Origin of the sequence: Kribbella sp. NBC_00889 (assembly GCF_045207705.1) — a bacterium.
Lineage (GTDB): Bacteria > Actinomycetota > Actinomycetes > Propionibacteriales > Kribbellaceae > Kribbella.
Genome location: NZ_CP108783.1, coordinates 3,014,070 through 3,071,740, shown reverse-complemented (window position 1 = coordinate 3,071,740; position 57,671 = coordinate 3,014,070). Strand labels below are relative to the sequence as shown.

Genomic DNA, 57,671 nt, shown 5'->3' with positions numbered 1-57,671 from the left:
GTCGCGCCCTTGTTGACGAGCCGGTCCACCGCAACCTTGTCGTTCCAGTCGTCGGTCGCCTCCACGCGGATCCGCTTGGCCACCGGCCCCCAGTCCGGCTGGACGGACGCCGTACCGGCCATGCCGTCGACCCGTCGGGTCTCGGCGATCAGGTTCGCGGCCCGGATCATCATCTTGCTCGGGATGCAGCCGTAGTACGGGCACTCGCCACCGACCAGCCGGGACTCGATCCCGACCACGCGCAGCCCTGCCTGTGCCAATCGCCCGGCGGTCTCCTCGCCGCCCACACCCAGTCCGACAACGACCACGTCCACCTGTTCAGCCATGCGGACAATCTCGCAGAAGGGGCCGGAACCGGCCAAGCTCTGAGCCTGCGTGTCATCGCGCGGTAAGCAATCGTTCACCGCGGGCCACTACGCTGCGGAACTCGTAGAAGTGGGGATACGTTGTTCGATTTCTCTGGTTTCGGCAGCATCAACATCGAGACCGTCATTGCCGCCGTCACGCTGTTCGGCACCTCGATCGTCTGGCTGCTCGACCGCTATCTGTTGCGCCGCAAACGGCTCGTCTACCGGGTCCAGGTGGATGCGCAGATCGGGGTGCATCCGAAGCAGAACCGCGCCAGGGAAATGGTCGACGTCGAGGTGGTCCACCAAGGGACGGTGGTCCAGGATCCCAGCATCGTGCTGCTGCGGCTGGACAACGCCGGCGGGACCGACATCGACGCGCGCGACATGCAGGACAAGGTCTCGTTCGTGTTCCCGGACCGCAAGATCGTCCGGATGAAGGTGGTCGAGTCGCAGCCGGACTCGCTGGGCAAGATGCTGGAGAGCCGGATGAACCCGGCCGACTACGTCGACACCGAGAAGCTCGTGGTGCCCCGGATCGCGATCAACCGCGGCGACCACTTCAAGTTCCTGCTGGTGCTGTCCGGGAAGGGCCGCGACGTCGCCCACTCCGGCTATCTGGCCGGTGGGTCGACCGGCGGCGGGGTCTACCACGAACCACGGCCGCGCGGGCTGGGCCGCCGTACGTTGATGTTCGGCGCGACCACGCTGGTGCTGGTCGGCGCGCTGGTCGCGTTCTTCCTGGTCGACGTACTGCAGCCGCCGGACAACTGCGAGTCGGGGCAGCTCCGGGTGATCGGGTCGACCGCTGTGGAACCGACCATGACCGAGCTGCGCAGTGCGTACGTGACCGACTGCACGCAGGCCGACATCACGATCGCGGCGAACGGCAGCCGCAACGGTGTGCGCAGCCTCAGCGACCTGGGGGCGCAGGACGGGACCGCGGCGAGCAAGGTGATCGCCATGTCGGACGGACCGGCCGAGGACGCGCCCACGCTGCGCGGGGAACCGATGGCGGTGGTGGTGTTCGCCGTGGTGATCAACCGGTCGGCCGCGGTGACGTCGCTGACCACCGCGCAACTGCGGGCGATCTACAACGGCCAGATCACCAACTGGAAGGACGTCGGCGGCAAGGATCTGCCGATCCGGATGGTCAGCCGGGTCGGCCCGGACTCGGGGTCGCGACGGGTGTTCCGGGAGAAGGTGCTCGGCGGCGACCAGGAGCTCGGGATCACGTCCGACGACTGCCGCACGGACGACGACGCCGCGGCGGCGAAGTACCACCGCTGCGAGGTCGGTACGACGGAAGAGCTGCTGACCCGGGTCAACGAGATCGGCGGCGCGATGGGCTACGCCGAGCTCGGCGGCGCCCGGAAGCTCCCCGACGTCACGATCGCGACCGTCGACGACGTCGTACCGGACTCCTCGAAGGTCGCGGCCGGGGCGTACAAGTTCTGGGAGGTCGAGCACGCCTACACCTACAAGGTGCCGGAGACCGCGTCGCTGACCTCGACCTTCCTGGAGTACGTACGCTCGCCGCAGGCACGCCCGATCCTCGAACGCAGCGGTCTCGTCCCGTGCAGTGATCTCCCGACGGGGTTCTGTGGTTAGTCTGCGGGGATGATCGTCATCGCACACCTCAGCGACCCGCATCTCGACGGTTCGGACGGGCCACGATCCAGGCTCCGCCGGATCACGTCGTACCTGAAGGCCTTCGCCCGGCCGGTCGACGTCATCCTCGTCACCGGTGATCTGGCCGACCACGGCCTGGAGTCCGAGTACGCCGAAGTCGCGGCCGAGCTGTCGACGGACATCCCGGTGCTGATGCTCCCGGGCAACCACGACGTGAGCGCGCCGCTCCGCGCCGGACTGGCGTCGTACGTCGACTCACCCGGCGACGGGCATCCGGTGCATCAGGTCCGGGAGGTGGCCGGCGCGCGGTTCGTCCTCGTCGACAGCACGGTGCCCGGTGAAGACCACGGGCTGCTGTCCAACGACTCGCTCTCCTGGCTGGACGGCGTACTGCGGGAGTCCTTCGACGGACCGGTGTTCGTGGCGATGCATCACCCCCCGCTCGAGCTGCATCATCCGGTCATGGACCAGTGGATGCTCCACGACCGCGAGGGCCTCGAGACGGTCCTGACCGGCAAGACCATCACCGCGCTCCTCACCGGCCACGTGCACAACCCGATCGTCACGACGTTCGCCGGCCACCCCGTCCTCGGAGCTCCTGGCATTCGCTCTACCGTTCCGCTCCCGTTCGAACCCCCGACCTCGGGCAGCGGTGTCGTCGACCCCACCGCCTACCCAGGTCTCGCCCTCCATGTCCTCACGCCGGGCGAACCGCTGCAGACCGTCTACAGGTTTCCGCTGTGACCGGCGACCTCGTCCTCCGGCCCATCGGACGGGTCGAGTCGTCACTCGCAACCCGCGCGGAGGCTCCACGTCAGGGCGACGAAGGCGCACCGGACGCGTGGGTCGTGTTCGACGAGTCTGTCCGCGCCGCTCTTCAGGACCTCGCTCCGGGCGACGAGGTGATCCTGATCAGCTGGTTCGATCGCTCCGAACGCGACGTTCTCACCGTTCATCCACGCGGTGACCTGTCCCGTCCGGCGACCGGCGTCTTCAGCACCCGCTCCCCCGACCGCCCGAACCCGCTCGGCCTGCACCGCGTGACGATCCTGGCGACCGACGGCCTGCGCCTGCACGTCGATCACCTCGAAGCCATCGACGGCACCCCCATCGTCGACGTCAAACCCGTACTCGGCGACATCACCGACCGCTGAGATGCCTCAGCCAGGGACGCGCTGCCCGGTCGGTGCGCGGCTCGGGTACGGGCCGGTGAGGTAGGTGTTGATCTCGGCGACGGTGCCGTCGGAGTCACGGATGACATGGCGGAGGCCGTTCCAGCGGGCGACCTCGACGCCGATCGCGATCAGCCGCAGCCGGCTCGCCCCGGAGGCGAACGGCTCGGGGCTGTCACACCGCCGGGTGTACCACGTGCCGCCCTGGTGGTAGGTCTCCACATCCGCGTGCAGCTCGTTGGTGCTGTCTGGCTCGTTGAGGTCAAACGATGTCATCCGGCCTGCCTTCAGCTAGGAATCCCGGCACTGAAGTCCATCACCTGGCACCGCTGCGGCACTGCGGCCGAAAGTCCTCGATCCTCAGGACTTCGGTCCCGAACGACGAAGCCCCCCGGACCGCCTGGTCCGGAGGGCTCGCCTGCAAGCCGGGATCAGAAGTTGATCATGTGGCCTTCGAGGCCGTGGAACACTTCCTGCAGGGCCTCGCTCAGGGTCGGGTGAGCGTGCACGTTGCGGGCCAGCTCCTTGGAGGTCAAGTCCCACTTCTGCGCCAGGGTCAGCTCGGGCAGCAGCTCGGTGACCTCCGGGCCGATCAGGTGGCCGCCGAGGAGCTCGCCGTACTTGGCGTCGCTGATCACCTTGACGAAACCGGTCGGGTCGCCGAGGCCGTGGGCCTTGCCGTTCGCGGTGAACGGGAACTTCGCGACCTTGATGTCGTGGCCCAGCTTGCGGGCCTCCTCCTCGGTGTAACCGAAGCTCGCGATCTGGGGCTGGCAGAACGTCGCCCGCGGGATCATCGCGTAGTCGAGCTCCATCGTCTCGTGCCCGGCGATGGTCTCGGCCGCGACCACGCCCATCGCCTCGGCCGCGTGCGCGAGCATCAGCTTCGCGGTCACGTCGCCGATGGCGAAGATGTTCGGCACGTTGGTCCGGCAGAAGCCGTCGATGTTGATCGCGCCGCGCTCGGTCAGCGCGACACCGATCTTGTCCAGGCCGTAGCCGTCGACGCGCGGCTGGAAGCCGATCGCCTGCAGCACCTTGTCGGCCTCCAGCGTCTGCTGGTTGCCGTCCTTGCCGGTGACGGTGATCTTGACCTTCTCGCCGGACTCGTCGATCGAGTCGACCCGGGTCGAGGTAAGTACGTCGACGCCGAGCTTCTTGTACGCCCGCGCCAGCTCCTTGGACACGTCGGGGTCCTCGAGCGGCACCATCCGGTCCAGGAACTCGACGATCGTCACCTTCACGCCGTAGTTCGCCAGCACGTAGGCGAATTCGACACCGATCGCGCCCGCGCCGGCGATGACGATCGAGCCCGGCAGCTCCTCGGTGAGGATCTGCTCCTCGTAGGTCACCACGCGCTCGCTCAACTGCGTGCCCGGCAGCAGCTTGGTGGTCGCACCGGTGGCGAGGATGCAGTTGTCGAAGGTGACCGTCTCCGACGAGCCGTCGTTCAGCGTCACGTCGAGGGTGTTGGCGTCGGTGAACGAGCCCCAGCCGTCGAACTCGGTGATGTTGTTCTTCTTCATCAGGAAGTGGACGCCCTTGACCCGGCCGTCCGCCACCTTGCGGCTGCGCTGCACCGCGGTCGGGAAGTCGAAGCTCACCTCGCCACTGATGCCGAAGGTCTTCGCCTCCGCCCGGAAGATGTGCGCCAGCTCGGCGTTGCGCAGCAGCGCCTTGGACGGGATACAGCCCACGTTCAGGCAGACACCGCCCCAGTACTTCTTCTCGATGATGGCGGTTTTGAGCCCGAGCTGGGCGGCGCGGATCGCCGCGACATACCCACCCGGACCTGCGCCGAGGACAACAACGTCAAAGTGCGAGGCCATGAAGTGAACTTTAATCGGTCACTCCAATCGATCCGACACCACCTACGGGCTCTGTGGCACGCCTCATGGTCACGTTCTGTAGACCAGGGTTTCGCCACGAGCGTTTGCCGCCTACGCTGGCCTGGCGCGGGGGCCCGTCTCCCTCCGCGCGCGTGAGGCGAGACGAATAGGGGGCCTGATGGTTGTGGGGAACCGTCGGGGGCTGCGATTGGCAGCACTCGGCACGCTGCTGGCAGTGGTCGCACTGCCGGCGTACGCCGATGACCCCACCCCACCACCACCCGCGTCGGTGACGGACGTCAACCGGACCCTGGAGGAGCTCCAGGCCGAGGCCGCCGCCGTCCAGGCCGACTTCGCCAAGGCGACGATCGCCTACACCAACGCTCTCAAAGCAGCACAGACCGCTGAGGCCGCCGCCAAGAAGGCCGAGACCAGCGCGGCCGCGTCGAAGGGCAGGGCCGACGAGCAGCGCCACCGGCTCGGCCTGCTGACCGCGCAGGCCTACCAGCTCGGCATCCCGACCGTGATGGGTGCGGAGTCGATGATCTGGTCGCTCGCGCCGGTCGCGGAGAACCTGCAGGAGATCGCCGACCGCCAGACCGCGATCACCCAGCTCGGCAGTACCCAGGTCGCGCAGTACAAGGCCGCGACGGCCGCCGAGTCCGAGGCCGGCCGGACCCGGTCCGAAGCCGCCGGCAAGCGAGCCGCCGCGAACGAGGCGGCTGCCAAGGCCAAGGAGCTCAGTCAGCAGGTCCAGCAGAAGGCCGCGTTCGCCGCAACGGCGATGGAAGGCCAGGCCGCCGACCTCGACGGTGCGTCCGAGCTCTCCAGGCAGCTGCAGCTCGCCCGCAACCAGCAGGCCCTCGCGCGCTGGAAGACGTACCTGACCGAGCTCACCACCGCCAAGGTCAAGCCACCGGCGGCCGCCGTACTCAAGAACCCTGCCAAGCTCCCCGCCGGCCTGAAGCCGCTGACCGCGGCCGGTGCGCCCGTGCCCGGAGCGGCGTCGACCGTCACCGGCGGACGGACGATCCGGGTGTTGCCGGCCGAGACGATCCGCGCGGTCAACCAGGCCTTCAGCCTGCTCGGCAAGCCGTACGGCGTCGGCGCGACCGGCCCGGCCAAGTACGGCTGCCTCGGCGCGGCCCGGGTCGCGTGGCAGCCCTACACAACGCTCCCCAACCTGGTCGGCAAGGTCTACCCGAACTACCAGGCGGTGCCCAAGACCCAGGTCCAGCCCGGCGATCTGCTCGTGATGGGCAGCAAGTCGCTCGGCCTCGTCCACATCGGCGTCGCCCTCGACAACGGCGAGATGATCGCCGCCGACGAAGCCAAGGGCTCGGTCGCCGTCACCACCGTCCCGGACAACCTGTACTCCGCGCTCCGCCCGACCCTGGGCAAGCCCGCCAAGCCGCAGGTCGCCCCGACCCCGACGTCCGCCTCGTACGCTTTCCGTTGCGGCAACACCGCGACGTCGTACGACATCGGCACCGGCGCCTGGACCTGGCCGCTCGCGGACGGCACCTATGAGATCGGTACACCGTTCGGCCAGGCCGGCTCGATGTGGGAGACCGGCATCCACACCGGCCAGGATTTCCCGGCCGCCGTCGGTACGCCGGTCCGTGCGGCGACGTCCGGTGTCGTCCGGGTCGAGCACCCGGCCTGGGCCGGCAACCTGGTCCGGATCGACCACGGCAATGGCCTCGAGACCCTCTATGCGCACCTGAGCGCGATCAACGTCCCCGACGGGACGCAGGTCAAGGCCGGACAGCGGATCGGCGCGGTCGGCACCGAAGGCAACTCCACCGGACCGCACCTGCACTTCGAGGTCCGGCTCGGCGGCGACCCGGTCAACCCGATGCCGTTCCTGGCCACCGGGTCGGCGAGCGTCGGGTGGGGTGGCTTCAGCAACGGCATGATCCCGTCCAGCAAGCTGTGCGGCCTCGGCTCCGGCCACAAGCTCCGCTGCGACGCGGCAGCGGCGTACGCGCAACTTGCCGCCGCCTACCGCGCCCAGTTCGGCAGGACGCTGTGCATCACCGACTCGTACCGCTCCTACACGTCCCAGGTCGACCTGTACTCCCGCAAGCCGTCGCTGGCCGCCCTCCCCGGTACGTCGAACCACGGCTGGGGCGTCGCGGTCGACCTGTGCGGCGGCATCGACCGGTTCGGCACGAAGCAGTACCAGTGGATGAAGAACCACGCTGCGACGTACGGCTGGGTGCACCCGTCCTGGGCCGAGCAGGGCGGCTCCCGCGAGGAACCCTGGCACTGGGAATTCGGCAAACCGGCCAGTGCGTGACCAGGCTTGAGCTTGGCGAACACGTACGCTGGGCGTGTGGCCGAGCAGAAGACTCCCGACCGCACTGATCACAACATCACGCTGGACGCTGACGACGACCGGTGGGAGTGGCGGCGGCGCATCCGGGCGAACCCGACGAAGCATCTCGTCTACCGGATCGGCGTGGGCGTGCTCGGTGGGTTGCTGCTCATTGCCGCGCCGCTGACCGGGTGGTTGCCGGGACCGGGCGGGATCCCCTTGTTCATCGCGGGTCTCGCCGTACTCTCGAGCGAGTTCGAGTGGGCCCAGCGCCTGCTCTACAAGGTCAAGGACTGGGTCAAGGCGCTCACCGCCTGGACCGGCAAGCAGCCTGCCTGGCTGAAGACGCTCGGCACCGTCGCGCTGTTCATCTGCGTGCTGATCGCGATCTGGCTCTACCTGGCCGTGCTCGGCGTGCCTGGCTGGTTCCCCGACTCCTGGGAGAGGTTGCTGGCGAGGCTCCCGCTGCTCCCCTGATCGAGCATCGGGTAGGCCGGCAGTTCGATCAGGTTGCTGAACTTCTGGGCCATCCTGAGCATCTGGTTCATGAAGAACTTCGTATTCAGGATCCGGTTCCGTGCGGTGATCCCGAACTGCGTCGCCGGGGCAAGGAACTGACCGGTCCGGCTGCCGTCCTGCGTGGTCTGCACCGCCTTGCGCAGTCGCGCTTCGTAGCGCGAGAACGCCGCCCGGTAATCGCCGCGGGACTCCGCCAACTCCCCCGCCAGCACATACGCGCCGATCACCGCCGTACTCGTGCCCAACGCACCGAACGTCGCCCCGTACCCGGCGTCGCCGAGCAGCACCACCCGGCCGGTGGACCAGCGGTCCACCTGCACCCGGCTGATCGAGTCGAAGTACAACTCGGTTGCCGCGGGCAACGCGTCCAGGAGCCACGGCACGTGCCAGCCGACGTCCTCGAAGTGCTCGCGGACGATGGCCTTCTGCTCGTCCGGATTGCGCCGGTCGTAGCTGAGCCGCGGTGACTTGAAGACGAACAGCGTCTGCGCCAGCGCCGGGTCACGCCGGTCCGCACCGACGCTCGCCAGCTTCCCGGGCACGTTGTACTGCAGCGCGTCACCGCTGATCCCGACCGTGTTCGGCGCTTCCCACCCGGCAACGTAGTAGCCGAGATGCCGCTCGGTCACCTGCTCCGGCGCGAACGCGAGCCGCCGTACGACCGAGTGCATGCCGTCCGCCCCGATGACCAGGTCGTACGTCTCCTCCAACCCACTCTCGAACCGCACATCGACCCCGCCCGAATGCTCGCGCAGGCTCACGATCGAGTCACCGAACCGGTACGACGCCTGCCCGCGGCTGTGCTCGTAGAACACTCGGGACAGGTCGGCTCGCAGCACCTCGAGCTCGCCGCCGGCGAACTCCTCCGGCATCCGCATCAACTGCCGGCCGTCCTCGTCGACGAACCGCATCGCGGTGCCGCCGGTCTGCAGCTCCCGCAGGTCTGGCAGCACGCCCATCTTCTCGAGGACGACCTTGTTCACCTCGCCGCGGAAGTCGACGGCGTACCCGCCCTGCCGCAGCGCCGGCGCGACCTCGACCACCGTCACAGCGTGACCGAACCGGCCCAACCAGAGCGCCACCGACGGGCCCGCAACGCTCGCACCCGACACCAGAATCTTCATCTGTCTACCTCCATCATCGTTAACTGTGTCTGTCGGACACAATAAAGTGTATGGTAGACACAGTTCAAGTGATCTGGGAAGGACGGCGATGACGGAACTCCTCTGGGGGCGGCAGCAGCCGCCGAGCCGCGGGCCGAAACCGGCGATGACACTGACCGGCATCGCGGAGGCGGCGATCCGGATCGCGGACACCGAGGGCCTCGACGCGGTCTCGATGCAGCGCGTGGCCGACGATCTGCCGGTCACCAAGATGGCGCTCTACCGCTACGTGCCCGGCAAGAGCGAGCTGGTCGCGGTGATGAGCGACCTGGCCATCGGCGAGCCGCCGGAACATCCTGGGCTGTCCTGGCGCGAGGCGTTGCACGCGTGGGCGATGGACCTGTTCGAGGGCTTCAACCGCCACCCGTGGCTACTGCTGTCCACCGTCGGACGCCGCCCCGTCGGGCCGAACGAGGCCGCCTGGCTCGATCGAGGTGTGCAGGCCCTGACCGACTCCGGCCTGAACGGCACCGAGCAACTCGACTCGATCCTGGTCCTGTCCGGCCACGTCCGCACGATCGCGCTGCAGACTGCCACCATGCCCGGCGGCCGGCAAGGTCTCACCGAGGAGGCCTTCACCGCTTCCTTCGCCGGGATCCTCGCCGCCGAGGCGGACCGGTTCCCGAGCCTCGCTGCCGCTCTACGGACCCCGAGCGGTCAGGAGAACCAGGGACTCGCGTTCGGCCTCGACCGCATCCTCGACGGCCTCGAACTCCTGATCAGGGCAAGGAATGCGTGAGCTTCGGCGAATTGAAACGTTGCCGATACGTGCTTGCACTGAGGCCGTAGTGGGACTTGAAACGCCGGGCGAAGTAGTTCTGGTCCGGCCACCCGACGGCCTCCCCGATCCGGGCGATCGGCAGGTCCGTGTGCAGCAACTGAACGGCGGCCAGCTCGACCCGATGCCGGGACAGGTACGCCATTGGCGGCATCCCGGTCGCCGACTTGAACAATCGCACCAGATACCCGGGCGCGAGGTGCAACTCCTGCGCCAGATCGGTCAGCGTCCACGGCCGCGCCGGGTCCGCCTCCATCATCCGCATCGCGGCCAGTACGGCGGGATGCGTCTGGCGACCGAGTTCGTCGCGTTCGCCGACGGTCCGCGCGACACAACTCAGGTACAACGACAGCCACCCGATCAGATCACCGCGATGCCGGCGCATCGACTGGTTGCGTAGCTGCCGCAGGCCGTCCAGGTGACCGAGCGCCTCGGTGAGGGTCTCGTCGTCGAGGTGCGTGCTCAGCACTCCACGCCGCTGGGCAGAGAAAGGTCCAGTCCACAACAGATAACCCAGCAAGGGGTCCTCGCGCGTCCAGGCCAGTTCGCGCTGGACCAGATCGGCCGAGAAGCAGCAGTTGTAGACCTCGAGCGAACGGCATTGCTCGTACTCGTGCCACACGCCCGGTCGCAGCACCACCACGTCGCCGACGCGCAGGTCCTGACGCCCGGCCTGGCTGTGGTGGACCCCTTCACCGCCCGTCACCAACGCGAGCTCGAAGAAGCTGTGCGTGTGCAGTGGATGGCAGTCCTCGTGCACATGCGGACCCGCGTGCACGATCGTCCCTTCGACGAAGTGCAGCAGTGTCCCTTTGGTCCTCACTGGCTCGTCGGCCATGCCTCACGATACGGGCCAAGGTGCATTTTGTGCTAGCGCGAGTGCACTCCGGGCTAGCCCCTGGCGGCGATCGGTCGCAGGATCGGGGGACAGGCGAAACCTCTCCGCCATCAATCCGTAACGCATCGAGTCCTTTCGTCACAGCACCCAATGAATCGTTTCACTCGCCGGTTGGAGTCTTATGTCGAACCTCGCCGCACCCGCCTTCCTCCGCTTCGAACACCGCACCGACGCCGGACCCGTGGTGGGCATCGGTACCGCGACCCCACGGCTGTCGTGGCAGATCCCCACCGCGGACGCCGCGTACGCGCAGACGGCGTACGAGGTCGAGATCACCACCGGCTCGGCGCAGGTCTACACGGTCCAGTCCCCCGACCAGGTCCTTGTCCCCTGGCCCGGTGACCCACTCGCGTCGCGGCAGTCGGCGCAGGTCCGGGTGCGAGTGCGTGGGAACGACGAGTGGAGTGACTGGAGTGACGCCGCGACAGTCGAGGCCGGTCTGCTCACATCGGCCGACTGGAGTGCACGCTTCGTCAGCCCGCGAGGCAACAGCTACGGCTCCCCCGCTCCCCTGCTGAGCGGCGTCGCCGAACTGCCCGACGGCATCGTCAAGGCTCGCCTCTACGCCACCGCCCAGGGCATCTACCTGCCGGAGCTCAACGGCCAACGTGTCGGCGACGAGGAGCTGGCCCCGGGCTGGACGGCGTACCAGCAGCGGCTCCGCTACCAGACGTACGACGTGACCAGTCTGGTGCGGTCCGGCGAGAACCGGCTCGAGTTCCTGGTCGGCAACGGCTGGTACCGCGGCCGGCTCGGCTTCCACGGCAAGAACTCCTTGTACGGCGACCGTCTCGCCGTACTCGCCCAGCTCGAGATCACGACCGAGGACGGACAGGTTCACACCTTCGGCAGCGACGACACCTGGACCGCACGCGAGAGCGCCGTCGTCGCCGACGACCTGTACGACGGCCAGCGCACGGACCTCCGCCGGACACCGGGCAACGCCACCGCGGTCGACGTACTCGACGCCGACCTCAACCTCCTGGTCGCACCCGACGGCCCGCCGGTCCGCATCACCGAGATCGTGCCCGCAGTCGAGATCACGAGCTCGCCGACGGGCAAGACGCTGGTCGACTTCGGCCAGAACGTCGTCGGCCGGATCCGCCTGAAGGTCCGCGGCGGCGCGGCCGGCGACGAGATCGTCCTGCGCCACGCCGAGGTGCTCGAGAACGGCGAGCTCGGCGTACGCCCACTGCGGACCGCCAAGGCCACCGACTCCTACGTCCTGGCCGGGCCTGACGAGGTCACGCTCGACTCGCCGCTGACCTTCCACGGCTTCCGGTACGCCGAGGTGACCGGCGTCAGCGAACTGCGGCTCGACGACCTCGAAGCAGTCGTCGTGGGATCGGACCTGCGCCGCACCGGCTGGTTCGACTCGTCGCACGACCTGCTCAACCGCTTCCACGAGAACGTCGTCTGGGGAATGCGGGGCAACTTCGTCGACGTACCGACCGACTGCCCGCAGCGCGACGAGCGGCTCGGCTGGACCGGCGACATCCAGGTCTTCTCGCCCACCGCGAGCTTCCTGTTCGACACCGCCGGCTTCCTCACCAACTGGCTGGCCGACCTGGCCGCCGAGCAGCAGAAGGACGGCTCGGTGCCGTTCGTGATCCCGGACGTGCTCAAGCACAACGGTCCGGCCACGGCCGCATGGGGTGACGCGGCAACGATCGTGCCGTGGGTGATCTACGAGCGCACCGGCGACGCGGGTCTGCTCGCCCGCCAGTTGCCGAGCATGCGTGCCTGGGTCGACAAGATGGCCAACCTGGCCGGCAGCGACCTGCTCTGGTCCGGCGGGTTCCAGTTCGGCGACTGGCTCGACCCGACCGCGCCGCCGGACAACCCGTTCCGGGCGAAGGCCGACCCCGACGTCATCGCGACCGCACACCTGGCCCGCTCGGCGGAGGTTGTTGCCAAGGCCGCGGAGGTCGTCGGGGACCCGGAGCTGGCCGGCGAGTACGCCGATCTGGCCGCGCGGGTCCGGCAGTCGTTCGCAGCGGAGTACGCCACCGACGGCGGTCGCGTGCTGAGTGACGCGGCAACGACGTACGCGCTCGCCCTGCAGTGGGCGCTGCTGCCCACCGACGCACAGCGTCAACGTGCCGGCGAACGTCTCGCCGACCTCGTCCGGACGTCGGGCTTCCGGATCAGCACCGGATTCGTCGGTACGCCGCTGATGGCCGATGCACTGGCCGATTCCGGACATCCTGACCTCGCGTACCGCCTCCTGCTACAGACAGGCTGCCCCTCTTGGCTGTACGCAGTGACGATGGGAGCCACGACGGTCTGGGAACGCTGGGACAGCATGTTGCCCGACGGCAGGATCAACCCCGGCCAGATGACGTCGTTCAACCACTACGCCCTCGGTGCGGTGGCCGACTGGATGCACCGGCGGGTCGCAGGTCTTGCCCCGGGTGATCCGGGGTACCGGACGATCGTGGTACGCCCGCTGTTCTCCTCGCATCTCACGAGCGTCTCCGCCAAGCACCTCACCCCGTACGGCGAGGCGGCGGTCTCGTGGACGCGCGCCGACGGCCGGATCACGCTGACGGTGACCGTCCCGGTCGGCGCCCGCGCGCAGGTCGCCGTACCCGGTGCGGACGAGCAGGTCGAGGTCGGCCACGGGACGCACGAATGGACCGGTGACGACACGTACGCCGCGACCCCGGCACTGCCCGCGGACGCGAGCATCCGGCAACTGATGGACCACGAGCCGAGCTGGGACGAGATCTCCGCGGCGGCCCAGGAGACCGAGATCGTCGCCGACGACGCCGACCTGGCCGGCCGGCTGGAGCGGTACCTCGACCAGCCCGCCGCCCAGTTGGTCGAAGCGATCAGCCCCCGCGGCTTCTCCCCCAGCGCCGAAGCTCTTCAGGCCCGGCTCGAAGCCCTTCTCGACAACAACTGACCCACAACCTGGACGACTCCGCCCCGCTGCAGATGCCCTGATGAAACATCCCTTGGAGGTCATGATGACGTTCCGCCCAGGCACGAGAGGACTGGCCGTCATGGCGGCCTGCTCGCTCGCACTGACCGCGTGCAGCGCGGGCAGTCTCGGTTCCAGTGACGACGCCGGTGGTGGTGCTTCGGTCGAGATCACATACCTGACCACCAACCAGGATCAGGACGTGAAGGAAGCCGAGCAGCTCGCCAAGGACTTCCACGCGAAGAACCCGACCATCACCGTGAAGGTGGAGACCCGACCGGGTGGCACCGAAGGCGACAACATCATCAAGACCCGGCTGTCCACCGGTGACATGGTCGACATCTTCAACTACAACACCGGGTCGCTGTTCAACGCGATCGCACCGCAGAAGAACCTGCTGTCGGTCAACGACGAGCCGTGGGTCGCCGACCTGGACGAGAACTTCAAGAAGACCGTGACCGCCGACGGCCAGGTGTACGGGGCACCTGTCGGCGGGTTCCAGGGCGGTGCGGTCCTCTACAGCATCCCGGTCTACACCAAGCTCGGGCTGAAGATTCCGAAGACCTGGGCCGAGTTCATGGCCAACAACGCCAAGATCAAGGCCTCCGGTGGCGGAGTCGCGCCGGTGATCCAGACCTACGGCGAGACCTGGACCTCACAGCTGTTCGTGCTGGGCGACTTCCACAACGTGTCCTCGGCCGAGCCGGACTTCGCGGACAAGTACACGAAGAACCAGGCGAAGTACGCGACGTCGCCGGCCGCGCTGAAGGGATTCGAGCACACCGAGGCCGTCCACGACGCCGGGTACGAGAACAAGGACTTCGCCTCGGCCAAGCTCCCGGACGGTCTCAAGATGCTTGCCACCGGCAAGGGTGCGCACTACCCGATCCTGTCCGGTGTGGTCGCGAACATGGTCGCCACCTACCCCGACGCGGCCAAGACCGTCGGCCTGTTCGCGCTGCCTGGTGACGACGCGAGCAAGAACGGCCTGACCCTGTGGACACCGGGCGGTCTCTACATCCCGAAGACCACCGAGGGCGACAAGCTGGACGCGGCGAAGAAGTTCCAGGCGTTCGTCGCCAGCCCGGACGGCTGCGCGTCGCAGAACACCGCCGGCGCACCGACCGGCCCGTACGCGGTCAAGGGCTGCACGCTGGGAGACGACGTACCGCAGTCGATCAAGGACATGCAGCCGTACCTCGACAAGGAGGGTTCGTCGAGCCTGGCGCTGGAGTTCCTGTCGCCGGTGAAGGGCCCGTCGCTGGAGCAGATCACCGTCGAGGTGGGCTCCGGCATCCGGAAGGCGAAGGACGGCGCCGCCCGGTACGACGAGGACGTCAAGAAGCAGGCCCAGCAGCTCGGACTGGCTGGTTGGTGAAGGTCTGTGGCCATCACTTCGATTCGCCCGCGCTCGCGTAGCGACGCGACCCCGGCCGCTCCGGCGGCCGGGGGGAAGGTCTACAAGCCGTACTCGTTGTGGTTCTACCTGCCGACCGCGGTGATCTACACCGTCCTGTTTCTCGTTCCGACGTTCGCCTCGTTCTACTACAGCCTGACCCGGTGGAGCCTGTTCGAGTCCAAGTTCATCGGGCTGGAGAACTTCATCACGTTCTTCCAGGAGCCGGCCCTGGTCAAGGGCTTCACCAACACGTTGATCTACGCCGTAGTGACGTCGGGTTCGAAGGTCGTGCTCGGCCTGCTGCTCGCCGTCCTGCTGACCTCGCAGATCGTCGGCCGCGGGTACCTGCGCTCGGTCGTCTTCTTCCCGGTGCTGGTCAGTACGGTCGGCGTCGGCCTGCTCTTCCAGGTGCTGATGAACCCCGAGCGCGGCATCATCAACGGGGCCCTGGGCGTGCTCGGCATCCAGGGACCCGGGTGGCTGACCGACCCGAAGTGGGCGCTGATGTCGATCGCCGCTGTCGATGTGTGGAAGGGCGTCGGGCTGGCGACCCTGATCTACATCGCCGGGATCGTGTCGATCCCGCGGGAGTACATGGAGGCCGCCCGGGTGGACGGCGCCGGGTCGTGGGAGTCGTTCCGCCGGATCGTGCTGCCACTGTGCAAGCCGGCCACCGTCACCGTGATCATCCTGTCGCTGATCGGCGGCCTGCGGTCGTTCGAGCTGATCTGGGCGATGACGCGTGGTGGACCCGGATTCACCTCGGACGTGATCTCGTCGGTGATCTACAAGCAGTACCAGGCCGGGTTCTACGGTCTGTCCACGGCCGGCAACGTGATCCTGTTCCTGGTCGTCACCGCGATCATCCTGCCGCTGTCGTGGTTCCTGAACCGGAAGGAGGTGGACATGTGAGTACCGCCGAACTCGTCAACCACCGGCCGGGCCGCAGCTACCTGCTCAGCGCGGTCGCGATCGTGTCCTCGATCGTCGTCTTCATCATCCCGTTCGCGTTCATCGTGCTGACCGCGGTGAAGGACCGGCAGCAGTCCGCGGACCTGGACTTCGCCTGGCCGCACCAGTTCCACTTCGTGCAGAACTTCGTCGACGTGGTCAAGGCCCGTGACTACATGCTGGTGATCGCGTTCATCAACAGCACGATCCTGACCGTGGCCAGCGTCGCCGGGATGGTGGTGCTGGCGGCGATGGCCGGGTTCGTGCTGCAGCGCCGCAAGAGCAAGTGGAACGGCTTCATCAACTTCCTGGTGCTGTCCGGGCTGATCATCCCGCCGGCCGTCGTGCCGACGATCTGGGTGCTGCAGAAGATCGGGCTGTTCAAGACCATGCCAGGGTTGATCCTGATCGAGATCGCGTTCGGGTTGTCGTTCTGCATCCTGCTGTTCCGGGCGTTCGTCGCGACCATTCCCCGCGAGCTCGACGAGGCGGCGATCATCGATGGGGCCGGGCCGTTGCGGTTGTTCTTCGGGGTCATCTTCCCGCTGCTCAGATCCGTCATCATCACCGTCGTCGTGGTCCAGTCGGTCAACGTGTTCAACGACTTCGTGAACCCGCTGTACTTCCTGCCCGGCGACAAGAACGCGACCGTCCAGCTGACCCTCTACAACTTCTCCGGCCAGTTCAGCACCCAGTACAACCTGCTGTTCATGGACATCCTGCTCATCACGATCCCACCCCTGATCATGTTCCTCTTCTTCAACCGCCAAATCGTCGCCGGCCTGACCTCGGGCGCGGTCAAGGGCTGATCACTCCGGCTTGCGAACGATCACCGCCGCCTGCGGGTCCTTCTCGCCCGGGATCTGCGGTCGCGGCATCGTCACGACCTCGGCAAACCCGGCGTCGGCCAGCAGGGCGGACACATCGGCAGGATCGAACGTGTAGACCTCCAGATCGACGTCATGACCGTAGGCGTGGGAAAGGTGCCGGCTCCCACCGCCGACCTTGAAGCCATGGACCAGGTAGCCGCCCGGCCGCACCACCCGGAAGATCTCCGCGAACACGGCCGGGAGATCCTCGCGCGGCGTGTGGACCAGTGAGTACCACGCGAGAGCGCCGGCCAACTCGTCGTCCTTCAGGTCGAGGTCGAACAGGCTCCCGACCTCGAACCGCAGATCGGGATACTCCTGGCGGGCGACCTCGACCATCCCCGGCGACAGGTCGATGCCGAACACATCCAGTCCAAGCGAGGCGAGGTACGTCGTGATCCGCCCCGTGCCGCACCCGAGGTCGCCGACCGGCCCGTCCCCGACCAGCTCGGCGAACCGGTCCAGAGCGGGACGCTCGGACGGCTGCTCCAGCAGGATGTCCTTGAGGAGTCGGTGGTAGTCGGCGGCGACGGTGTTGTACGAAGTCTCGATCATGGTCCGCGACCCTAACCGCCGCCACCGACAGTCGGTCAGACGGCGGCGTAGTACGCCTCGACCGCCTCGTAGTCGACTGAGGTGTCCGGCATGATGCCGAGGGCCTCGTAGTGCTTGCGCCGGGCCCGCATGTCCGCAAGCAGGATCGCGCGGGCGTGGACCGCGACCTCGTCGGCGACCTCGGCCGGGACCACGATCACGCCGTCGTCGTCGTCGCAGCCGACCATGTCGCCGGGGCTCACCTGCGTGCCACCACAGGCGACGGTGGTCTGCGTCTCGACCACCTTGATCCGGCCGGGGATGATCGTGCGGCCCCGGGCCCGCGAACAGATCGGGGTGCGCTGGGCAACGATCTCCGCGGTGTCCCGGCAGTACCCGTCGGTGACGATCTCGGCCGCACCGGCCTTCAACGCGCCCATCCCGTTCTCCGAGCCCCAGAAGCCGACCTCCTTGCCGCTGACCGACCAGGACGTGTTCGAGATTCTGACGCTTCGCACCGCACTGGAGCGACTCGCCATCGAGCTTGGCGTGCCGGTGCGATTCCCCGACCGGCTCAAGGACGCGCAGGAGGCGCTGGGCGAGATGGAGCACTGCGCGGATGCCGAGGACCGCGGCAGTCTCGTCCAGGCCGGCTACCGCTTCCACGCCTCGCTGATCGCTCTCGCCGGGCACCGGCGGCTCGAGGAGGCGTACGCGTCAGTGCAGCAACAACTGCTCCTCTGCATGGCGCGCAATCTCTACGCCCGCGAGCACTTCTACGAGGATCTCCACGAGCAGGGGCGGCACCGGACCTTGCTCGAGCTCGTCGAGGCCGGCGACCCCGCCGCCGTACTGGCCGAGTTGGCGGTGCACGGCGAGCGGTCGTTCAGCGACCTTCAGAGCAACGCAGGCAGCCGCTCGGCGAGGGACTTGTAGTCCTGCAGCGAGTTGTAGGCGTGAGCGGACAGCCGGATGAAGCCGCGGCCGTCGAAGCCGGTCAGCGTGATCTCGGCCTTCAGCTCACGCGACACCCGGACCTTGAACGCCTCCCCGGCGGTGAGGTCGACGGACGACGGCAGCTCGACGAGCCGCATCGTCGCCGCGGGGCGCACGACCTCGGCGACACCGGTCGCCAAGGCCTTCGCGATGATGCGAGCGCCCTCGTCGATCAGATTGCTCAGCTGCGAGCGTCGTACCGGCCAGTCGAGTTCGTCCAGCACCCGCAGTGACTCGGGCGCGGCGATCCATGGGACGTAGTCGTACGTGCCCTGCATGTCGAAGCGCTCCGGCATCCGCTCGTCGTACTCCGACCACGACACGATCAGCGGCAGCGTCTCCGACCGCCACTTCTCCGCGACCACCAGACCCGCGGTCGCCCGCGGCGAGGCCGGCCACTTGTGGAAGTTGCCGGTCCAGAAGTCGGCGGCGTCGGCAGCCGGAGCGTCGATGAGGGCGGGTGCATGCGCGCCGTCGACCACGATCGCCACGTCGCGGTCCCGGCAGAGTGCGACGAGGTCCCCGATCGGGAACACCATGGCCGTCGCCGAGCTGATCTGGTCCACGATGAGCACGGACGCCTGATCGAGCTGACCCGCGATCAGCGATACGACCGTCTCGTCGTCGGCCTCCAGCGGTACGTCGACCACGACGACCTCGGCCCGATTGGCCCTGGCGAACCGCTCGGCGGCGTACCGGACCGCGCCGTACGCGTGGTTGGTCAACACGATCCGGCTGCCGGGTGGGATCGGCAGCGTGGCGAGCGCGACGGTCACCCCGGCGCTGGCGTTCGGGACCAGGGCGAAGCCGGCCGGGTCGGTCCGCAGGTACGACGCCAACTCGAGACGGCTCGTGGTCAACTGGTCCGCCACCGAGCGGAACCACGCCATCGGGTTGGCCTCGGTCTCGGTGCGCAGGGCGGCCATCAGTTCCTGGGTACGCCGCGGCACTGCGCCGTACGAACCGTGGTTCAGGTGCAGTACGCCGGGGTCGAGGGTCCACAGGTCGGGGCGGGGGCTGAGTAGCGTCACCACGCAAACGGTACATACTTCCTGTCGTGTACCCCTACCTCGACCACGATGGGCCGATCGCGATGGCCCACCGTGGCGGCGCAAGGCACCCGGACAACATCGGCTACGAGAACTCGCTGCGCGCCTTCGAGCACGCGGTAGGACTCGGCTACCGATACCTGGAGACCGACCTGCACGCCACCAGTGACGGGGTCGTGATCGCGTTCCACGACAGCAAGCTCGACCGGGTGACCGACCGGACCGGCGTGGTCGCAGAGCTGCCGTGGTCCGAGGTGAGCAAGGCGAGGATCAACGGCCACGAGCCGATCCCCCGGCTGGACCAACTGCTCGAACATCTCCCGGAGGTCCGGTTCAACCTCGACATCAAGGCGGAGAACGGGCTGCACCCGGCCGCCGAGGTGCTGCGCTCGGCGAACGCGATCGACCGCGTCTGCGTCTCGTCGTTCTCGCAGTCCCGGGTACGCCGGATCCGGCGCGAGCTGGGGCCGCGCCTGTGCACGGGGTACGGCGACTGGGAGACAGCGCTGATCCGGTTCCTGCCCATCCCGCTGAAGGCGCGCGGGGCCTGCCTGCAGATTCCGCAGAACTACGGTCCGCTCCGGGTGCTCACGCCGGGGCTGATCCGGCGAGCCCATGCCCTGGGCAAGCAGGTACACGTCTGGACGGTCGACGATCCGGCCGACATGCGGCGCCTGCTCGACGCCGGGATCGACGGCATCATCACCGACCGCACCGACGTCCTCCGGGACGTGCTCATCGAGCGCGGACAGTGGCAGGAAATCGGCCACTGAAGTGTTATCCGCGGGTACGCCGCTTCGTCCCCCGGACCTGACACACTCCTGCGCATGGGACTTCTCTCCGCCCCGGCGGCGGTCGACAAGCGGGAGTACTGGGGGTTCAGCCTCTACGACTGGGCCAACTCCGGCTACGTCACCACCGTCGGCACGGTGCTGTTCGCGCCGTACCTGACCTCCGTCGCCGAGACCGCGGCCTGCGGGTACGTCGGGACCTCGGACAAGCCGTGCCACACCAACCTCGACGTCCTGGGGCTGGGCCTGTCCCCCGGTTCGCTGGCCTTCTACGTGGTCACGGTCGCGACGCTGGTGTCGGCGCTGTTCCTGCCTGTCGTCGGTGCGATCGCGGACCGGATGGCGCGCAAGAAGTTGCTGATGTGCGGCTTCGCCTGGACCGGCGCGCTCGCGGCCTGCTGCATGGTGTTCGTCGGCGGCGGCCGCTGGGAGCTCGGGGCGCTCCTCCTGCTGATCGGCAACCTGTGCCTGGGGTCGTCCCTGGTCGTCTACGACTCGATCCTGATCGACATCGCCGGCCCGGACGAGCGGGACGACGTCTCGTCGCGCGCCTGGGCGTTCGGCTACCTCGGCGGCTTCATCCTGCTCGCGATCAACCTCGGCGTGGTCACCGCCCACGACGCGCTCGGTCTGAGCCAAGGGACGGCGGTTCGGCTCAGTCTGCTCAGCGCCGGCCTGTGGTGGGGCGCGTTCACGTTCATCCCGTTCACCAAACTGCGGAACCGCCCACCGGTCTTGGTCGAGCCCGTGCGCGGCAACATCGTCCGGCAGAGCTTCGGTCAGCTGTCAGCGACGCTCAAGCACATGCGCACCTACCCGGTGACGTTGCTGTTCCTGATCGCGTACCTGTTCTTCAACGACGGGATCCAGACCGTCATCTCGGTGTCGTCGACGTACGGCGAGAAGCAGCTCGGGTTCGAGACCCAGGTGCTGATCGCGACGATCCTGCTGGTGCAGTTCGTGGCGTTCTTCGGTGCGCTCGCATTCGGGCGGTTCGCCCGCCGGTTCGGGACCAAGCTGACGATCATGGGCGGGCTGGTGGTCTGGATGCTGATCGTGATCGCCGGCTTCCTGCTCCCGGCCAAGCAGATCGCGCCGTTCCTGGCGATGGGCGTCGCGATCGGCGTCGTCCTCGGTGGGACCCAGGCGCTGTCCCGGTCGGCGTTCAGCCAGCTGATCCCGAAGGGCCGCGAGGCGGAGTACTTCTCGCTCTACCAGGCCGGCGAGCGCGGTACGTCGTGGCTCGGCACGCTGGTCTTCGGCCTGGTTCACCAGATCACCGGCTCCTACCGGCCCGCGATCGTTGCCCTCGGCCTCTTCTTCCTCATCGGCCTGGCTCTGCTCTCCCGCGTCGACATGCGCCGCGGCATCACCGAAGCGGGCAACACTCAGCCCACCCTGGTCTGAGGTACGACAGACCCGACCAGCCGCTGCAGCGCTTCGGGACTTGGCGGTGTGCCGGTCCGGTCGGCGAACAGCATGTGCGCGGATCCGATCAGGGTCAGGGCCAGTGTGTCGACATCGGCACCGGCTTCGAGTCGCCCGCGATCGCTCGGCTGTCAGGTAGCCGGCGATCGCGGCGACGGCCTCGGTGAGGATCGGAACCCCGGTGGGGCTCGATTGCCGCAGCCTGGCGCGCAGTCCGTCCCGGGAGATGGTCAACCCGACGATCGCGACGGCGACCGAGCTGAACAACTCGGTCAGGAAGCCGGTGAGGTTGTCGGCGATCGCCCCGCGACCGACGCATCCCAGCAGCAGATCGCCCTGACCGCCGAGCCGGCGGATCCGGTCCTGCACGAGCTCGGTCAGGAACGTGTCGAAGTCCGTGAAGTGCCGATGCAGCACGCCCTTCGCGCAGCCGGCCTCGGTGGTGACGGCCCGGCTCGTCAACGCGTCCGGGCCATCTCGGAGCAGCACGCGTTCGGCGGCGTCGAACAACTGCTCGGCGCTGCGGTCGACGCCGCCGGCGGCAGCTTCCAGATGGACTTCACCGCGCTGACACTGACCGCGACCCGCAGCTGACATGAGAAACGGGCCCTGACCGCGTCGTTGCGGTAAGGGCCCGTCAGGTCTTGCTCAGGCGGTGCGCTTGGTCCGGTGCAGGTGCGCGGGGCCGATCTCGCCCTTGCGGAGCAGCTCGACCCGCTCGGCGAGGAGCTCCTCCAGCTCGGAGATGCTGCGACGCTCACGCAGCATGTCCCAGTGCGTACGGGCCGGCTTCTCCTGCTTCGGCTCCGGCTTCTCACCGGTCGAGCGGGCAGCCTCGCTGCCGCAGTGCGGGCACTCCCAGATCGCGGGCACCTCGGCGTCGTGCGCCATGGTGACCTCGACCACGTGGCCGCGGGGGCAGTCGTACGTAATCATCTGGCGCGGAGCGAACTCAACACCACGGTCATCCTCGAAGCTGACCCCACCCAGCCCCGAACCACGCAGTACGCGATTAGACATGTCAAACCTCCGAGATCGTCATCCGTGCCAACGGTCGGCCGGCCCGGATCATTCCCATTTTGGCATGCCCGAGCCATATGTATGCACCTGACAGCACCGTCGTGACGCCCTGTCATCGAGTGTTCACACATCACGGTGTGTCGCGAACCGTCCGTCGTACGACGCGCGAACTTCACAGCCAGTTGCCAGGAATCAGGGATCAGTTCCTCAGCAAACGTCCTTAGCGTCTGCACCCATGGTGCTACCCCGCCACAAGCTCCGTGGCCTCAGCCTGCTCAACGTCTCCCTGGTGGCCGTCGTCCTGGCGATCGCGATCACGGCCTACCTCCTGTTCTTCCGCAAGGACACGCCGGCCTCCGGCGCGACCCGTCCGACCTTCGCCGTCGCCCGCGGCGAGGTGACCGCGAGCGTCAGCTCCAGCGGCACGCTGCAGAGCTCGCAGACCGCGTCGCCGCAGTTCGAGACGTCCGGCACGGTCACCCAGATCCTGGTCAAGGTCGGCCAGGTGGTCGCCAAGGGCGCCGCGATCGCCAAGGTGGACCCGTCCGCCGCCGAGCGGCAACTCCGAATCGCCGACCAGAACCAGATCGCCGCGGCCAACTCGGTCACCGCGGCCGGTGAGTCGCTCGACGACGCACAGGACGCTGCCGAGGCCGCAGCGGAGGCGTCGGCCTCCCCCAGCCCGACAGCGACCAACGGGCAGCAGGCACAGAGTCAGAACCAGAACCAAGGTCAGAGCCCCGAGGTGGTGGTCAGCAACGCGGAGGCGAGCCTGGCCCGCGCGAAGGCCGACAAGGAGCAGGCCGACCAGGACGTGGAGGGCGCGCAGGCCGCGGTCGACGCGACCACGCTCAAGGCACCCATCGCCGGCACGATCACCGCGATCAACGGCAGCGTCGGCTCGGTCACCGGCGGCTCGAGTTCGAGCAGTGGTTCAGGCGGCGGGGGCTCGACCTCAGGTCAAGGTTCAGGGTCCAGCACCTCGAGTACGACGACATCCTCACCCTCCGGCTTCGTCGACATCTCCGACCTCAAGTCCCTCCAGGTAGCCGCGTCGTTCCCCGAGGCGGACGCGATCAAGATCAAGGCGGGCCAGTCGGCCACCGTCACCCTGAACGCGGAGCCGGGTACGACGCTCACCGCGACGCTCGCCTCGGTGTCGCCGACCCCGACCACCACCAACGGTGTCGTCGCGTACTCCGCGACCTTCTCACTGGCCAAGATCCCCGCGAACGCCCGGATCGGCCAGACCGCCAACGTCACGGTCCAGACCGCGAAGGCAGCCGACGCTCTCTATGTGCCGAGTACGGCGGTCGCGACCAGCGGTACGACGTACACGGTGACGATGGCCGATGGTGGCGGGACGCGGGAAGTGAAGGTCGGCGTGCGGGGTGACAGCTTCACCCAGATCACGTCCGGACTGAACGAGGGCGACCGGGTCGAGTTGCTCCAGGGCGCGATCGGTGGCACGGGCAACCAGAACGGCCGGACCGGGCAGTTCCCCGGCGGAGGCCAGGGACAGCTCGGGACCGGACAGTTCCCGCGGACCGGTACGGGTGCCGGGGGCAACCGTGGCCGCTGACGCCCTGATCGAGATCCGGGACGTCACCAAGACGTACGGCGCCGGCGAGACCGCCGTCCACGCACTACGCGGTGTCTCCCTGCGCGTCGGGGCCGGTGAGTACGTCGCCGTGATGGGCTCGTCCGGATCCGGCAAGTCGACGCTGATGAACATCCTGGGATGCCTCGACGTCCCGAGCCGCGGTGAGTACTGGCTGGACGGCAGTAACGTCGCCCGGCTGACGGAGGACCAGCAGGCGCTCGTCCGCGGCCGCAAGATCGGCTTCATCTTCCAGTCCTTCAACCTGATCCCCCGGACCACCGCCCTGGCCAACGTCGAGCTCCCGCTGACGTACGCGCATCTGCGTCGTGCCGAGCGACGCAAGCGAGCCGCCCGCGCGCTGGACCTGGTCGGTCTGTCGGACCGCGCCGACCACCGGCCGAACGAGCTCTCCGGCGGCCAGCAGCAACGGGTAGCCATCGCCCGTGCCCTCGCCACCGGCCCGCGGATCCTGCTCGCCGACGAGCCGACGGGCAACCTGGACGCACACTCGACCGACGAGGTGCTCGGCATGTTCGACCAGCTGAACGCCGACGGTCGCACGGTCGTCGTGATCACCCACGAGCACGACGTGGCGGCCCGGGCCCGGCGGCTGATCCAGGTCGCCGACGGCCGGATCGTCGCGGACGAGGTGACCCGCCGATGACACCTCGCGACCTCATGGGTGCGGCGCTGCGCGGCCTCAGCGCGAACAAGCTGCGCTCCCTGCTGACCGTCCTCGGCGTCTCCATCGGGGTCGGCGCGGTCATCGTCCTGGTTGCTGTCGGCAACGGCTCGGGGAAGGCGGTGCAGGCCCGGCTGGAGGCGATGGGCACCAACCTGCTCACGGTGTCCACGACCGGCGGTGGTGGCGGCTTCGCCCGTGGTCAGGCCGGACCGTCGGCCCAGCAGTACAGCCTGACCCTCGCCGACGCCGCCGCGCTGGCCGACGACCGCCTCGCGCCCGATGTCTCCGCGGTCGCCCCAGTCATGACGAGCTCGGGTACGGCGACCAGCGGCGACACCAGCTACACCGTGAACCAGGTGATCGGTACGACGCCGGACTACATGCCGGCCACCAACACGCCGGTCGAACTCGGACAGTCCTTCACCCAGCAGGATGTCGACACGTCGCAGCGGGTCATCCTGCTCGGGCAGACGGCCGCGACCGAGTTGTTCACCAGGCCCGCAACCGCGGTCGGCCAGACCATCAAGCTCGGCGCCGTGGACTTCGTCGTCCGCGGTGTGCTGGCGAGCAAGGACAGCACCGGCTTCTCGGATCCGAACGCGACCGCGATCGTGCCGATCAGCACGCTGCGTGCCACCCAGGCCGGATACGGTCCGCTGAACCAGATCGTCGTACAGGCGGCGGACAAGGACCGGGTCGACACCGCGCAGGCCGAGGTCACCCAGTTGCTGGCCGCGCGGCACCAGGTGCCGACCGACCAGACCTCGCCGTTCCGGATCACCAACTCCGCGCAGATCCTGCAGACCAGCCAGGACACCGCCGCGACCTTCACCGCGCTGCTGGCGACCGTCGCCGCGATCAGTCTGGTCGTCGGCGGAATCGGGGTCACCAACATCATGCTGGTCACCGTCACCGAGCGGACCCGCGAGATCGGGATTCGCAAGGCACTCGGCGCGCGGCGGCGGACGATCCTCGGGCAGTTCCTCATCGAGGCGACGCTGCTCAGTCTCATCGGCGGCGCGGTCGGTGTCGCCGTCGCGCTGATCGTCACCCGCTTCCAGCTGGCCGGGGTGCAACCGGTGCTGGTGCCGTCGTCGATCGGGCTCGCCCTCGGCGTATCCGCGGCTGTCGGCCTGTTCTTCGGCAGCATGCCGGCGCACCGTGCCGCCGGTCTCCGTCCCATCGATGCACTACGTCACGAGTGAGAGAGGCTGTTCGATGAGCAACCAGACGCCCGATGAGTTCGCCCAGATCGGGTCCGACGAGGAGGTCGACACGGCGCTCAAGCCGAAGAAGACCCTCAACCTGCCGATCGCGACCGCGATTCTCGCGGGCGTTGTCGTGCTGGCCGTCGGCCTGGCCGGCGGCGCGGGCCTGCACGCGGCCTTCGCCTCGGACAGTACGACGCAGTCGCCGCAGGCAGGTCGTGGATTCGGCGGCGGGTACGGCGGCTTCCGCGGTCAGAACGGTCAAGGACAGGGTCAGGGTCAGGGTCAGGGCCAGCGGCCCGGTGGTGGGCAGGGCAGCGCGGCGATCGGAACAGTCGTCTCGGCGAGCGGCTCGCAGCTCGTGGTGAAGACGCAGAACGGCGACGTCACGGTCAAGTTGACCGGCGACACGACGTACGAGATCACCAATAAGGGGACGGCGACCGATCTGAAGGCCGGCGAGCAGGTCGTCGTCAGCGGCCAGAACGCCGACGGCTCCCTGACCGCCACGACCGTTCGTCAAGGCGCTCTCGCCGGCGGCTTCCGCAATCCCGGCGCCACGCCGTCCCGCTGACAGATAATGAGGTTGTGGCCGGCAACTTGATCAGCACCCCCATCACCCTCGAACTCCTGCGTGGCGCGCTCGAGCTGGAGCAGACCGATCGCGGCGTACTGCCGCATCGGCTGCCCGCCTGGGCGCGCTCGCAGTACGTCGACGGGCAGCTGGAGATGGCGGAATCGCAGCCGTCCGGAGTACGTCTGGTATTCCGGACGCGCGCGACCGTGGTCGAGCTGGAGACTCTGCCCACCAAGCGGGATTACGTGGGCGCACCTACGCGACCGGACGGCGTCTACGACTTCGTTGTCGACGGCAAGCTGATCGGACAGGCCAGCGTGGAGGCCGGCGATGTCATCACGATCGATCTGATGACCGGGGCGGCCGAGACCCGGCGCGGTGAGTCGGGCACGGTGCGCTTCGACGGCCTGAGCGACGAGCCTAAGACCGTCGAGCTCTGGCTGCCGCACAACGAGACCACCGAACTCGTTGCCCTGCGCACCGATGCGCTGGTCGAGCCGGTCCCGGCCGGCGGCCGACGAGTGTGGCTGCACCATGGCAGCTCGATCAGCCACGGCTCCGACGCCTCCAGCCCGACGGGCACCTGGCCGGCGTTGGCCGCCGCTCAGGGCGACGTGGAGCTGGTCAACCTGGGGTTCGCGGGCAGCTCATTCCTGCAGCCGTTCACCGCGCGCACCATGCGGGACACCCCAGCTGAGCTCATCAGCGTCAAGCTGGGCATCAACATCGTGAACACGGACTCTCTGCGGCTGCGTTCGTTCACCCCGGCTGTCCACGGTTTCCTGGACACCATCCGCGAAGGCCACCCGACGACTCCGCTGCTGGTCGTCTCCCCCATCCTGTGCCCGATCCATGAGGACACCCCGGGACCGACGGGCTGGGATCTGTCCGCGCTCGGTGAGGGAAAGGTCCGGTTCGCGGCCACCGGGGATCCGGAGGAGGTCGCAGCCGGCAAGCTGACGTTGTCCGTGATCCGTGCCGAGCTCTCCCGGATCGTCGAGCAACGCGCCGCCGACGACCCGAACCTCCACTACCTCGACGGCCGCGTCCTGTACGGCGAGGCGGACAACGCCGTACGACCGCTGCCGGACGATCTGCATCCCGACGGCGAGACCCATCGCACGATGGCCGAACGGTTCGCCGACTACGCCTTCGCGGTCAAGGGCCCGTTCGCCTGACCCCCGCCGCCGTCTCCACCGACGACGACCCCCCTCCACCTCCCCGCTCCCCGCCGATCCCGTCCGCCGGTCCGGGAGTGCGGACGTCTGCCACTCACCAACTGTGTGGGGTCGGGCTGGATCACGCTCGACTCGCGGCCGGTGAGGATGCGATGCGAGGGTTGGTGAGTGCGGCAGGTCCGCCCCGCGCGGCGCTGTTCCCGCCAGTGATGCGGACGTCCAGGCCATCACATTCGCAGGGCTCAGGCCGCTGCCCGCGGGATCGCCGCCCGGCAGGCTCGGTTGTGATGGCCTGGGCGTCCGGCGGAGTGGTCGGTCGGACGGCGGCCGGCGAGGTTGCTGGCTCGGCGGCAGGTGAGGCTACTGGCTTGGCGGCAGGCGAGGCTACTGGCTCGGGGGGTGGTGAGGTTACTGGGTCGGGGGGTGGTGCTTGTCGGGGTCGATGACCTCGCCCTGGATGACGTCGCCCTGGGATTGTCTCGGCGGCTGGGCCGGACCGGCGCCGGGGATGAAGCCGCCCAGGTTCGCACCGCCGAACTGGGTGGCGACGCGGCGCCCGAGGAACGCGTGCATGCCGCGGCGGGCCAGCGGGCGGGTGAAGGGCAGGACGAAGAAGAACCCGAAGATGTCGGTCACGAAGCCCGGCGTCAGCAGCAGCGTTCCACCGACCAGGACGAGGGCCGCGTCGGACAGCTCACGCCCGGGCATCTTGCCGGTCTGCAGTGCGGACTGCAGCGCGTTCCACGCCCGCCGGCCCTCGCGCTTGATGATCCACGCGCCGAGAGCGCTCTCGACGAGCAACAGTCCGACCGTCGGCCAGCCGCCGATCACCTGGCCGATCTGGATGATCACGAAGATCTCCACGATCGGCACCACCAGCAGCGCCAGTGCTACGAGCCACGGCATGTCCTACCCCTTCCGGCGATTCCCTCCAGTGTTGCGCACCGGGGAAGTGCGGCTCAGGCCGGAACCTTCTCACGGCTCCGCGTCGGCGAGGGCGGGGTGTCCGGCCCGTCGTCACGCCGGCGGCGGCGGGCCACCAGGGCCAGCACGATGCCGACGATGCCCAGGCCGGTCAGGATCCACTGCGGCCAGCTGCCGAGCTTGATCGCCAGCGTCTCCGTGTCCCGGATCGGCACATTCGCTACGTACACGTCGCGGACGAACTGCCCGGACTTGTGCTCGACCTTGCCGTTCGGCCGGATCACTCCGGAGATCCCGCTGGTCGACGCGATCAGCACGGTCCGGCCGGTCTCGATCGCCCGCATCCGGGTGATCGCGAACTGCTGCTCGGGCTGCCCGGTGTCGCCGTACGTCGCGTTGTTCGTCTGCACCACCAGGACCTGGGCACCTCCCTTGACCACGTCCGAGATCACCTTGTCGTAGGCGAGCTCGAAGCAGATCACATCGCCGTACGTGACGCCGCGGATCGGCATCACCCCGGGGACCTTGCCGGGAGCCGTCTGCCGCCCGATCATTTCGAGGCGCTTGATGTACGGCAGCAACTGGTCGCGGAAGGGAATGTACTCACCGAAGGGCACCGGGTGCCGCTTGGCGTAGATCTGGCCGGGTCCGCTGACCGGGTCCCAGACGACGCCGGTGGTCTGCCGCTCGTTCGGACCCGGGCCGTCGAGGACTGCACCGACCAGGATCGGTACGCCGACGGCCTTGACCGCCTCCTCGATGTCGGCCCTGGTCTCGGAGTCCTGGAACGGGTCGATGTCGGTCGAGTTCTCCGGCCAGATCACCACGTCCGGCTTCGCCTCGGTGCCCTCCTCGACCCGCTTCTGCAGGTCGAGCGTCGCGGCCAGGTGGTTGCGCGTGACGGTCCTGGCGCGGCCGAGGAACTCCAGTCCCTTGCCGGGCACATTGCCCTGCACCATCGCCGCCGTCACGGTCTTGCCGTTGCCCTCGGTCGACAGGGTGATCAGCGAGCTGCCACCGACGATCGCCACTCCCGCGACCAGCGCGACGATCCGGAGCCGCACGCTGCTCTTCAACCGCAGTACGGCGTACACGAGGACTCCGAGCAGCGCGACGACGAAGCTCAGGCCCGGGATGCCGACGAATGATGCCAGCCTGCCGACCGGGGAGTCCGAGAGCGCCCACGCGAGCCGTCCCCACGGGAAGCCGCCGAACGGAACGGAAGCGGCCGCGAACTCGGTCGCGACCCACATGCACGGGATCCACAGCATCCACAGCTTGAGCTTCAGCACCTGCGTCGCGAACAACCCGAAGACCGCATAGAACAGCCCTTCGAGGATGGCCAGCGCGATCGCGGCATCCCCACCGATGACCGTGAGCCAGGGAACCAGGACCGCGTAGTACGTGATGCCGAAGCCGGCGCCGATCAGGAAGCCGGCCTTGGCCGAGGCGCCGTTCAGCGCGGCCAGGAAGAGCGGTACGGCGATGATCGTCAGCCAGGGATGGTCGTGCGGTTCGAAGGCCAGGCCGAGCAGGGCGCCGGCACCGACGGCCACCGCAACCCTCGGCAGGACGCGTCCCAGAGCCTTCAAACGGTCCACGCGGTATCCCCTTGTCCTCACGGCCCGGCCGACGCCGGTCGCACGACCGTACAACGTTCCGGACACGCCAATGTATCCGGTCAGTAGCCAACAAGCAGCGATCGCGGAAAGTGAAGGGAGATCAGCAGAGTGCGAGGAAGTGAAAGACCTCAGAAGTCGAAGGGTCGTCGATCACCGTGGATACGGTCCGGCCCCAGGCACAAGGAAAGAGGCTCGGCGCTCCTTCGGACCAACCGTCGGACCACTGGCTGCGAACCGTCCGGCTGTTGTCTACTGGCCGCCGAGCCTCTTCCACCTCTGCCCCGCGGGGGGCTAACCACCGGCGATCTCTGCCCCCGTCGACTCAGGCCTGGCACTGGCCTGGTCAGCGTCGCGGGATCATCCGGTGGCCGAACTTCGTGTGACCGTTGATAAAACGGGATATGACGACTCCCAAAACGATGCTCGCTGACGGCGACGGTGTCAACCTCTCCAGCGGCTCCTTGAGGCCGTTGTAACACATTCGCCCGCACTTACTGGAAAAACGAGGGAATTTCAGCGAGGTCACGTTACAGAGCCGTCTCGGCACTCCACGTGATCGTTACCCTGGGCAACTATTCGTCACTCAACCGGTACGACGACGGTTCCCTTTGCGCGCGTGATCACAAGCGGTTCCGGCAGCACCTCGGCCGCCGACTCCGACACGTCCGGCCGGCCGCGGCAGATCACCGACGCACTGAACTCGATCTCACGGCTGCGGTTCCCGACCCGGCTGATCGTCGCCGTCACCTCCACAACGTCACCGGCCCGCAACGGCTGCAGGAACTGCACATCGGAGTACGACGCGAACAGGCCCTCGTCGCCGTCGGCCTGGATGCACACCTCGGTCGCGACGTCGCCGAACAGTCCGAGCACGTACGCACCGTCGACGAGGTTGCCGGCGTAGTGCGCATGGCTGTAGGGCACATAGCGCCGATGCGTCGCACTCAGGCCGATAGTTGCCTTTGACACCTATGCACTCCTCTTCGCAGGGACTCGCTTCGTCACCAGTGCATCGACCAGGTAGCTGGCCACCTCGCCCGGTGTGGTGCCGCGACCGAAGACGCGGTCCACGCCGAGATCGCCCGCCATCTGCTCGGTGAAACGGGGGCCGCCGGCAACCAGCACCGGCCGTGCGTCCTCGGCGTACGCCTCCCGGAACGCGGCCGACATCTCCTTGGTGTTCAGCACATGCGCCTCGCGCTGGGTGACCACCTGCGAGACCAGGATCGCGTCCGCCTTCTCCGCCCTGGCCCGCCGGACCAACTCCGGCACGGCGACCTGAGCGCCGAGGTTGACCACCTTCAGCTCGCGGTAGTACTCCAGCCCCTTCTCCCCCGCGAACCCCTTGATGTTCATGATCGCGTCGATGCCGACGGTGTGCGCGTCGGTGCCGATGCAGGCGCCGACCACGGTGAGTCGGCGGCGCAGGTTCTTCCGGATCGCGAGGTTCACCTCCTTCGGCGACAGCAGCGGGTAGTCGCGCTCGATCACCTCGACCTTGGACGTGTCGACGAGGTGGTTCACCGGTCCGTACACCACGAAGAAGGTGAAGTCCGGCCCCATCGCCTTGGCGTGCACGACCAGCGCCGGATCCATCCCCATCTTGTTCGCGAGTTGTACGGCGGCTCCCTCGGCCCGCTTGTCGTGCGGGACCGGCAGGGTGAACGACAGCTGCACCATGCCGTCCCCGGTGGTGTCGCCGTACGGCCGGATGATGCTCACTGGTCCTCCTCCAACAGCTCGGTCGCCGGGTTGTAGTACTCCGGCGATCTGCGAGCGACGCCCTCGAGGCCGCGGCCGGCGTCCTGGGGGCGCTTCATCAGGCCGAAGGTGCCATCGCCGATCGCGTTCAGCAGTCCGTCGTCGACGATGTCCTCCAGCAGTTCGACCGACTCCCCCAGCACCTGCCGGGCGCGCTGAGCGATGAAACCGTCCGGAGCGGGACGGAAGTCCTCGTGAAGGTTGCCTGCGGCCCCCAACACGTAACGGACGTTCTGCAGCGCCAGGTCCCGGTCCGAGATCCACGGAGTCACCACGGCCTCGGTCATCATCCCGACCAGCAGAATGCCCTGGCCTGTCATCGCGCCGACCAGGTTGAAGAATCCGTCCAGCAGGTACCCACGGAACACGTCACCGGTCATGTGCCGCGTCGGCGGCATCCACTTCAGCGGCGCGTCCGGGAACAATTGCCGGGCCAGCATCGCGTGCGCCAGCTCGAGCCGGAACGAGTCCGGCAGATCCGGGTTGATCTCGAACGCGTGCCCGAGGCCGAGCTGCCAGTCCTGCAGGCCGGCCTCTTTGGCGAAGTACTCGTTCAGCAGTTGCGAGACCGTCACCGTGTGCGCGGCCTCGACCGCGTCCGCGGTGGTCAGGTAGTTGTCCTCGCCGGTGTTGATGATGATCCCGGCCCGGGCGTGGATCTGCCGGCTGAACCGCTGGTCGACGAAGGTCCGGATCGGATTGATGTCGCGGAAAAGGATCCCGTACATGGAGTCGTTCAGCATCATGTCGAGCCGCTGCAGTCCGGCCAGGGTTGCGATCTCCGGCATGCACAGTCCGGACGCGTAGTTCGTCAGCCGGATGTAGCGGCCGAGCTCCTTCGACGACTCGTCGAGGGCGGCTCGCATCAACCGGAAGTTCTCCTGCGTCGCGTAGGTGCCCGCGAAGCCCTCGCGCGTCGCCCCTTCGGGCACGTAGTCGAGCAGCGACTGCCCGGTCGACCGGATCACCGCGATGATGTCAGCGCCGGCGCGAGCGGCCGCCTGCGCCTGCGGGATGTCCTCGTAGATGTCGCCGGTCGCAACGATGAGGTAGATCCACGGCCGCTGCTCGGGGTCACCGTGCCGCTTGATCAGCCGGTCCCGCTCCCGCCGCCGTCCGTCGATCCGTTTCATTCCGGCCGCGGCGGCCTTCCGCGCCGCGGCCCGTGCCCGTACGGCGTCCCGTCCCTCGGGCAACCGGAACGTCACCGAGCCGGATGCGGCCTTCTGCGCGAGGACGGCCAGGTCCTCCGCCTCGCCCCGGACCAGTGCATCCCACACGGGCAGCGCGAGTCCGTGCTCCAGGCCGACGTCCGCATGCACCGTGTCCGCGAGCCGGTTGACCCAGGGGATGCCTTCGGTGTCCGCGCCGGTCAGTCCGGCCAAGCGCAGTACAGCTCGCTCGACCGAGACCGTCGTGTGCTGCCGCGCCAGGTTGACGATCGGCCGGCCTGCCTTGCGGGCCAGGCTGCGCGCCTTCCGGACGGTGACCGGATCAAGGTCGAGCTTCTTCTCCGCACGCGTCACACCGACCATTACTGGGACCATCCTTCAGCTTCATAAACCACGCGGCCGCCGACGGCGGTCCGCAAGCACGTAGGCGTTCCCTCACTGAGGTCCGGCAGCACGGGCACACCGGCCCGCGGATCCGTGGACCAGGCAGCGACGCGCTCGTCCGGCGTCTGCACGACCAGGTCCGCGTCGCTCTGCCAGATCGCGTACGTCGCCGCCGTACCGGGCGCAAGGACACCGGCGTCGTCGATCCCGGCCGCCCGCCAGCCACCGCGAGTGTGGGCCTGGAACGCGGACCGCACGGTCATCCGCTCGGCCTTCTCGTGGTGGAACGCGGCCGCCCGCACGGCGTCCCAGCCTCCAAGCTCGGTCACCGGCGAGTCCGAACCGAACGCCAGTACGACGCCCGCCCGCGCCAGCGAGCCGAACGGGTTCATCCCCCGCCACCGCTCGCCCACCCGCTCGGCGTACATTCCGTCCGGGCCGCCCCACAACGCGTCGAACATCGGCTGGACGCTGGCGACCACTCCGCACTGCGCGAGGATTGCGATCGCGGCCTCGTCGACCATCTCGACATGCTCGAGCCGATGCCGCGCGGCCACCAGCGCCTGGACGCCGACCTTCTCGGCGGCCAACTGGAAGCCGCGGACGATGTTGTCGAGCGCCTGGTCGCCGATGCAGTGGAAGCCGGCCTGCACGTTCCGCTCGGTGCACGCGATCACGTGCTCGGCGATCTGCTCCGGCGTCAGGTAGGCGTGACCGCGGTGGTCCGCGCGGTCGGCGTACGCCTCCCGCAACGCAGCTGTCCGCGAGCCGAGGGCACCGTCCGCGTTCAGGTCCCCCGCAAGACCCGTCAGGTCGTACGTCGCGATGTGCTCGAAGACGCCGGGCTCACCCCAGTACAGCGTTGCCGACAGACCGAGCTGCTCTGCGACCTCGCGTACGAGCGGAAGCTCCCACAGCGGGCCGATGTGCGGGGCGGCCATCTCGTGGAACGCCCCGATCCCCTTCGACGCCATCGCCCTCAGTGCGGCCTCGATGTCCTTGCGCCGCTGGTCCGGCCCGATCAGTTCACTGAGTGCGTCACGGACCGCGTGATGCGCGTCGCGCTCGACCCGGCCGGTGGCGTCGTACCCGTCGCCTGTTGCCGCGGGCACCAATGCCGACGAGATCACGCCGGAGTGACCGTCGATGCGGGACAGGTACACCCGGCGGCCCGCGGCGGCCCGGTCCAGCTCCTCGGCCGTCGGCGGGCGACCCTCAGGCCACTTCGTCTCGTCCCAGCCGGCCCCGTCGATCACTGCGTCCGGTGGAAGATCCGCGGCGAAGACGGCGAGGCGGTCAAGGGCTTCGGTGAGCGAGGTGGTGCCGGCGAGGTCCAGCCCGGTCAGCAGCGCGCCGGTCTGCGCGGTGTGGACGTGAGCGTCGACGAAGGACGGCGTGACCAGCTTGCCGTCGAGGTCGACCACCTCGTCCGCGCCGTCGGCGTACGAGCCCGCGCCGGTGTCGTCACCGAGCCAGGTCACCACGCCGTCGTCGAAGGCGATCGCGGTGGCATGCGGGTCGGCGGGTGAGTAGACGGAACCGTTCGTCAGAAGTGTGCGCACGAACTAATCCTCCGCCAGCCTGCTCTCGAACAGACCCCGGACACCCGGTTCGGTCCGCAACAGCTCCAGCGCGTAGTCGGCATGCCCGGGCACGTAGCCGTTGCCGACGAGCATCGTCACGTCCGCCGCCAGGCCCTCCGCACCCAGCGCGGCAGCGGAGAACGACGTCGCCATGGAGAAGAAGATCACCGTGCCACCAGCCGCCGTCGACAAGACGGCGCCGTGCTCGCAGCCCGGTACGTCGACGCAGACGACGGTGATGTCCGCCGGTCCCCCCGCCTCCTCGACGGCAGTCGCCAGGGCCACCGGGTCCCGCGCGTCGGCCAGCGTGACGGCATCGGCCAGACCCGCGGCGGTCAGCCGGTCCTTCTCGGATTCGACGGGCACGATCCCGATGGTGCGCGCTGCGCCGGCCTGCCGTGCGGCGGCCAGCGAGAGCGATCCACTTTTACCTGCGCCGCCAATTACTGACACGACAGGCTTTGTGCCTTTGTCGACATACTCGCGGACCACGCGGGCGGTCAGGGCGGGCGCTCCGCAGACGTCCATGACGGCCAGCGACAGCTCGGGTTTCAGGTCGTCAGGCAGCTTCGCGACGATCGACCGGGCGAACAGGATCGCGTGTCCCTGCGCCGGGACCTGCTCGCTCCTGCCGTCCCAGCTCACAAGCTCGTCGGTGATCTGCAGCGGAGTGAGCGTCAGGGAGACGAGCGTGGCGACCCGGTCGCCCTTGTGTACGCCGAGCGGCGACTCCGGGCCGGCCTCGTCGACCACGCCGACCAGCATTCCGCCGGAGCCAGTGACCGGGTTCTGCATCTTGCCTCGGGCCCCGATGATGTCGAGGACCGCGCGGCGGATCGCCGTACCGTCCCCGCCGTGCGCCTCGGCCAACTGGCGGTACGACGCGGCGTCGAGATTCAGCCGCTCGACCGCGATCCGCACCTCGTCAGGCCAGATCTCAGGGCGTGCGTCGAGCTTCTCCGCCGCCTGCGGCAACACGCCGGACGGCGCGAGTACGCGGTGCAGTCCTACCGGGCTCGACGACACGGGGCCTCCTTGAGAGATCAGGCAAAATACTACTGAAACCAGCTCTTGACGAGAATTCTTGCGGCGTACTGTTGTATTGAAGGGAAGTTCTATCGCTATCCTCACATGAGACCGCACTACCCATGAAGCCCCCCGGAGGACTTGTGACCGACCTGATCAGCCCGGAGCTGGGCGTCCCGGAGCCCAGCAAGCGCGATCTCGCGGGCCAGCCGTACGCGTATCGTCGGGCCGAGCTGGTGGAGCCGGACTGGACCCGGCTGCCCGGCTGGAAGGACGTGACGGCCGAGGAGTGGAGGTCGGTGCAGTGGCAGCGGGCGCACTGTGTGAAGAACGTCAAGCAACTGCGCGGCGTGATGGGCGACCTGCTCGAGGAGCGGTTGTACGAGGACCTGACCCGGGACCAGGCCGAGCGCGCCACCATGTCGATGCTGCTGCCGCCGCAGATGCTGAACACGATCGTGCCGACCGGAGCCTCCGACTACACCGAGGCCTTCTACGCCGATCCGGTCCGGCGCTACATGCTGCCGGTGTTCAGTGACCGCCGTACCGACTGGCCGTCGCACCCGCACGCGACCCGGGACTCGTTGCACGAGCATGAGATGTGGGCCACAGAGGGGTTGACCCACCGCTACCCGACCAAGGTCCTTGCGGAGATCCTGCCGACGTGCCCGCAGTACTGCGGTCACTGCACCCGGATGGACCTGGTCGGCAACTCGACCCCGGTCATCGACAAGCTGAAGTTCACCGCGAAGCCGCAGACCCGTCTCGACGACATGCTCGACTACCTGCGGCGTACGCCGGGTGTCCGGGACGTCGTCGTGTCCGGTGGCGACGTGGCGAACATGCCGTGGCCGCGGCTGGAGTCGTTCCTCACCAGCCTGCTCGAGATCGAGAACATCCGCGATATCCGGCTGGCAACCAAGGCCCTGATGGGCATGCCGCAGCACTGGCTGTCGGACGACGTCCGGGCCGGCGTCGAGCGGGTGGCGTCGATCGCGCGGCAGCGCGGCGTCATGATCGCCATGCACACGCACGTGAACGCCGCCCAGTCGGTGACGCCTTTGGTGGCCGAGGCAACGAAGGCGATGTTCGAGGCAGGCCTGCGCGACGTCCGCAACCAGGGCGTGCTGATGCGCGGCGTGAACGACTCGGTGCCGCAGCTGCTCGACCTGTGCTTCGCGCTGCTCGATGGCGCGACCATCACGCCGTACTACTTCTACATGTGCGACATGATCCCGTTCTCGGAGCACTGGCGGGTCTCGGTCCGCGACGCGCAGCACCTGCAGCACGGCATCCTCGGCTACCTCCCCGGCTTCGCCACTCCACGCATCGTCTGCGACGTCCCGTACGTCGGCAAGCGGTGGGTGCACCAGTTGTCGGAGTACGACGAGGTCCTCGGCATCTCGTACTGGAAGAAGAACTACCGCACCGGCATCGAGCACCAGGATCCCGAGGCGCTCAACCGCACCTACGAGTACTACGACCCGATCGACACCCTTCCGGCCGAGGGCCAGGACTGGTGGCGGCAGCACGCCGGCACCTCCCTCGCCGAAGCCGAGAAGCACGCCGCCGCCTCCCGCGCCGCCGCCGAGTCGCAGAAGCTCTTGCAGATCAACTGACTCCCGATCCCGCCTTCGGTGCCACCAATGCAGGGGGTGGCACCGGGGGCGTTCTGCAACTTTCCTGCAACCGACCCGGTCTCGGGCCGGTGTTGCACTGCGCAACCGCTAGCATCTGGGGTCGTCAATCGTCCGGCATGTCTGGGGCATGCCGCGATCTCGGGAGTGCGTGTGCGGGTCATCCGCTCAATTCTTGGTGTCCTGATTGCCCTGCTCGGTCTCATCGTTGCCGTCGCCGGAGGCGCAGCCGCCTTCTGGCTCGTCGGCCCGGACAACACGGTCCACGCCGGTGAACAGCATCTGACCAGCAAGGGCCTGGCCATCGTCAGTGCTCCGACGATGCTCGACCGGCACGGTCCCGTCCTGCACGTGGACGTCCGCTCGACAGCCGGCAAGCCGGTCTTCGTCGGTGTCGCCCGCGGGTTCGACACCGCCAGCTATCTCAAGAACATTGCTCATACCGAACTGGTGCAGGTGGAGTACCCGGCCACGCTCAAGACCGAGGAGGTCAAGGGCACCGCGGGGCCCCTCGCGGCGCCCGGCACTCTCGACTGGTGGGTCGCGAAGGCAACCGGGCCCGGCACTCAGAAGCTGGCCTGGAAGATCGAGGACGGCCCGTACTCCGTGGTGATCATGAGCGCTGACGGGAAGACCGCACCCGACGTACAGGCCGATCTGGGCATCGAGATCCCGAACGCCTTCCTCAGCTGCCTGGCCGTGTTCGTGATCGGTCTGGTGCTGCTTGCCCTGGGCATCTTCATGGTCCTGTTCCGCCGCCGTCGTACGTACACACCTGCTCCGCCCGTCACCGCGCAGGGTGAGGCCGAGGCGCCTGCGCCGCGGCAGCCCAGTCAGGTAGGACCCGTCCGCAGAGTGGCGGCGGTCACCGGGGTGCTGGCCTTGGTGAGCGGCTGCTCCGCGATCCCTCAGACCAACACTGTCGACGCTCTGACTCGGCCGGCGATCACCAGCGAGGCGGCGGCCGCCGTTATCAAGCACTACAACGAGGTCAACAACGCGGCCAACAAGCGCCGCGACGACAGGCTGATCGCGACCGTCGAGGGCGGCAACCTGGTGCGCGAGAGCCAGGCCGGCTACGCGATCGACCGCGCCCTCGACAAGGCCGGCAAGGACGTCAGCAAGCCCTTCACCTACACCAAGCCTGTGGTCGGTGCACCCGAGTACGGCGGCTACCCGATGCGGTTCGTCGCGACGGCAGGCATCTCCGACACCAAGGACTACCGGCACCTCGGCGTCTGGGAACGCAAGACCGCGGGGAGCCCATGGCTCCTCACCTTCGCGGCGGCTCCGAAGACCACGGTCAAGCTGCCGGATCTGGCCGGTGTGCGGCCGATCACCGCTGCCGACTCGGCGAAGCTGACCGCCGCGCCACCGGCGGCCGTGAAGGCTCTGACGGAGTACCTGAACGCCGGAGCCAAGTCACCGCGGGCTGCGTCGTTCGCGCCCAACGCCGACATCAGCGCAGTGCTGAAGGACATCGCCGACGACAAGGCGCGGGCGGCCAAACAGCCGCAGATCTATCACGCGATCAGCTACACCTTCAGCAGCACCGAAGCACCGGTCGCCTTCCAGACCACGTCGGGCTCGGCCCTGGTCTTCATGACGCTCACCGAGCACTACGTGCTCCAGGTCGGCCAGGGCTACAACTTCAACTGGGCCTCCGGGGCCTCGATCGCCTTCAGCCCGCCGACGGCGAAGTACTACAACGCCCTCACCAGCGAGAGCATGCACGACGTCGCCGTCCTGATCCCGCCGAAGGGCAAAGGCAAGATGCAGATCCTCTCGCACGAGTCCCAACTCCTCACCGCCGGCGGCTACTAGCCCCTCGCGGGCTCGGTTCCTTGCCGTGACCGTGAACACCTTCTGGGGACTGTGAACAGGTTATTCCGTGTCCGCGGTCCCCAAACCCTGTCCACGGTCCGCCGGCTGCCCACTCCCGGCGATCAGCGCGGGGAGGTCGGTGAAGGAGGTGATCGTGGGGCCGGTCCAGGACGGGGCGCTGTCGGCGTGCTCGGTGGTCCGGATCGCGTACATGCCGAGCGCAGCAGCCGCTGGGAGTTCGCCGTACCCACCGTCGCCGACGTACACGCACTCGCTGGGCTCGACCTCCAGCGCGTGACAGGCCGTCAGATACATCTTCGGATCCGGCTTCACAGCGCCCACCTCGGCCGAGAACGCGGTCACCTCGAAGTACGACGCGAGCGGACAGTCGGCCCACTCGAGCGGCGTCTCCGCAGTCGCGTCACTGACCAGCCCGATCCGCCACCCAGCCCGCTTCAGTCCGCCCAACGTCCTGACAGTCCCCTCCGGCACCGCGTGCAGCAACCGCCGCACGTACCTTCGCCGCAATTCCGTTGCCTCTCGCACCTGTTCCTCACCAGGCGCACCCCCACACCGCCCCGCTACCACCCGCAGCGTGTTCCCCAGATCGCCGTACGCCCCGGTGAACCGCTCGTACGCCACCGCCTCCAGCTCCCGCCCGAACGCCTCCCCCTCAACCCCCAGCACCCCCGCAACCCCAAGATCCTCCGCCTCCCGATCAACAACCAACGTGCTGAACAGATCCAGTAAGAGAATGTGCCGCACAGCGGCACCCTACGACAGCCCGCCTACGAGCTACTGCCCGGCAGCAGCGTCGCACCGGTGCTGTGGGCCGAGTGTGCGCAGCAGGTCCAGGGTGTCGGCGTGGCCCGGTGGCGGGGTGAAGACTCGTAGTCGCTGGTCTGCCGCGGGTGTCGCCAGTACCTCGCAGTCGAACTCGATCCTGCCGAGGTCCGGATGGTTCAGCCGGTACGGATGTGATCTGCGTACGGCGACCTCGTGCCGATCCCAGAGTGCCGCGAACTCAGGGCTGACGGCGCGGAGTCGCGTGACAAGGGTGCGGGAGGCTTCGTCGTTCCCGCGGCGGGCCGCGGCGGCGCGCAGATCCGCGACCAACTGCCGGGCCTGCTCCTCGCGCTCCTCGGCCGCGAAGTGACTTCGCACGTCGGGCTCGGTGAACCAGCGCAGCACGATGTTGCGGTCCTCGTGGGCCACGTCGCACACGCACCCGAACAACGCCAGAGCCATGTCGTTCTGCGCCAGCAGGTCGCCGAGGTCGCTCAAGACCTGGACCGGAACGCTGTCCAGCCGGTCGAGGATGTAGAGCATGCTCGGCGCGAGGTACTCCCCGGCCCGTGCTCCCTCCGGCGGCTGCTGCCCAGCGAGCAGGTACAGGTGGTCCCGCTCATCGGCCGTCAGCCGCAGCGCGCGGGCCAGCGCGGCCAGCATCTGAATCGAGGGCTGCGGGCTCCTGCCCTGCTCCAGCCGCATGAGGTAGTCGGCCGACATGCCCGCCAACTGCGAGACCTCCTCGCGGCGGAGTCCCGGCGTACGACGCCTCGGTCCCTCGACCAGCCCCACGTCGCGTGGAGACAGCCGCTCCCGGGACCGGCGCAGGAAGTCGGCGAGGTCGTCGCGGTGCATCCCCATAGCGACAGTGATACCACCGTTCGCCCAACGCATCCTCGGACCGCTGATCCTAGGCAAACCGCTCCTCTCCCGAGCCGCCGACGGCGGATGCATAGTCGACGCCTGTCCGGTCCGAACGAGGAAGGCTGTTTCATGAAGGAATCCGTACTGGAAGTCCCCGGCGCCCGACTGCACCACTTCACCCGTGGTTCAGGCCCCCTGCTCGTCCTCATCTCCGGAGGTCACGGGGACGCCGGCGCGACCGAAGCGCTCGCAACCCACCTGGCCGACAGGTACACCGTCCTCACCTACGCCCGCCGAGGCCTGTCCTGTAGCACCACCGACACCCCCGCGCTGACGCTGGCCACGCACGCCGACGACCTGTCCCTCCTGCTCGCCACCGTCACCACAGAACCGGCGTACGTCTATGGCAGCAGCTTCGGCGGCCTGATCGCGCTGGAACTCACCACCAGGCATCCCGATCAGGTCGGCGTGGTCGTCGCCCATGAAGCCCCCGTCACCCAACTGCTACCGGCCGCGGAGCGCGCCGCCGCCATCCAGGACTTCCTCACAGTCGAGGAAATCTTCACAACGAAAGGGGTCACTCCTGCCCTCCGCTGGTTCGCGAAGTTCCTCGACATCGACCCGACCGACCGCGAACCCGACAACCCCCTGCGGACCCCCGGCCCCGACCATTTCCTGAACGCAGCGGTGCTCCTGACCCACGACACCCCAGCCATTCGCGCCTACACCGTCAATCTCACCGACCTCAAGAACTCCCCCGCCCGCGTGGTCCCCGCAGCCGGCCAGGACTCGACCCACATCTGGCCGAACAAGTGCGCCAGACTCCTCGCCGAACACCTCGGAGTCCCCTGCGAACCGTTCCCCGGCGCTCACAACGCCTACACCTTCCACCCCCGAGCCACCGCGGAGCGACTCCACCAGGTCCTCACCCAGCAGGCGGCGGAGGTGGGTCAGAGGGCTGGGGGGCGGCGTTCGTAGGGGGTGCTGAGGACGATGGTGGTTGTGGTGGAGACATTGGCTCGGCCTCGGATAGTGGCCAGGAGGTTTTCGAGGGCCACCGGGGAGGCGACCCGGACGACGAGGATGTAGCTGGAGTCGCCTGCGACGGAGTAGCAGGACTCGATCTCGGGGACGTCGCGGAGGCGCTCGGGTGAGTCGTCGGGCTGGGACGGGTCGATCGGGCGGATCGAGATCAGCGCGGTCAGCGGCAGGTCGAGCGCGGTGTGGTCGACGGTGGCGGCGTACCCCTGGATGATGCCGCGTTGCTCGAGCCGCTTGACCCGCTGGTGCACCGCCGACGTCGACAGGCCGGTCGCCTTGCCGAGGTCGGTGAAGCTCATCCTGCCGTCACTGGCAAGCAGCCCGACGATCTTGCGGTCCAGGTCCTCCATCCTGGAGACCCTACTGCCGCGGCACCCTGGCATGAAAGCATCGCCCCATGGCTGAGACGACCCAGCGGCTGATGCTGCTCGATACCGCGTCGCTGTACTTTCGCGCCTTCTTCGGCGTCCCCGACACGATGAAGGCTGCCGACGGTACGCCGACCAACGCGGTCCGTGGGCTGCTCGACTTCATCGCGCGGCTGGCCGAGAACCACCGGCCGACCCACCTGGTGGCGTGCTGGGACGACAACTGGCGACCGTCCTGGCGGGTCGCGCTGATCCCGTCGTACAAGGCGCAGCGGGTCGAGTTCGTGACGCCGAAGGGCGAGCAGGTCGAGGACGTACCGGACCGGCTCGAGGTCCAGGTGCCGTACATCCGGGCCTGCCTGGAGGCCCTCGGCATCGCCATCGTCGGCGCGGCCGACCACGAGGCCGACGACGTGATCGGCACACTCTCGCACCAGGCGACTATGCCGGTCGACGTCGTCACCGGCGACCGGGACCTGTTCCAGTTGATCGACGACAGCCGCGGCATCCGGATCGTCTACACCGCCGCGCGCGGAGTCGGCCGGGCCGACGTGTACGACGAGAAGGCGCTGCTCGCCAAGTACGACGTCCCCGCGAACCGGTACGCCGACTTCGCGACGCTCCGCGGTGACGCCTCCGACGGTCTGCCCGGCGTCAAGGGCATCGGCGAGAAGACAGCAGCCTCCCTGGTCACGGCGTACGGCGATCTGGACGCGATCCGGGCCGCGGCCGCGGATCCGGGTACGCCGATGTCGCCGTCGGTGAAGCGCAAGATCCTCGAGGCGAGCGACTACCTCGACGTCGCGCCGAAGGTGGTCGCGGTGGCCAAGGACGCACCGGTCGGCACGTTCGACGCAACCATCCCGAGCGAGGTCAAGGACCCAGAACGATGGCTCGACCTGGTCGAACTGCTCGAGCTGGGTGGCAGCGCCCAGCGGGTCATGAACGCACTGAACCTGGGACCGAAGGCATGACCCGGACTGTCGAGCTGGCGGAGCAGTTCCGCGACGAGATCGTCGCCCTCCGCCGGGCGCTGCACCAGGTGCCGGAGTACGACCTCGAACTGCCGAAGACCCAGCAACTCATCCTCGACGCGCTCGCAGGCCTGCCGCTGGAGATCACGCTCGGCAAGGAGCTGTCCTCGGTGACCGCCGTACTGCGCGGCGGAGGCGGACCCGGGCCGGTCGTCCTGCTCCGCGGCGACATGGACGCGCTGCCGGTGAGCGAGCGGGTCGACGTCCCGTACGTGTCCCAGCATCCCGGGATGATGCATGCCTGCGGCCACGATCTCCACGTCGCCGGGTTGGTCGGCGCCGCGAAGATCCTGTCGGCGATGCAGGCCGAGCTCGCCGGTGACGTGGTGTTCATGTTCCAGCCGGGCGAGGAGACCACTGGCGGGGCGCCGATCATGATCCGCGAGGGCGTGCTCGAGGCGGCCGGCCGACGTGCGGACGCGGCGTACGGACTGCATGTCGGGTCCGCAGGACAACCGCGCGGGATGTGGAGCAGCCGTCCGGGCTCGTTCATGGCGGCGGCCGACCAGCTGAACGTCCGCGTCGTGGGTGCGGGTACGCACGGGTCGACGCCGTACCGCGGCAAGGACCCGATCCCGGTGCTCTGCGAGATCGTGACCGCTCTGCAGACGATGATCACGCGTCAGTTCGATGTGTTCGACCCGGTCGTGCTCACGGTCGGACGGATCGCGGGCGGCACGAAGGAGAACATCATCCCGGACGACGCGTTCTTCGAGGCGACCGTCCGGACGTTCTCCGAGGAAGCCCGGGCGAAGGTGCAGCAGGCGTCGATCCAACTGGTCGAGGCGATGGCCAGCGCGCACGGGCTGGTCGCCAAGGCCGAGTACCGGATCGGCTACCCGGTGACAGTCAACAACGTCGAGGAGTATCAGTTCGCCCGCGACGTCATCGTCGACGTCTTCGGCCCCGACCGCTTCCGCGAACGCGCCAACCCTCGCTGTGGCGCCGAGGACATGTCCTACGTCCTCAACGAGGTCCCCGGCGTCTACCTCAACCTCAGCGCCTGCCGGTCGGCCGACCCCGACGCGGCCGCCGACAACCACTCGCCCTTGGCCGACTTCGACGACTCCGTCCTCCCCGACGGAGCCGCCCTCCTGGCCGAACTCGCCGTACGCCGCCTCGCCCGATGATCAACCCGACGAGGAACTTCGTGGAGGTGCCCGACGGCTACCTCTACTACGAGCAGCACGGCCAGGGCCCGGATGTCGTGCTCCTGAACGGCGGTCTGGCCGACGTTCGGATGTGGGACTCGACGGTGGCATGGCTGTCGGAGACGTCGCGAGTCACGACCTGGGACTATCGGGACAACGGGCTCTCGTCACCGTCGTACGCGGCGTACAGCGAGATCGACGACCTGGCAGCCGTCCTGGATGCGGCGGGCGTCGAGCGTGCGGTGCTGATCGGCTCCTCCGATGGTGCCCGGCGGGCGTTGGGGTTCGCGCACCGGTATCCCGACCGAGTCCGCCGGGTGTGCGCGGTGGCCGGATCGTTCGGGGAGTTCCCGGACGCAAGCTCGGTGGAGGCGGCGGCTCGCGTGGTGATGCGGGCACACTTCACCCGTCTCGAGGAGATCCTGGCCGCTGACGGCATCCCGGCGGCCGCGGCGTACGACGTCGGCGGCTGGTGCCCGATGGTGAACGACGCCGACCGCCGCCTGCTGATCGGCCTGGCGATCGCCAACTCCCGCGTGCTGACGATGCCCATCCATCACGGCGAGGAGCTCGATCCCCCGATCAAGACCCGGTTCGCCGAGCTCAAGCCGCCGTTGTCCGTACTCGTCGGCGGCCGTGACTTTCAAGGCACCCAACTCTGGGCCCGACGCCTGGCCGACGAGGCCCCGAACACCGAGCTCGAGGTGCTGCCGGGCGCGGATCACATGCCGATGTTCTCCGCGCCCGGCGAGTTCCGGGAGTTCCTCACGCGTTCTCTGTCCGGCTGACGAGTTCGCCCGGACCGACTCGATCGCGGCGCAACGCGAGTGCGGTGAGCCCGATCCCGAGCACGGTGGTGATGGCGGCGACCAGGTAGATCGCGGGGAGCCCGGGGCCGGCGATGATTCGGCCGCCGAGCCATCCGGCACATGCTGCCGCGAGTTGGTACGCCGAGGCGTTGACGGCGATCGCCAACGTCGGGGCAGCCGCGGCCGTGCTCAGGACGCGGCTCTGCATGCCGGGGATCACGGAGAAGCCGACGGCCCCGGCAGCGAACACCAGCAAGCCGGTGACCACCGGCGTCGGACTGACCCGCAGCGCGATGAGCAGGACGAGGAGCACACTCAGGGCGCTGAGCTGGGAAGGCAACAACGCCCGGTCCGCCAGCCGGCCGCCGAGCAGGTTGCCGATCGTTGCTCCGACACCGTAGATCAGCAGCATCGGAGCGACCGCGCCTGCTGCGAACGAACCAGGTCCGGTCAGCAACGGCGCGAGATACGTGAACACCATGAGCAGACCGATGTTCGCGACCGCGGTGGTGGTGATCGCGAGCAACAGGTCGCGATCGCGGAAGACGGCGAACTCCCCCAGCGCCCGGTTCCGCGTGCCGGCCTGGTCGCCTGGCACGAAGCGGGCGACCAGGAGTAGCCCGACGGCGCAGCACGCGGTGATCGCACCGAACGTCGCGCGCCAGCCGAACGCCTCGCCGATCCAGGTGCCGAGCGGCGCGCCGAGAATCATGGCCAGATTCATGCCGAAGACAAGCTTCGCGACGGTCGCCCCCTGCTTGCCCGCCGGCGCGGACGAAATCACGATGACGATCGCGTTCGCGAAGAACGTCGACGTCACCAGCGCGGTCACGATCCGCGCCGCGAACAGGATCTCGTATCCGGGCGCCAGAGCCGACAGCAGGTTGCCGGCCACGGCGACGACCAGCAGAGCCAGCACCAGTCGCTTGCGTGGACGGCCGGCGGTGATTGCTGTCAGCAACGGTCCGCCGACGATCATGCCGAGTGCGTACGCCGTCACCAGCAGGCCGGCCGCGGGGATCGAGACCTCCAGATCGCCCGCGACCGCGGGCAGGATCCCAGTGAGCACGAACTCGCCGGTGGTGACGCCGAAGACGCAGACCATCAACGCCAGCAGTGTGCCTCTCATGATCTCCTCATGAATACATTGGGGTTTATCCGTGAGAACCGTAGGTGGTTCTCACGGATATTGGCAAGCTGTACCATGAGATCCCATGAGTGAACCGTCGATCGCGGAGCTGGCACCAACCGCCCCGCTGCCGCCTGCCCCCGGCGCCGAGGACTACCTGGCCCTCGACTTCGTCAACACCGCGATCGCGCTGCCCGGCGGTCAGTACGTCGACCTCCTCGGTACGCCGGAGGCGGTGAACCAGTGGCTCACCGGCCACGCGCTCGCGGCCGACGACGCCGGTGTTCAGGAGATGTGCGCGACGCAGCTACGCGCCCTGCGCGAACATGTGCGCGCGCTGTTCGCGGCCCGGGTCGAAAGGCTTCCCGCGCTGCCATCGGCCCTCTCCGCCGTCAACGACGCCCTGACCCGCGTCCCGACAGCGTCACTGTTGCTCTGGGACGAGCGGAACGGTCCGTACCGCGCCGCGATCTGTCCCCCGAACGAGACCCTCGACCGCGCCCTGGCCACCATCGCCGCCGGCGCCGCCGACCTCCTCACCAGCGCCGACGCCGACACCCTCGCCGCCTGTGACTCCCCACCTTGCAACCGCTACCTGCTCCGCCACGGCCGCCGCCACTGGTGCTCCACCCGCTGCGGCGACCGGGTCCGCGCGGCTCGTGCCTACGCTCGACGCACGCGGCCCCACTCAGCCTGAGAGTCTCGGCTCCCCAATAGCCGTGGACGGGACGCCTGGTAGGCGTCCCCGTCCCGGATCATCGGCGTACGGCGGGGGCTGCTGCCGGGGTAGGTGTCAGGGCTGCGGCTTCCTCGTCGATGTCTATTACCGCGCCGCTGAACTGGGCGTTGTAGAGGCGGGCGTAGGCGCCGTCGGCCGCGAGCAACTCGCGGTGGTTGCCTTGTTCGACGATCGCGCCGTTCTCCATGACGAGGATGAGGTCCGCGTCGCGGATCGTGGAGAGGCGGTGGGCGATCACGAAGCTGGTGCGGTCGGAGCGGAGTGCGGCCATCGCCCGCTGCACGAGGACCTCGGTGCGGGTGTCGACCGAGCTGGTCGCCTCGTCCAGGATCAGCAGTTGCGGATCGGCCAGGAACGCCCGCGCGATGGTCAGCAGCTGCTTCTCACCGGCACTGACGTTGCTGCCCTCCTCGTCGATCACCGTGTCGTACCCATCGGGCAGGCTGTGCACGAACCGGTCGACGTACGTCGCCTTGGCCGCGGCCAGCATGTCCTCCTCGGTGGCCTTCAGGTTGCCGTAGAGGATGTTGTCCCGGATCGTGCCGCCGAACAGCCAGGTGTCCTGCAGCACCATCCCGATCCGCGACCGCAGGTCGTGCCGGGTCAGCTCGGTGATATCGACACCGTCGAGCGTGATCCGCCCGCCGTTCAGCTCGTAGAACCGCATGATCAGGTTGACCAGCGTGGTCTTGCCCGCACCCGTCGGACCGACGATCGCGACCGTCTGGCCGGGCTCGGCGACCAGGCTCAGGTCGGTGATCAGCGGCTTGTCCGGGTCGTACGAGAACGACACGTGCTCGAACGCGACCCGCCCGCGGGAGTCGGTGACCTTCTCCGGCGTCGCGTCGTCCGGCACCTGCTCGTCGGCGTCCAGTACCTCGAAGACCCGCTCGGCCGAGGCGACCCCGGACTGCAGCAGGTTGGCCATCGAGGCCACCTGGGTCAGTGGCTGGGTGAACTGGCGCGAGTACTGGATGAACGCCTGGACGTCGCCCAGAGACATCGTGCCGGAGGCGACCCGCAGACCACCGATGACGGCGATGACCACGTAGTTGACGTTCCCGATGAACATCATCACCGGCATGATCAGACCGGAGATGAACTGCGCCCCGAACGCGGCCTGGTACAGCTCCTCGTTCTTCTTCGCGAAGCCCTCCTCGATCTCCTTCTGCCGGCCGAACACCTTCACCAACTCGTGCCCGGTGAAGGCCTCCTCGATCTGGCCGTTCAACGCGCCGGTATGACGCCACTGGGCGACGAACCGGACCTGCGACCGCTTGGCGATCACCGCGGTCAGGACCATCGAGATCGGGATCGTGACGAGCGCGATCAGGGCCAGCAGCGGCGAGACCACGAACATCATCGTGACGACGCCGATCACCGTCAGCAGCGAGGTGAGCAGCTGGCTCAGCGTCTGCTGCAGGCTGGTCGAGATGTTGTCGATGTCGTTAGTCACCCGGCTGAGCAGCTCGCCGCGTGGTGCGCCGTCGAAGTAGCTCAGCGGCAGCCGGTTCAACTTGCCCTCGACATCGGACCGCAGCGCGAGGATGGTCCGCTGGACCACGCCGTTCAGGATGTAGCCCTGCATCCAGGACAGGAAGAACGCGCCGACGTACAGGCCGAGCACCATCAGCAGGACGTTGCGCAAGGCATCGAAATCGATGCCGACGCCCGGGATCAGGTCGATCCCGCCGAGCAGGTCGGCCAGCCGGCCGTTGCCCGAGGCCCGGGCCTGCTCGATCACCTGGTCCTTGGTCAGACCGCTCGGGAACTGCTTGCCGATCGCACCGGAGAAGATGATGTCGGTCGCGCGGCCGAGGATCTTCGGCCCGAGCACCGACAGCGTGACGCTGCAGACCGCGAGTGCGACGACGACGGTCACCTGGAGCCGATGCGGCCGCAACCGCCCGAGCAGCCGCTTCGCCGACGGACCGAAGTTCATCGACTTGTCCCCCGGGATACCACCCGGAGGCCCGAACGCCCGGCCCGTGGTCGGCCGCTCGGTCGCCTTCACCGTCGTCGTACCACCGGCCGGCGCCGCCTCGGGCGTCGCAGCCGCCGGTCCCTGTCCGTTCGGAGAGGGCGGGGTCTTGTTCTCCTCGCTCATGCTGCCTCCTCCGCGGATCGCTGGGACTCGACGATCTCGACGTACGTCGGACAGCTGTCGAGCAACTCGTCATGCCGGCCCTTGCCGACGATCGCGCCGTCCTCGACCACCACGATCTGGTCGGCGTCGACGATCGTGGACACGCGTTGCGCCACGATCACCACACACGCTTGCGCCGTGATCGGCCGCAGCGCCGCCCGCAGCCGGGCGTCGGTGGACAGGTCCAGCGCGGAGAACGAGTCGTCGAACAGGTAGATCTCCGGCTTGCGGACCAGTGCCCGCGCAATCGCGAGCCGCTGCCGCTGACCACCGGACACGTTCGTGCCGCCCTGTGCGATCGGCGCTTCCAGCCCTTCCGGCATCGCCTCGACGAAGTCCTTGCCCTGGGCAATCTCCAGCGCGCGCCAGAGGTCCTCGTCGGTCGCGTCCGGGTTGCCGTAGCGCAGGTTGCTGGCGACCGTCCCGGAGAACAGGTACGGCCGTTGTGGCACCAGGCCGATCCGCTCCCAGAGCGCCTCCGGCTCGATGTCGCGTACGTCGATCCCGTCGACGAGCACCCGCCCGCCGGTGGCATCGAACAACCGCGGCACCAGCGAGAGCAGCGTCGTCTTGCCCGCACCCGTGCTCCCGATGATCGCGGTCGTCTGCCCCGGCGAGGCGACGAGGTCGATGTTGCGCAGTACCGGCTCGGCCGCCCCCGGGTACTGGAACGACGCGTTCTCGAAGACCAACTGACCGCGACCGGTGAACGACTTGATCGCGGTGACCGGCGGCCGGACCGAGGACTCGGTGTCCAGGACCTCGGAGATCCGGTCCGCGCAGACCGCGGCGCGCGGCACCATGATCATCACGAACACGCCCATCATCACCGAGAACAGGATCTGGATCAGATAGCTCAGGAAGGCGGTCAGCGCACCGACCTCCATCGTCCCGTTCTCGACCCGGGAGGCGCCGAACCACAGCACCGCGATACTCGACACGTTCAGGATCAGCATCACCGTCGGGAACACCAGCGCCATCAGCCGGCCGGCCCGGATGGCCGTGTCGGTCAGGTTCTGGTTCGCCTCGCCGAAGCGCTCGACCTCGTGCGGCTCGCGAACGAAGGCGCGGACCACTCGGATGCCGGAGATCTGCTCGCGCAGGACCCGGTTCACCCCGTCGATGTTCTTCTGCATCTTCCGGAACTGCGGGACCATCCGGCTCGCGATGAAGCCGACGCAGATCGCCAGCAGCGGTACGGCGACGGCCACCAGCCAGGACAGGCCGACGTCCTCGCGGACCGCCATGAACACGCCGCCGATCATCGTGATCGGTGCGGCTACCAGCATCGTGCAGGTGGTGACCACCAGCATCTGGATCTGGGTGACGTCGTTCGTACTGCGAGAGATCAGTGTCGGTGCACCGAACTGGTTGACCTCCCGCGCGGAGAACTCGCCGACCCGGTGGAACACCGCGGCGCGGACGTCCCGGCCGAACAGCGCGGCGGTCTTCGCACCGAAGTACACCGCGATGATCGTGCAGATGATCTGCACCAGGCTGACAGCCAGCATCCAGCCGCCGGTTTGCATGATGTAGTCGGTGTCGCCCTTGGCCACGCCGTTGTCGATGATGTCGGCGTTCAGGCTGGGCAGGTAGAGAGAAGCGATCGTCCCGATCAGCTGCAGGACGACCACTATGGACAGGTTTCCCACGTACGGACGCAGGTGCGTACGCAAGAGTCGAACTAGCATCGATCATCCCCAGAGTCGTGATGGCGGGCACCGCCGAGTGAGTACTCGGCGACACCCCCGGGGGCGGCGTGCTGACCGGAGTCGTGCCAGCGGACACCGTCGAACGCGAAGTCGACGATCTCCTCGGCGGTCAGTACGACGCCACCGGAAATCATTGGGTGGGTGGCGGAGAAGGTGATCAGCCCGATCCGGCGGACCACCTCTTCGGGCGGGAAGCGCAACTGGTCCTGATCCGGGCGGAGCAGGTCGGCGAACGCGGCATTGGCCAGGTCGGACTGGCGCTTGCGATGGGCCTCGTCCATCGGCATGGACTTGAAGTCGGGCGGCCGGCGCATCCGTAGGGTGAACATGAGCTTGAAGACGCTGCGCAGGCGGTTCTGACCGACCTCGACCGCGGCGATGGTGCGCTCCCGAAGCGGCAGCGAGCGGTCGACGTTCTCCAGTGCCGTGATCAGGTCACTGGTGTCGAACGCGGTCGCCATCACGGCATCGATCAGCGCGTCCTTGCTGCCGAAGGCCCGGAAGATCGTCCCCTCGGCGATCCCGGCCGCTTCGGCGATCTGCTTGGTGCTCACCTCGGCGCCGAACTCCTCCAGCAACGGCAGCGCGGCCCGGACGATGGCGGCGCGCCGTTCCTCGGGTGGCAGTGGTGTGGCTCGTGGTGTCACGTGTCGAGATTAACTGAGTGAGTACTCACTCACAACTTCTTTCGCACTTTCGGGCCAGACCGGTTCTCCACCAGCGCGGACACGCCGTCCAGGAGCCGCGCAAGACCGTATTCGAACGCATGATCGGAGTCGTACGGCGCGTCGAACTCATTCCCGACCGTCGTCCCCACCCGGGTCGCGAGCGGGAACTGCTGGGCGTCGGCGATCTTGTCCAGGTGCGGCACGTGTGCCAGCCACCACTCCTTGTCGGTCATTCCCGACCGCTGGATCACCTGTCGCGCCTCGACGTCGGTCCGTACGGCGCCGTGCACGTACCCGTTCACCAGAGCCACCGTGGCATCCATCTCGACGTCGGTCAGGCCGATGCCCTCGACCGCCTCGAGTTCGTACTCGTATTTCGCCATCACGTGCGGACCGAGCGGAGGGCGACTGACCGCGATCTGGAGCATCCACGGGTGGCGCAGGTACAGCTCGCGGTTCTCCCGGGCCACTTCGTCGAGCCGGGCTCGCCAGTCCCCGTCCACCTCGCGCCGCGGCAGTTCGCCGTACACGGTGTCGAGCATGACGTCGAGCAACTCGCCCTTGCCCGGGAAGTAGCGGTACAGCGTCATCGCGCCGGCACCGAGCTCGTCGGCGACGCGGCGCATCGACATCGCTCCGATCCCCTCGGCGTCGGCGATGCGCACAGCGGCCTCGACGATCCCCTCCACCGTGAGCGCCGGCTTCGGCCCGCGGGTCGGCTGCGGTCGCCGGCGCCAGAGCAGCTCCAGGCTCCGTGCCGGGTCGCCGCTGCCGCTGTACTCCTGATTCATGTGCGCGATTCCTCCGGATTGGCTACACTCAACCGCACTTCGTACAGCGTACTCAGTTTAAAAGTCGATTGACCTCAAGCACTGTCGAGGTTCTACGGTCGGGAACTGTCGGTGCTGTCCTGAATCATCGACCTTCCCGATCCACCGATCCCAGCGGAGCACAGCCGTGAGCATGGAGATGACCGCGTGGAACTCGCTGTACCACGCGATGAACGCCCAGGACGAGAAACGCCCGTTCTCACGGGCCACGCTGCTGCGGATCCTCGCCTTCGCGCGCCCGCACCGGCGGCAACTGATCGCGTTCCTCGTGCTGAGCGTCGGCGCGGCCGTGCTCGCGGTCGCGACGCCGGTGCTGGCCGGGAAGGTGGTCAACGCGATCGTGGGCGGGGAGGCGTTCAGCTTCGTTCTGCAGCTGTCCCTCCTGATCGCGGTGATCGCGATCGCCGAGGCCGGGATCAGCCTGTGGACGCGCTGGCTGTCGGCGCGGATCGGTGAAGGACTGATCCTGGATCTGCGGACGGCGGTGTTCGACCACATCCAGCGGATGCCGATCGCCTTCTTCACCCGGACCCGGACCGGAGCGCTGGTCTCCCGGCTGAACAACGACGTGATCGGGGCCCAGCGCGCGTTCAGCGACACGCTGTCCGGCGTCGTCAGCAACCTCGTGATGCTGGTGCTCACCCTGGTCGTGATGCTCGGGGTGTCGTGGCAGATCACTCTGCTCGCGCTGATCCTCCTGCCGATCTTCGTGATACCGGCCCGCCGGGTCGGGACCAAGCTGGCCGCGCTGGAGCGGGAGGCGGCGAACTACAACGCGACCATGAGCACGCAGATGACCGAGCGGTTCTCGGCGCCGGGCGCGACGCTGGTGAAGCTGTTCGGCCGGCCGAAGCGGGAGTCGCTGGAGTTCGCGATCCGGGCACGGCGGGTGCGCGACATCGGCGTGCGGACCGCGATGGTGCAGTGGATCTTCGTCACCGCGCTGACCCTGGTGTCGGCGCTCGCGCTGGCGCTCGTCTACGGACTCGGCGGGTTCTACGCGCTACGCGACCAGCTCGACGCAGGTTCTGTCGTCTCGATGGCCTTGCTGCTCACCCGGCTGTACTCACCGCTCACGGCGCTGGCGAGTGCGCGGCTCGAGGTGATGACCGCACTGGTCAGCTTCGAGCGCGTCTTCGAGGTGCTGGATCTCGAGCCGCTCATCAAGGACAAGCCGGATGCCGGCCGGGTGCCCGAGGGGCCGGTGGCGGTCGAGTTCGCGCAGGTCGGCTTCGCGTACCCCTCCGCGGACAAGGTCTCGCTGGCCTCGCTCGAGGAGGTCGCCAAGCTCGACACCCGCGGCGGTGTCGAGGTGCTGCATGACGTGTCCTTCCGCGCGGAGCCCGGGCAGATGGTCGCGCTCGTCGGCTCGTCCGGCGCCGGGAAGTCGACCATCGCGCAGCTCATCCCCCGGTTGTACGACGTCGATTCGGGCGCGGTGAAGCTCGCCGGGGTCGACGTACGGGACGTGTCGGCGGAGTCGCTGCGGGAAACGCTCGGCATGGTCACGCAGGACGGTCACCTCTTCCATGACTCGATCCGCGAGAATCTGTTGCTCGCTCGGCCGGAGGCCTTGGAGGCCGACCTGTGGGATGCGCTGACCCGGGCACGGCTGGGTGAACTGATCAGATCGCTGCCGGATCAGCTGGACACGGTGGTCGGTGAACGTGGGTACCGGCTGTCGGGTGGTGAGCGGCAGCGGCTCACGATCGCTCGGCTGCTGCTCGCGCAACCGCGGGTCGTGATCCTCGACGAGGCCACGGCGGCGCTGGACTCGACCAACGAGGCGGCTGTGCAGGCAGCGCTGACCGAGGCGCTGGCCGGACGTACGGCGGTTGTGATCGCGCACCGGTTGTCGACCATCCGGGCCGCCGACCAGATCCTCGTGATCGAGGCCGGCCGGATCATCGAGCGTGGCACCCACACGGATCTGCTCGCTGCGCGCGGTCGGTACGAGGAGCTTTACCGAACGCAGTTCGATCAGCCGGACAGCGGTGCGGCTGATGTGGAGGCTGTCACGGTCTGAGGTCGTTTGCTGCGGATCGCATGAGAAGTGGTGAGGGAGGACGTCGGGTTGGCGAGTACGGGGCAGCAGGATCTGGTGGGGTGTGCGGTGGTGTTCAAGCCGGCTGACCCGCCTCGGGAAGGCCGGATCGCGTTCTGGGACCCGGACGGTGGGCAGCTTCCGCTGGGCGTTGGGGAGCAGACGGAGTTGGAGCTGGTCGTCGACGCGGAGCCGCGCTCGGTCCGCGCGATCGAGCTGACCGTCGCGGAGGCCGTACCGGTGCTCGGCCGCGCGCGGCGCGCGCCCGGCGCTCATCCGTCGGCCGCGTTCTGGGGCGGCGCCTCGTTGATCGCACTGCAGTTGGTGGCCCGGGGCAAGCTTCTTCCCGGCGTCTCCCCGGCCGGCCACGACGCCTGGCGCGCCGGTCCGCTCGATGCGGGCGATGTCACCCGCCTCCTCGAACTAGCCGAAGCCATGCCACCGTCAGCCCGAGCCCTCCCCCTCGAACCAATCCCGCCCGCTCCCCCGTCGGGTGGTCCGGCGCCGATCGGTGCTGTCGGTGGCGGTGGGGTGCGGTTGCCTGTTGCCGAGGATCTGGTGCGGGCGTTCGTGGATGCGGTTGCGGATGGGATGCCGCGATCGCCCGCTGCTGCGAAGGCACATCAGACCGGGTTGTTCGCGGCGTCCACCCCGCAGCGGGCGGAGCGGTTGCGGTCGTGGGCCGACGAGGTGTCGGTGGGTTTGGACACCGGGGTGCGGATCTCGTTGCGGATCGAGATGGCCGACTCACTGGCGTTCTCGGCGGTAGTGCAGCTGCACAGCCTGAAGGACCCGACTCTGGTGCGGGACGCGTACGACGTTTGGGCCGAGGACGTCGCCGGGTTCGGTCCACGGGCGCGGCTCGATGCGACGCTGGCGATCCGGCGGGCCGCCCGCGTGTGGACACCCTTGGGTCGCCTCCTGGACTCCGCCGTACCGGATCGGATGGAGCTGGCCGACGAGGAGGTCGGTGAGCTGCTGGCGGGATCGGCGCAGCGGCTGACGGCAGCCGGGGTGGACCTGCACTGGCCGCGGAGCCTCGGGCGTGCGCTGACCGCTCGGGCCGCGATCACGTCGTCGGACGGACCGCCCAGCGACCTGCCGAGCTTCTTCGGCGGCGACGCCACCCTCGACTTCAGCTGGCAGGTTGCCCTCGGCAATGACCCTGACAGCGAGCCACTGACCGAGGCAGAGATGGACCAACTGGCCGAAGCGACCCGACCGGTGGTCAGACTTCGTGACCAGTGGATGCTGATCGACCCCGACCTGGCTCGGAAGGCCCGCGAGCGGATCCTCAAACCGGTCACCGCGATCGACGCGCTCAGCGCCGCACTCACCGGCAGCGCCGAGATCGACGGCCGCCAAGTCACGATCGAGCCGACGCGCTGGCTCGCGGATCTGCGCGCCCGGATCGCCGACCCGGACCGCGCCGACGAACCGGTCGAGGCACCGGCCGGCCTGCACGCCACCCTCCGCGACTACCAGCTCCGCGGTCTGCGCTGGCTCTCCCGGATGACCTCGCTCGGACTCGGCGGCTGCCTGGCCGACGACATGGGTCTGGGCAAGACGATCACTCTCATCTCGCTCCACCTGCACCGCCAGGAGTCGACCGCCACCGCAGGCCCCACCCTCGTGGTCTGTCCGGCGTCCCTGCTCGGCAACTGGGAGCGCGAGGTCCAGCGCTTCGCACCAGGCACCCCGGTACGTCGCTTCCACGGCTCCTCGAGATCACTCGACGACGCCGAGCACGGCTTCGTGCTGACGACATACGGCACCTTGCGGCGCGACGCCGTACGGCTGGCTGGTCATCGGTGGGCGATGGTCGTTGCCGACGAGGCACAGCATGTGAAGAACCCCTCGTCGAGTACGGCGAAGGCCTTGCGGACCGTGCCGTCGCAGGCGCGGGTGGCGTTGACCGGCACCCCGGTAGAGAACAACCTGTCCGAGCTGTGGGCGATCCTCGACTGGACGACGCCCGGTCTGCTCGGCCGGCTCGGGACGTTCCGGAATCGGTGGGCAGCGCCGATCGAGGCGGACAAGGACGAGGAGGTCGCGGAGCGGCTGGCGAAGCTGGTGCGGCCGTTCCTGCTCCGGCGCCGCAAGTCCGATCCCGGCATCGCGCCCGAGTTGCCGCCGAAGACGGAGACCGATCAGCCGGTGTCCCTCACGCGTGAGCAGGCGGTGTTGTACGAGGCAACGGTTCGCGAGCTGATGACGGAGGTGCAGGCCAGCGACCGGATGGCTCGGCGCGGGCTGATCGTGAAGCTGCTGACCGGACTCAAGCAGATCTGCAACCACCCGGCGCAGTACCTGAAGGAGGGCGACGACGCGCGCCTGAACGGACGGTCCGGGAAGCTCGAACTGCTGGACGAACTGCTGGAGACGATCGTGGCCGAGGACGGCGCGGTCCTGGTCTTCACGCAGTACGTCGCGATGGCGCGGCTGCTCGAGCGGCATCTGGCCGACCGCGGCATCGGTACGCAACTGCTGCATGGTGGGACGCCGGTGCCGAAGCGTGAGGAGATGGTCGAGCGGTTCCAGG

Annotated in this window: 51 protein-coding genes and 1 pseudogene (2 of these 52 cut by a window edge); 27 read left to right on the top strand and 25 right to left on the bottom strand. The window is 68.3% G+C overall.

From position 1 onward, the window contains the following. On the bottom strand, positions 1-326 hold the start of the coding sequence (locus OG817_RS14830; protein ID WP_406055048.1) for a dihydrolipoyl dehydrogenase family protein. The gene continues 1,033 nt to the left of window position 1, outside the view; only the first 326 of its 1,359 coding nucleotides appear in the window; the start codon lies at positions 324-326; its stop codon lies beyond the left edge, outside the window. Positions 327-446: 120 nt separating this feature from the next. On the opposite strand from OG817_RS14830, the gene OG817_RS14825 reads away from it, so the two are divergent. Genes OG817_RS14825 through tsaA form a run of 3 tightly spaced genes read left to right on the top strand, consistent with a single transcriptional unit; the run spans position 447 to position 3,133 of the window. Beyond that, positions 447-1,958 (top strand): PstS family phosphate ABC transporter substrate-binding protein, encoded by a 1,512-nt coding sequence (locus tag OG817_RS14825; protein ID WP_406055046.1) that lies wholly within the window; start codon positions 447-449, stop codon positions 1,956-1,958. A gap of 9 nt (positions 1,959-1,967) precedes the next feature. Further along, entirely contained in the window at positions 1,968-2,723 is a 756-nt protein-coding gene (locus tag OG817_RS14820) for a metallophosphoesterase (protein ID WP_406055044.1), read from the top strand. Further along, positions 2,720-3,133 carry a tRNA (N6-threonylcarbamoyladenosine(37)-N6)-methyltransferase TrmO gene (gene tsaA / locus OG817_RS14815; protein ID WP_393389866.1) on the top strand — a complete coding sequence of 138 codons (414 nt, stop codon included), beginning with the start codon at positions 2,720-2,722 and terminating at the stop codon, positions 3,131-3,133. The genes OG817_RS14820 and tsaA overlap by 4 nt, the downstream gene beginning before the upstream one ends. 6 nt (positions 3,134-3,139) lie before the next feature. On the opposite strand, the gene OG817_RS14810 is transcribed toward tsaA, so the two are convergent. Both OG817_RS14810 and lpdA read right to left on the bottom strand, forming a co-directional pair. Beyond that, the gene (locus tag OG817_RS14810) at positions 3,140-3,427 is read right to left on the bottom strand and encodes a hypothetical protein (RefSeq protein ID WP_406055041.1); all 288 of its coding nucleotides are present in this window, start codon (positions 3,425-3,427) and stop codon (positions 3,140-3,142) included. Between the two features lie 155 nt (positions 3,428-3,582). Then, the gene (gene lpdA / locus OG817_RS14805; protein ID WP_406055039.1) at positions 3,583-4,980 is read right to left on the bottom strand and encodes a dihydrolipoyl dehydrogenase; all 1,398 of its coding nucleotides are present in this window, start codon (positions 4,978-4,980) and stop codon (positions 3,583-3,585) included. Between the two features lie 178 nt (positions 4,981-5,158). Between lpdA and OG817_RS14800 the strand changes: the two genes are divergently transcribed. Both OG817_RS14800 and OG817_RS14795 read left to right on the top strand, forming a co-directional pair. After that, positions 5,159-7,282, top strand: coding sequence for a peptidoglycan DD-metalloendopeptidase family protein (locus tag OG817_RS14800; RefSeq protein ID WP_406055037.1), 2,124 nt, complete (start codon positions 5,159-5,161; stop codon positions 7,280-7,282). A gap of 36 nt (positions 7,283-7,318) precedes the next feature. Further along, complete coding sequence (locus OG817_RS14795; RefSeq protein WP_396390536.1) at positions 7,319-7,777, top strand: PGPGW domain-containing protein; 459 nt, start codon at positions 7,319-7,321, stop codon at positions 7,775-7,777. Here the strand turns inward: OG817_RS14795 and OG817_RS14790 are convergent. Next, complete coding sequence (locus OG817_RS14790; protein WP_406055035.1) at positions 7,696-8,943, bottom strand: FAD-dependent monooxygenase; 1,248 nt, start codon at positions 8,941-8,943, stop codon at positions 7,696-7,698. The genes OG817_RS14795 and OG817_RS14790 overlap by 82 nt on opposite strands. A gap of 88 nt (positions 8,944-9,031) precedes the next feature. Between OG817_RS14790 and OG817_RS14785 the strand changes: the two genes are divergently transcribed. Continuing rightward, positions 9,032-9,721 (top strand): TetR/AcrR family transcriptional regulator, encoded by a 690-nt coding sequence (locus OG817_RS14785; RefSeq protein ID WP_406055033.1) that lies wholly within the window; start codon positions 9,032-9,034, stop codon positions 9,719-9,721. Here OG817_RS14785 and OG817_RS14780 read toward each other — a convergent pair. Further along, positions 9,702-10,598, bottom strand: a complete 897-nt coding sequence (locus OG817_RS14780) for a helix-turn-helix domain-containing protein (RefSeq protein WP_396390539.1) — start codon at positions 10,596-10,598, stop codon at positions 9,702-9,704. The two genes, OG817_RS14785 and OG817_RS14780, sit on opposite strands and share 20 nt — an antisense overlap. Positions 10,599-10,779: 181 nt before the next feature. Between OG817_RS14780 and OG817_RS14775 the strand changes: the two genes are divergently transcribed. The 4 genes from OG817_RS14775 to OG817_RS14760 are packed head-to-tail and all read left to right on the top strand — an operon-like array spanning position 10,780 to position 16,743. Beyond that, positions 10,780-13,566, top strand: a complete 2,787-nt coding sequence (locus OG817_RS14775) for a family 78 glycoside hydrolase catalytic domain (protein ID WP_406055031.1) — start codon at positions 10,780-10,782, stop codon at positions 13,564-13,566. A 40-nt stretch (positions 13,567-13,606) separates the two neighbouring features. Continuing rightward, positions 13,607-14,962, top strand: coding sequence for an ABC transporter substrate-binding protein (locus OG817_RS14770; RefSeq protein ID WP_406055029.1), 1,356 nt, complete (start codon positions 13,607-13,609; stop codon positions 14,960-14,962). Positions 14,963-14,968: 6 nt separating this feature from the next. Next, positions 14,969-15,895, top strand: a complete 927-nt coding sequence (locus OG817_RS14765; protein ID WP_396390543.1) for a carbohydrate ABC transporter permease — start codon at positions 14,969-14,971, stop codon at positions 15,893-15,895. Then, the gene (locus tag OG817_RS14760; protein WP_360438963.1) at positions 15,892-16,743 is read left to right on the top strand and encodes a carbohydrate ABC transporter permease; all 852 of its coding nucleotides are present in this window, start codon (positions 15,892-15,894) and stop codon (positions 16,741-16,743) included. Before OG817_RS14765 ends, OG817_RS14760 begins: the two co-directional genes overlap by 4 nt. Here OG817_RS14760 and OG817_RS14755 read toward each other — a convergent pair whose 3' ends face one another. Further along, positions 16,744-17,358: a methyltransferase domain-containing protein gene (locus tag OG817_RS14755; protein WP_406055027.1), complete on the bottom strand. Its 615-nt coding sequence runs from the start codon at positions 17,356-17,358 to the stop codon at positions 16,744-16,746. A gap of 35 nt (positions 17,359-17,393) precedes the next feature. Then, complete coding sequence (locus OG817_RS14750) at positions 17,394-17,777, bottom strand: hypothetical protein (protein ID WP_406055025.1); 384 nt, start codon at positions 17,775-17,777, stop codon at positions 17,394-17,396. Between OG817_RS14750 and OG817_RS14745 the strand changes: the two genes are divergently transcribed. Further along, a complete protein-coding gene (locus OG817_RS14745; RefSeq protein WP_406055023.1) occupies positions 17,740-18,273 on the top strand; it encodes a GntR family transcriptional regulator in 534 nt (177 codons plus the stop codon). The genes OG817_RS14750 and OG817_RS14745 overlap by 38 nt on opposite strands. On the opposite strand, the gene OG817_RS14740 is transcribed toward OG817_RS14745, so the two are convergent. Further along, positions 18,234-19,364 carry an aminotransferase class V-fold PLP-dependent enzyme gene (locus OG817_RS14740; RefSeq protein WP_406055021.1) on the bottom strand — a complete coding sequence of 377 codons (1,131 nt, stop codon included), beginning with the start codon at positions 19,362-19,364 and terminating at the stop codon, positions 18,234-18,236. The genes OG817_RS14745 and OG817_RS14740 overlap by 40 nt on opposite strands. A 26-nt stretch (positions 19,365-19,390) precedes the next feature. Between OG817_RS14740 and OG817_RS14735 the strand changes: the two genes are divergently transcribed. Together OG817_RS14735 and OG817_RS14730 are read left to right on the top strand one after the other, a co-directional pair. Beyond that, positions 19,391-20,155 carry a glycerophosphodiester phosphodiesterase gene (locus OG817_RS14735; protein WP_406055020.1) on the top strand — a complete coding sequence of 255 codons (765 nt, stop codon included), beginning with the start codon at positions 19,391-19,393 and terminating at the stop codon, positions 20,153-20,155. Positions 20,156-20,209: 54 nt separating this feature from the next. Further along, positions 20,210-21,580: an MFS transporter gene (locus OG817_RS14730; protein ID WP_406055018.1), complete on the top strand. Its 1,371-nt coding sequence runs from the start codon at positions 20,210-20,212 to the stop codon at positions 21,578-21,580. 468 nt (positions 21,581-22,048) lie between these two features. Here the strand turns inward: OG817_RS14730 and OG817_RS14725 are convergent. After that, positions 22,049-22,198, bottom strand: a pseudogene (locus OG817_RS14725) (hypothetical protein); the annotation flags it as partial. A gap of 51 nt (positions 22,199-22,249) precedes the next feature. Beyond that, positions 22,250-22,621, bottom strand: a complete 372-nt coding sequence (locus tag OG817_RS14720) for an RNA polymerase-binding protein RbpA (RefSeq protein ID WP_131296220.1) — start codon at positions 22,619-22,621, stop codon at positions 22,250-22,252. Positions 22,622-22,856: 235 nt separating this feature from the next. Here OG817_RS14720 and OG817_RS14715 point away from each other — a divergent pair, with 235 nt between their 5' ends. Genes OG817_RS14715 through OG817_RS14695 form a run of 5 tightly spaced genes read left to right on the top strand, consistent with a single transcriptional unit; the run spans position 22,857 to position 27,872 of the window. Further along, complete coding sequence (locus OG817_RS14715) at positions 22,857-24,203, top strand: efflux RND transporter periplasmic adaptor subunit (RefSeq protein WP_406055015.1); 1,347 nt, start codon at positions 22,857-22,859, stop codon at positions 24,201-24,203. Next, entirely contained in the window at positions 24,193-24,888 is a 696-nt protein-coding gene (locus OG817_RS14710; protein ID WP_396390557.1) for an ABC transporter ATP-binding protein, read from the top strand. The genes OG817_RS14715 and OG817_RS14710 overlap by 11 nt, the downstream gene beginning before the upstream one ends. Continuing rightward, positions 24,885-26,114 carry an ABC transporter permease gene (locus tag OG817_RS14705; protein WP_406055013.1) on the top strand — a complete coding sequence of 410 codons (1,230 nt, stop codon included), beginning with the start codon at positions 24,885-24,887 and terminating at the stop codon, positions 26,112-26,114. Before OG817_RS14710 ends, OG817_RS14705 begins: the two co-directional genes overlap by 4 nt. A gap of 13 nt (positions 26,115-26,127) precedes the next feature. Beyond that, entirely contained in the window at positions 26,128-26,691 is a 564-nt protein-coding gene (locus OG817_RS14700; protein WP_406055011.1) for a DUF5666 domain-containing protein, read from the top strand. 14 nt (positions 26,692-26,705) lie between these two features. Beyond that, complete coding sequence (locus OG817_RS14695) at positions 26,706-27,872, top strand: GDSL-type esterase/lipase family protein (RefSeq protein WP_406055009.1); 1,167 nt, start codon at positions 26,706-26,708, stop codon at positions 27,870-27,872. 408 nt (positions 27,873-28,280) lie between these two features. Here the strand turns inward: OG817_RS14695 and OG817_RS14690 are convergent, their stop codons facing one another. From OG817_RS14690 to OG817_RS14660, 7 genes are all read right to left on the bottom strand, one after another. Next, positions 28,281-28,778, bottom strand: coding sequence for an FxsA family protein (locus OG817_RS14690; RefSeq protein ID WP_406055007.1), 498 nt, complete (start codon positions 28,776-28,778; stop codon positions 28,281-28,283). Positions 28,779-28,831: 53 nt separating this feature from the next. Continuing rightward, positions 28,832-30,397, bottom strand: coding sequence for an apolipoprotein N-acyltransferase (gene lnt, locus OG817_RS14685; protein WP_406055005.1), 1,566 nt, complete (start codon positions 30,395-30,397; stop codon positions 28,832-28,834). Positions 30,398-30,997: 600 nt separating this feature from the next. Continuing rightward, positions 30,998-31,387, bottom strand: coding sequence for a hotdog domain-containing protein (locus tag OG817_RS14680; protein WP_406055003.1), 390 nt, complete (start codon positions 31,385-31,387; stop codon positions 30,998-31,000). Then, the gene (locus OG817_RS14675; protein ID WP_360457889.1) at positions 31,388-32,140 is read right to left on the bottom strand and encodes an OAM dimerization domain-containing protein; all 753 of its coding nucleotides are present in this window, start codon (positions 32,138-32,140) and stop codon (positions 31,388-31,390) included. Further along, positions 32,137-33,714 carry a lysine 5,6-aminomutase subunit alpha gene (locus OG817_RS14670; RefSeq protein WP_406055001.1) on the bottom strand — a complete coding sequence of 526 codons (1,578 nt, stop codon included), beginning with the start codon at positions 33,712-33,714 and terminating at the stop codon, positions 32,137-32,139. The genes OG817_RS14675 and OG817_RS14670 overlap by 4 nt, the downstream gene beginning before the upstream one ends. Beyond that, positions 33,714-35,297 (bottom strand): amidohydrolase, encoded by a 1,584-nt coding sequence (locus OG817_RS14665; protein WP_406054999.1) that lies wholly within the window; start codon positions 35,295-35,297, stop codon positions 33,714-33,716. Before OG817_RS14665 ends, OG817_RS14670 begins: the two co-directional genes overlap by 1 nt. 3 nt (positions 35,298-35,300) lie before the next feature. Next, on the bottom strand, positions 35,301-36,344 hold the full coding sequence (locus OG817_RS14660; protein ID WP_406054997.1) for an L-erythro-3,5-diaminohexanoate dehydrogenase: 1,044 nt from the start codon (positions 36,342-36,344) through the stop codon (positions 35,301-35,303). A 143-nt stretch (positions 36,345-36,487) separates the two neighbouring features. On the opposite strand from OG817_RS14660, the gene OG817_RS14655 reads away from it, so the two are divergent. Both OG817_RS14655 and OG817_RS14650 read left to right on the top strand, forming a co-directional pair. After that, positions 36,488-37,963 carry a KamA family radical SAM protein gene (locus OG817_RS14655; protein ID WP_406054995.1) on the top strand — a complete coding sequence of 492 codons (1,476 nt, stop codon included), beginning with the start codon at positions 36,488-36,490 and terminating at the stop codon, positions 37,961-37,963. Positions 37,964-38,134: 171 nt separating this feature from the next. Beyond that, positions 38,135-39,805 carry a hypothetical protein gene (locus OG817_RS14650; protein WP_406054993.1) on the top strand — a complete coding sequence of 557 codons (1,671 nt, stop codon included), beginning with the start codon at positions 38,135-38,137 and terminating at the stop codon, positions 39,803-39,805. A 60-nt stretch (positions 39,806-39,865) separates the two neighbouring features. Here OG817_RS14650 and OG817_RS14645 read toward each other — a convergent pair whose 3' ends face one another. Beyond that, a complete protein-coding gene (locus tag OG817_RS14645) occupies positions 39,866-40,570 on the bottom strand; it encodes an HAD family hydrolase (protein WP_406054991.1) in 705 nt (234 codons plus the stop codon). A 30-nt stretch (positions 40,571-40,600) separates the two neighbouring features. Continuing rightward, positions 40,601-41,455, bottom strand: coding sequence for a helix-turn-helix transcriptional regulator (locus OG817_RS14640; protein WP_406054989.1), 855 nt, complete (start codon positions 41,453-41,455; stop codon positions 40,601-40,603). Positions 41,456-41,587: 132 nt separating this feature from the next. Between OG817_RS14640 and OG817_RS14635 the strand changes: the two genes are divergently transcribed. Next, positions 41,588-42,436: an alpha/beta fold hydrolase gene (locus OG817_RS14635; RefSeq protein WP_406054987.1), complete on the top strand. Its 849-nt coding sequence runs from the start codon at positions 41,588-41,590 to the stop codon at positions 42,434-42,436. Here OG817_RS14635 and OG817_RS14630 read toward each other — a convergent pair. Then, positions 42,409-42,849, bottom strand: coding sequence for an Lrp/AsnC family transcriptional regulator (locus OG817_RS14630; protein WP_360457859.1), 441 nt, complete (start codon positions 42,847-42,849; stop codon positions 42,409-42,411). The genes OG817_RS14635 and OG817_RS14630 overlap by 28 nt on opposite strands. Before the next feature lie 71 nt (positions 42,850-42,920). Here OG817_RS14630 and OG817_RS14625 point away from each other — a divergent pair, with 71 nt between their 5' ends. Genes OG817_RS14625 through OG817_RS14615 form a run of 3 tightly spaced genes read left to right on the top strand, consistent with a single transcriptional unit; the run spans position 42,921 to position 45,840 of the window. Then, entirely contained in the window at positions 42,921-43,841 is a 921-nt protein-coding gene (locus OG817_RS14625; RefSeq protein ID WP_406057447.1) for a 5'-3' exonuclease H3TH domain-containing protein, read from the top strand. Continuing rightward, positions 43,838-45,031, top strand: a complete 1,194-nt coding sequence (locus OG817_RS14620) for a M20 family metallopeptidase (RefSeq protein ID WP_406054985.1) — start codon at positions 43,838-43,840, stop codon at positions 45,029-45,031. The genes OG817_RS14625 and OG817_RS14620 overlap by 4 nt, the downstream gene beginning before the upstream one ends. Then, on the top strand, positions 45,028-45,840 hold the full coding sequence (locus OG817_RS14615; protein WP_406054983.1) for an alpha/beta fold hydrolase: 813 nt from the start codon (positions 45,028-45,030) through the stop codon (positions 45,838-45,840). Before OG817_RS14620 ends, OG817_RS14615 begins: the two co-directional genes overlap by 4 nt. On the opposite strand, the gene OG817_RS14610 is transcribed toward OG817_RS14615, so the two are convergent. Next, positions 45,818-46,990 (bottom strand): MFS transporter, encoded by a 1,173-nt coding sequence (locus OG817_RS14610; protein ID WP_406054981.1) that lies wholly within the window; start codon positions 46,988-46,990, stop codon positions 45,818-45,820. The two genes, OG817_RS14615 and OG817_RS14610, sit on opposite strands and share 23 nt — an antisense overlap. 85 nt (positions 46,991-47,075) lie before the next feature. On the opposite strand from OG817_RS14610, the gene OG817_RS14605 reads away from it, so the two are divergent. Beyond that, positions 47,076-47,687: a CGNR zinc finger domain-containing protein gene (locus OG817_RS14605; RefSeq protein WP_406054979.1), complete on the top strand. Its 612-nt coding sequence runs from the start codon at positions 47,076-47,078 to the stop codon at positions 47,685-47,687. A 58-nt stretch (positions 47,688-47,745) separates the two neighbouring features. Here OG817_RS14605 and OG817_RS14600 read toward each other — a convergent pair whose 3' ends face one another. Genes OG817_RS14600 through OG817_RS14585 form a run of 4 tightly spaced genes read right to left on the bottom strand, consistent with a single transcriptional unit; the run spans position 47,746 to position 53,046 of the window. Continuing rightward, positions 47,746-49,836, bottom strand: a complete 2,091-nt coding sequence (locus tag OG817_RS14600) for an ABC transporter ATP-binding protein (protein WP_406054977.1) — start codon at positions 49,834-49,836, stop codon at positions 47,746-47,748. After that, complete coding sequence (locus tag OG817_RS14595) at positions 49,833-51,566, bottom strand: ABC transporter ATP-binding protein (RefSeq protein WP_406054975.1); 1,734 nt, start codon at positions 51,564-51,566, stop codon at positions 49,833-49,835. The genes OG817_RS14600 and OG817_RS14595 overlap by 4 nt, the downstream gene beginning before the upstream one ends. Next, positions 51,560-52,234 carry a TetR/AcrR family transcriptional regulator gene (locus OG817_RS14590; RefSeq protein WP_406054973.1) on the bottom strand — a complete coding sequence of 225 codons (675 nt, stop codon included), beginning with the start codon at positions 52,232-52,234 and terminating at the stop codon, positions 51,560-51,562. The genes OG817_RS14595 and OG817_RS14590 overlap by 7 nt, the downstream gene beginning before the upstream one ends. Positions 52,235-52,263: 29 nt before the next feature. Then, positions 52,264-53,046 (bottom strand): TetR/AcrR family transcriptional regulator, encoded by a 783-nt coding sequence (locus tag OG817_RS14585; protein ID WP_406054971.1) that lies wholly within the window; start codon positions 53,044-53,046, stop codon positions 52,264-52,266. 178 nt (positions 53,047-53,224) lie between these two features. Here OG817_RS14585 and OG817_RS14580 point away from each other — a divergent pair, with 178 nt between their 5' ends. Together OG817_RS14580 and OG817_RS14575 are read left to right on the top strand one after the other, a co-directional pair. Continuing rightward, positions 53,225-55,111, top strand: coding sequence for an ABC transporter ATP-binding protein (locus OG817_RS14580; protein WP_406057445.1), 1,887 nt, complete (start codon positions 53,225-53,227; stop codon positions 55,109-55,111). Positions 55,112-55,141: 30 nt separating this feature from the next. Next, positions 55,142-57,671 carry the 5' portion of a DEAD/DEAH box helicase gene (locus tag OG817_RS14575; protein WP_406054969.1) on the top strand. The gene runs 329 nt beyond the window's last position, so only the first 2,530 of its 2,859 coding nucleotides appear in the window; its start codon is at positions 55,142-55,144; its stop codon lies off the right edge, out of view.

Excerpts from the sequence above, each read along its gene's own strand:
- OG817_RS14750 (WP_406055025.1), bottom strand. The coding sequence starts at position 17,777 with ATGGGCGCGTTGAAGGCCGGTGCGGCCGAGATCGTCACCGACGGGTAC.
- OG817_RS14585 (WP_406054971.1), bottom strand. The coding sequence starts at position 53,046 with ATGAATCAGGAGTACAGCGGCAGCGGCGACCCGGCACGGAGCCTGGAG.
- OG817_RS14620 (WP_406054985.1), top strand. The coding sequence starts at position 43,838 with ATGACCCGGACTGTCGAGCTGGCGGAGCAGTTCCGCGACGAGATCGTC.
- OG817_RS14595 (WP_406054975.1), bottom strand. The coding sequence starts at position 51,566 with ATGCTAGTTCGACTCTTGCGTACGCACCTGCGTCCGTACGTGGGAAAC.
- OG817_RS14820 (WP_406055044.1), top strand. The coding sequence starts at position 1,968 with ATGATCGTCATCGCACACCTCAGCGACCCGCATCTCGACGGTTCGGAC.
- OG817_RS14625 (WP_406057447.1), top strand. The coding sequence starts at position 42,921 with ATGCTGCTCGATACCGCGTCGCTGTACTTTCGCGCCTTCTTCGGCGTC.
- OG817_RS14730 (WP_406055018.1), top strand. The coding sequence starts at position 20,210 with ATGGGACTTCTCTCCGCCCCGGCGGCGGTCGACAAGCGGGAGTACTGG.
- OG817_RS14635 (WP_406054987.1), top strand. The coding sequence starts at position 41,588 with ATGAAGGAATCCGTACTGGAAGTCCCCGGCGCCCGACTGCACCACTTC.
- OG817_RS14790 (WP_406055035.1), bottom strand. The coding sequence starts at position 8,943 with ATGAAGATTCTGGTGTCGGGTGCGAGCGTTGCGGGCCCGTCGGTGGCG.
- OG817_RS14715 (WP_406055015.1), top strand. The coding sequence starts at position 22,857 with ATGGTGCTACCCCGCCACAAGCTCCGTGGCCTCAGCCTGCTCAACGTC.
- OG817_RS14605 (WP_406054979.1), top strand. The coding sequence starts at position 47,076 with ATGAGTGAACCGTCGATCGCGGAGCTGGCACCAACCGCCCCGCTGCCG.
- OG817_RS14785 (WP_406055033.1), top strand. The coding sequence starts at position 9,032 with ATGACGGAACTCCTCTGGGGGCGGCAGCAGCCGCCGAGCCGCGGGCCG.
- OG817_RS14600 (WP_406054977.1), bottom strand. The coding sequence starts at position 49,836 with ATGAGCGAGGAGAACAAGACCCCGCCCTCTCCGAACGGACAGGGACCG.
- OG817_RS14630 (WP_360457859.1), bottom strand. The coding sequence starts at position 42,849 with ATGGAGGACCTGGACCGCAAGATCGTCGGGCTGCTTGCCAGTGACGGC.
- lpdA (WP_406055039.1), bottom strand. The coding sequence starts at position 4,980 with ATGGCCTCGCACTTTGACGTTGTTGTCCTCGGCGCAGGTCCGGGTGGG.
- OG817_RS14615 (WP_406054983.1), top strand. The coding sequence starts at position 45,028 with ATGATCAACCCGACGAGGAACTTCGTGGAGGTGCCCGACGGCTACCTC.
- OG817_RS14690 (WP_406055007.1), bottom strand. The coding sequence starts at position 28,778 with ATGCCGTGGCTCGTAGCACTGGCGCTGCTGGTGGTGCCGATCGTGGAG.
- OG817_RS14770 (WP_406055029.1), top strand. The coding sequence starts at position 13,607 with ATGAAACATCCCTTGGAGGTCATGATGACGTTCCGCCCAGGCACGAGA.
- OG817_RS14610 (WP_406054981.1), bottom strand. The coding sequence starts at position 46,990 with ATGAGAGGCACACTGCTGGCGTTGATGGTCTGCGTCTTCGGCGTCACC.
- OG817_RS14780 (WP_396390539.1), bottom strand. The coding sequence starts at position 10,598 with ATGGCCGACGAGCCAGTGAGGACCAAAGGGACACTGCTGCACTTCGTC.
- OG817_RS14700 (WP_406055011.1), top strand. The coding sequence starts at position 26,128 with ATGAGCAACCAGACGCCCGATGAGTTCGCCCAGATCGGGTCCGACGAG.
- OG817_RS14720 (WP_131296220.1), bottom strand. The coding sequence starts at position 22,621 with ATGTCTAATCGCGTACTGCGTGGTTCGGGGCTGGGTGGGGTCAGCTTC.
- OG817_RS14580 (WP_406057445.1), top strand. The coding sequence starts at position 53,225 with ATGACCGCGTGGAACTCGCTGTACCACGCGATGAACGCCCAGGACGAG.
- OG817_RS14810 (WP_406055041.1), bottom strand. The coding sequence starts at position 3,427 with ATGACATCGTTTGACCTCAACGAGCCAGACAGCACCAACGAGCTGCAC.
- OG817_RS14755 (WP_406055027.1), bottom strand. The coding sequence starts at position 17,358 with ATGATCGAGACTTCGTACAACACCGTCGCCGCCGACTACCACCGACTC.
- OG817_RS14640 (WP_406054989.1), bottom strand. The coding sequence starts at position 41,455 with ATGGGGATGCACCGCGACGACCTCGCCGACTTCCTGCGCCGGTCCCGG.
- OG817_RS14775 (WP_406055031.1), top strand. The coding sequence starts at position 10,780 with ATGTCGAACCTCGCCGCACCCGCCTTCCTCCGCTTCGAACACCGCACC.
- OG817_RS14705 (WP_406055013.1), top strand. The coding sequence starts at position 24,885 with ATGACACCTCGCGACCTCATGGGTGCGGCGCTGCGCGGCCTCAGCGCG.
- OG817_RS14800 (WP_406055037.1), top strand. The coding sequence starts at position 5,159 with ATGGTTGTGGGGAACCGTCGGGGGCTGCGATTGGCAGCACTCGGCACG.
- OG817_RS14670 (WP_406055001.1), bottom strand. The coding sequence starts at position 33,714 with ATGGTCGGTGTGACGCGTGCGGAGAAGAAGCTCGACCTTGATCCGGTC.